General features: G+C 51.7%; 59 protein-coding genes and 1 tRNA gene (2 of these 60 cut by a window edge). 28 read left to right on the forward strand and 32 right to left on the reverse strand.

Annotation, left to right across the window (positions count from 1 at the left end; all coding sequences use genetic code 11):
* The 8 genes from FOE74_RS13380 to FOE74_RS13415 form a co-directional block, all read right to left on the reverse strand.
* Window positions 1-678, reverse strand: the 5' portion of a protein-coding gene (locus FOE74_RS13380; RefSeq protein WP_149099117.1) for an adenylate/guanylate cyclase domain-containing protein. The gene continues 270 nt to the left of window position 1, outside the view; only the first 678 of its 948 coding nucleotides appear in the window; it begins with the start codon at window positions 676-678; its stop codon lies off the left edge, out of view.
* A 47-nt stretch (window positions 679-725) separates the two neighbouring features.
* On the reverse strand, window positions 726-1004 hold the full coding sequence (locus tag FOE74_RS13385) for a GNAT family N-acetyltransferase (RefSeq protein ID WP_149099118.1): 279 nt from the start codon (window positions 1002-1004) through the stop codon (window positions 726-728).
* Window positions 1005-1035: 31 nt separating this feature from the next.
* Window positions 1036-1671: an alpha/beta hydrolase gene (locus FOE74_RS13390; protein ID WP_149099119.1), complete on the reverse strand. Its 636-nt coding sequence runs from the start codon at window positions 1669-1671 to the stop codon at window positions 1036-1038.
* Between the two features lie 18 nt (window positions 1672-1689).
* Window positions 1690-2238, reverse strand: a complete 549-nt coding sequence (locus FOE74_RS13395; protein ID WP_149099120.1) for an NADPH-dependent FMN reductase — start codon at window positions 2236-2238, stop codon at window positions 1690-1692.
* A 44-nt stretch (window positions 2239-2282) separates the two neighbouring features.
* On the reverse strand, window positions 2283-2657 hold the full coding sequence (locus FOE74_RS13400; RefSeq protein WP_149099121.1) for a cupin domain-containing protein: 375 nt from the start codon (window positions 2655-2657) through the stop codon (window positions 2283-2285).
* A 57-nt stretch (window positions 2658-2714) separates the two neighbouring features.
* Entirely contained in the window at window positions 2715-3650 is a 936-nt protein-coding gene (locus FOE74_RS13405; RefSeq protein ID WP_149099122.1) for a ring-cleaving dioxygenase, read from the reverse strand.
* Between the two features lie 9 nt (window positions 3651-3659).
* Window positions 3660-4370, reverse strand: a complete 711-nt coding sequence (locus FOE74_RS13410) for a pirin family protein (protein WP_149099123.1) — start codon at window positions 4368-4370, stop codon at window positions 3660-3662.
* Between the two features lie 117 nt (window positions 4371-4487).
* Window positions 4488-5024 (reverse strand): YceI family protein, encoded by a 537-nt coding sequence (locus FOE74_RS13415; RefSeq protein WP_149099124.1) that lies wholly within the window; start codon window positions 5022-5024, stop codon window positions 4488-4490.
* Window positions 5025-5417: 393 nt separating this feature from the next.
* Between FOE74_RS13415 and FOE74_RS13420 the strand changes: the two genes are divergently transcribed.
* The 7 genes from FOE74_RS13420 to FOE74_RS13450 all read left to right on the forward strand — a co-directional run bounded on the left by FOE74_RS13420 (window position 5418) and on the right by FOE74_RS13450 (window position 12596).
* Complete coding sequence (locus FOE74_RS13420; protein ID WP_149099125.1) at window positions 5418-6668, forward strand: efflux RND transporter periplasmic adaptor subunit; 1251 nt, start codon at window positions 5418-5420, stop codon at window positions 6666-6668.
* A gap of 420 nt (window positions 6669-7088) precedes the next feature.
* Window positions 7089-7778 (forward strand): ABC transporter ATP-binding protein, encoded by a 690-nt coding sequence (locus FOE74_RS13425; protein WP_149099126.1) that lies wholly within the window; start codon window positions 7089-7091, stop codon window positions 7776-7778.
* 720 nt (window positions 7779-8498) lie between these two features.
* Window positions 8499-9386 carry an STAS domain-containing protein gene (locus FOE74_RS13430; protein ID WP_149099127.1) on the forward strand — a complete coding sequence of 296 codons (888 nt, stop codon included), beginning with the start codon at window positions 8499-8501 and terminating at the stop codon, window positions 9384-9386.
* 12 nt (window positions 9387-9398) lie between these two features.
* Window positions 9399-9797 carry an STAS domain-containing protein gene (locus FOE74_RS13435; protein WP_149099128.1) on the forward strand — a complete coding sequence of 133 codons (399 nt, stop codon included), beginning with the start codon at window positions 9399-9401 and terminating at the stop codon, window positions 9795-9797.
* Window positions 9781-10194, forward strand: a complete 414-nt coding sequence (locus tag FOE74_RS13440) for an anti-sigma regulatory factor (RefSeq protein WP_149099129.1) — start codon at window positions 9781-9783, stop codon at window positions 10192-10194. Before FOE74_RS13435 ends, FOE74_RS13440 begins: the two co-directional genes overlap by 17 nt.
* Window positions 10184-11227 carry an ATP-binding SpoIIE family protein phosphatase gene (locus FOE74_RS13445; protein ID WP_149099130.1) on the forward strand — a complete coding sequence of 348 codons (1044 nt, stop codon included), beginning with the start codon at window positions 10184-10186 and terminating at the stop codon, window positions 11225-11227. The genes FOE74_RS13440 and FOE74_RS13445 overlap by 11 nt, the downstream gene beginning before the upstream one ends.
* Window positions 11228-11231: 4 nt before the next feature.
* Entirely contained in the window at window positions 11232-12596 is a 1365-nt protein-coding gene (locus FOE74_RS13450; protein ID WP_149099131.1) for a sensor histidine kinase, read from the forward strand.
* Between the two features lie 90 nt (window positions 12597-12686).
* Here the strand turns inward: FOE74_RS13450 and FOE74_RS13455 are convergent, their stop codons facing one another.
* Window positions 12687-13115, reverse strand: a complete 429-nt coding sequence (locus tag FOE74_RS13455) for a response regulator (protein ID WP_225840808.1) — start codon at window positions 13113-13115, stop codon at window positions 12687-12689.
* 125 nt (window positions 13116-13240) lie between these two features.
* A complete protein-coding gene (locus FOE74_RS13460; protein ID WP_149099132.1) occupies window positions 13241-14167 on the reverse strand; it encodes a sterol desaturase family protein in 927 nt (308 codons plus the stop codon).
* Between the two features lie 245 nt (window positions 14168-14412).
* Here FOE74_RS13460 and FOE74_RS13465 point away from each other — a divergent pair, with 245 nt between their 5' ends.
* From FOE74_RS13465 to FOE74_RS13475, 3 genes are all read left to right on the forward strand, one after another.
* Complete coding sequence (locus tag FOE74_RS13465) at window positions 14413-14817, forward strand: hypothetical protein (RefSeq protein WP_149099133.1); 405 nt, start codon at window positions 14413-14415, stop codon at window positions 14815-14817.
* 1257 nt (window positions 14818-16074) lie between these two features.
* Window positions 16075-16206: a hypothetical protein gene (locus FOE74_RS21575; protein WP_262713747.1), complete on the forward strand. Its 132-nt coding sequence runs from the start codon at window positions 16075-16077 to the stop codon at window positions 16204-16206.
* Window positions 16207-16557: 351 nt separating this feature from the next.
* Complete coding sequence (locus FOE74_RS13475; protein ID WP_149099134.1) at window positions 16558-17220, forward strand: hypothetical protein; 663 nt, start codon at window positions 16558-16560, stop codon at window positions 17218-17220.
* A 57-nt stretch (window positions 17221-17277) separates the two neighbouring features.
* Here FOE74_RS13475 and FOE74_RS13480 read toward each other — a convergent pair whose 3' ends face one another.
* From FOE74_RS13480 to FOE74_RS13495, 4 genes are all read right to left on the reverse strand, one after another.
* A complete protein-coding gene (locus FOE74_RS13480; protein ID WP_149099135.1) occupies window positions 17278-17802 on the reverse strand; it encodes a GyrI-like domain-containing protein in 525 nt (174 codons plus the stop codon).
* Between the two features lie 117 nt (window positions 17803-17919).
* On the reverse strand, window positions 17920-19686 hold the full coding sequence (locus FOE74_RS13485; protein ID WP_149099136.1) for an ABC transporter ATP-binding protein: 1767 nt from the start codon (window positions 19684-19686) through the stop codon (window positions 17920-17922).
* A gap of 733 nt (window positions 19687-20419) precedes the next feature.
* Window positions 20420-21214 carry a tRNA pseudouridine(38-40) synthase TruA gene (truA, locus tag FOE74_RS13490; RefSeq protein ID WP_149099137.1) on the reverse strand — a complete coding sequence of 265 codons (795 nt, stop codon included), beginning with the start codon at window positions 21212-21214 and terminating at the stop codon, window positions 20420-20422.
* A 190-nt stretch (window positions 21215-21404) separates the two neighbouring features.
* On the reverse strand, window positions 21405-21845 hold the full coding sequence (locus FOE74_RS13495; protein WP_149099138.1) for a hypothetical protein: 441 nt from the start codon (window positions 21843-21845) through the stop codon (window positions 21405-21407).
* 272 nt (window positions 21846-22117) lie between these two features.
* Here FOE74_RS13495 and FOE74_RS13500 point away from each other — a divergent pair, with 272 nt between their 5' ends.
* Window positions 22118-22597 carry a DUF4293 domain-containing protein gene (locus FOE74_RS13500; protein ID WP_149099139.1) on the forward strand — a complete coding sequence of 160 codons (480 nt, stop codon included), beginning with the start codon at window positions 22118-22120 and terminating at the stop codon, window positions 22595-22597.
* 152 nt (window positions 22598-22749) lie between these two features.
* On the opposite strand, the gene FOE74_RS13505 is transcribed toward FOE74_RS13500, so the two are convergent.
* The 6 genes from FOE74_RS13505 to FOE74_RS13530 all read right to left on the reverse strand — a co-directional run bounded on the left by FOE74_RS13505 (window position 22750) and on the right by FOE74_RS13530 (window position 30515).
* Window positions 22750-23436: a DUF4476 domain-containing protein gene (locus tag FOE74_RS13505; protein ID WP_149099140.1), complete on the reverse strand. Its 687-nt coding sequence runs from the start codon at window positions 23434-23436 to the stop codon at window positions 22750-22752.
* A gap of 233 nt (window positions 23437-23669) precedes the next feature.
* Window positions 23670-24839, reverse strand: coding sequence for an AIR synthase related protein (locus FOE74_RS13510; protein ID WP_149099141.1), 1170 nt, complete (start codon window positions 24837-24839; stop codon window positions 23670-23672).
* 334 nt (window positions 24840-25173) lie between these two features.
* The gene (locus tag FOE74_RS13515; RefSeq protein WP_225840809.1) at window positions 25174-27108 is read right to left on the reverse strand and encodes an OmpA family protein; all 1935 of its coding nucleotides are present in this window, start codon (window positions 27106-27108) and stop codon (window positions 25174-25176) included.
* Window positions 27109-27143: 35 nt separating this feature from the next.
* Window positions 27144-27626: a hypothetical protein gene (locus FOE74_RS13520; RefSeq protein ID WP_149099143.1), complete on the reverse strand. Its 483-nt coding sequence runs from the start codon at window positions 27624-27626 to the stop codon at window positions 27144-27146.
* A gap of 633 nt (window positions 27627-28259) precedes the next feature.
* A complete protein-coding gene (locus FOE74_RS13525; RefSeq protein ID WP_149099257.1) occupies window positions 28260-29033 on the reverse strand; it encodes a (Fe-S)-binding protein in 774 nt (257 codons plus the stop codon).
* Window positions 29034-29162: 129 nt separating this feature from the next.
* Window positions 29163-30515: a 4Fe-4S dicluster domain-containing protein gene (locus tag FOE74_RS13530; protein ID WP_225840811.1), complete on the reverse strand. Its 1353-nt coding sequence runs from the start codon at window positions 30513-30515 to the stop codon at window positions 29163-29165.
* Between the two features lie 182 nt (window positions 30516-30697).
* On the opposite strand from FOE74_RS13530, the gene FOE74_RS13535 reads away from it, so the two are divergent.
* The 5 genes from FOE74_RS13535 to FOE74_RS13555 all read left to right on the forward strand — a co-directional run bounded on the left by FOE74_RS13535 (window position 30698) and on the right by FOE74_RS13555 (window position 35611).
* Window positions 30698-30773 (forward strand) — tRNA-Phe (locus FOE74_RS13535).
* A 463-nt stretch (window positions 30774-31236) separates the two neighbouring features.
* Window positions 31237-32118, forward strand: coding sequence for a TIR domain-containing protein (locus tag FOE74_RS13540; RefSeq protein WP_149099144.1), 882 nt, complete (start codon window positions 31237-31239; stop codon window positions 32116-32118).
* Window positions 32119-32711: 593 nt separating this feature from the next.
* Window positions 32712-33347: a hypothetical protein gene (locus FOE74_RS13545; protein WP_149099145.1), complete on the forward strand. Its 636-nt coding sequence runs from the start codon at window positions 32712-32714 to the stop codon at window positions 33345-33347.
* Between the two features lie 57 nt (window positions 33348-33404).
* Window positions 33405-34634 (forward strand): tetratricopeptide repeat protein, encoded by a 1230-nt coding sequence (locus FOE74_RS13550; protein WP_149099146.1) that lies wholly within the window; start codon window positions 33405-33407, stop codon window positions 34632-34634.
* 65 nt (window positions 34635-34699) lie between these two features.
* On the forward strand, window positions 34700-35611 hold the full coding sequence (locus FOE74_RS13555) for a toxin-antitoxin system YwqK family antitoxin (RefSeq protein ID WP_149099147.1): 912 nt from the start codon (window positions 34700-34702) through the stop codon (window positions 35609-35611).
* A gap of 423 nt (window positions 35612-36034) precedes the next feature.
* Here the strand turns inward: FOE74_RS13555 and FOE74_RS13560 are convergent, their stop codons facing one another.
* Complete coding sequence (locus tag FOE74_RS13560; RefSeq protein ID WP_149099148.1) at window positions 36035-36442, reverse strand: cupin domain-containing protein; 408 nt, start codon at window positions 36440-36442, stop codon at window positions 36035-36037.
* A gap of 292 nt (window positions 36443-36734) precedes the next feature.
* On the opposite strand from FOE74_RS13560, the gene FOE74_RS13565 reads away from it, so the two are divergent.
* Window positions 36735-37688 carry an HNH endonuclease gene (locus FOE74_RS13565; RefSeq protein ID WP_149099149.1) on the forward strand — a complete coding sequence of 318 codons (954 nt, stop codon included), beginning with the start codon at window positions 36735-36737 and terminating at the stop codon, window positions 37686-37688.
* On the opposite strand, the gene FOE74_RS13570 is transcribed toward FOE74_RS13565, so the two are convergent.
* Both FOE74_RS13570 and FOE74_RS13575 read right to left on the reverse strand, forming a co-directional pair.
* Window positions 37678-38451 carry an HNH endonuclease gene (locus FOE74_RS13570; RefSeq protein WP_149099150.1) on the reverse strand — a complete coding sequence of 258 codons (774 nt, stop codon included), beginning with the start codon at window positions 38449-38451 and terminating at the stop codon, window positions 37678-37680. The genes FOE74_RS13565 and FOE74_RS13570 overlap by 11 nt on opposite strands.
* 79 nt (window positions 38452-38530) lie before the next feature.
* Complete coding sequence (locus FOE74_RS13575; RefSeq protein WP_149099151.1) at window positions 38531-39673, reverse strand: putative sensor domain DACNV-containing protein; 1143 nt, start codon at window positions 39671-39673, stop codon at window positions 38531-38533.
* A 385-nt stretch (window positions 39674-40058) separates the two neighbouring features.
* Here FOE74_RS13575 and FOE74_RS13580 point away from each other — a divergent pair, with 385 nt between their 5' ends.
* Both FOE74_RS13580 and FOE74_RS13585 read left to right on the forward strand, forming a co-directional pair.
* The gene (locus FOE74_RS13580) at window positions 40059-40931 is read left to right on the forward strand and encodes a DNA/RNA non-specific endonuclease (protein WP_225840812.1); all 873 of its coding nucleotides are present in this window, start codon (window positions 40059-40061) and stop codon (window positions 40929-40931) included.
* Window positions 40932-41069: 138 nt separating this feature from the next.
* Complete coding sequence (locus FOE74_RS13585; protein WP_149099152.1) at window positions 41070-41462, forward strand: nuclease A inhibitor family protein; 393 nt, start codon at window positions 41070-41072, stop codon at window positions 41460-41462.
* A gap of 1 nt (window position 41463) precedes the next feature.
* Here the strand turns inward: FOE74_RS13585 and FOE74_RS13590 are convergent, their stop codons facing one another.
* Together FOE74_RS13590 and FOE74_RS13595 are read right to left on the reverse strand one after the other, a co-directional pair.
* Window positions 41464-41739 (reverse strand): hypothetical protein, encoded by a 276-nt coding sequence (locus FOE74_RS13590; protein WP_149099153.1) that lies wholly within the window; start codon window positions 41737-41739, stop codon window positions 41464-41466.
* Between the two features lie 400 nt (window positions 41740-42139).
* On the reverse strand, window positions 42140-43228 hold the full coding sequence (locus FOE74_RS13595) for a DnaJ domain-containing protein (protein WP_149099154.1): 1089 nt from the start codon (window positions 43226-43228) through the stop codon (window positions 42140-42142).
* A 240-nt stretch (window positions 43229-43468) separates the two neighbouring features.
* On the opposite strand from FOE74_RS13595, the gene FOE74_RS13600 reads away from it, so the two are divergent.
* The 6 genes from FOE74_RS13600 (at window position 43469) to FOE74_RS13620 (ending at window position 46717) form a co-directional block, all read left to right on the forward strand.
* Window positions 43469-43840 (forward strand): phage holin family protein, encoded by a 372-nt coding sequence (locus FOE74_RS13600; RefSeq protein WP_149099155.1) that lies wholly within the window; start codon window positions 43469-43471, stop codon window positions 43838-43840.
* A gap of 15 nt (window positions 43841-43855) precedes the next feature.
* The gene (locus FOE74_RS13605) at window positions 43856-44497 is read left to right on the forward strand and encodes a hypothetical protein (RefSeq protein ID WP_149099156.1); all 642 of its coding nucleotides are present in this window, start codon (window positions 43856-43858) and stop codon (window positions 44495-44497) included.
* Window positions 44457-45236: a geranylgeranylglyceryl/heptaprenylglyceryl phosphate synthase gene (locus tag FOE74_RS13610; RefSeq protein WP_149099157.1), complete on the forward strand. Its 780-nt coding sequence runs from the start codon at window positions 44457-44459 to the stop codon at window positions 45234-45236. Before FOE74_RS13605 ends, FOE74_RS13610 begins: the two co-directional genes overlap by 41 nt.
* 38 nt (window positions 45237-45274) lie before the next feature.
* Window positions 45275-45442 (forward strand): hypothetical protein, encoded by a 168-nt coding sequence (locus FOE74_RS21235; RefSeq protein WP_188686689.1) that lies wholly within the window; start codon window positions 45275-45277, stop codon window positions 45440-45442.
* 207 nt (window positions 45443-45649) lie between these two features.
* Window positions 45650-46054, forward strand: a complete 405-nt coding sequence (rnk, locus tag FOE74_RS13615; RefSeq protein WP_149099158.1) for a nucleoside diphosphate kinase regulator — start codon at window positions 45650-45652, stop codon at window positions 46052-46054.
* 222 nt (window positions 46055-46276) lie between these two features.
* Window positions 46277-46717, forward strand: a complete 441-nt coding sequence (locus FOE74_RS13620) for a SpoIIAA family protein (protein WP_149099159.1) — start codon at window positions 46277-46279, stop codon at window positions 46715-46717.
* Between the two features lie 236 nt (window positions 46718-46953).
* On the opposite strand, the gene FOE74_RS13625 is transcribed toward FOE74_RS13620, so the two are convergent.
* The 7 genes from FOE74_RS13625 to panC all read right to left on the reverse strand — a co-directional run bounded on the left by FOE74_RS13625 (window position 46954) and on the right by panC (window position 53022).
* A complete protein-coding gene (locus FOE74_RS13625) occupies window positions 46954-47874 on the reverse strand; it encodes a helix-turn-helix domain-containing protein (RefSeq protein WP_149099160.1) in 921 nt (306 codons plus the stop codon).
* A gap of 168 nt (window positions 47875-48042) precedes the next feature.
* A complete protein-coding gene (locus tag FOE74_RS13630; protein WP_149099161.1) occupies window positions 48043-49182 on the reverse strand; it encodes an acyl-CoA dehydrogenase in 1140 nt (379 codons plus the stop codon).
* A 226-nt stretch (window positions 49183-49408) separates the two neighbouring features.
* Window positions 49409-50089: a zinc metallopeptidase gene (locus FOE74_RS13635; RefSeq protein WP_188686687.1), complete on the reverse strand. Its 681-nt coding sequence runs from the start codon at window positions 50087-50089 to the stop codon at window positions 49409-49411.
* A 41-nt stretch (window positions 50090-50130) separates the two neighbouring features.
* A complete protein-coding gene (gene rfaE2 / locus FOE74_RS13640) occupies window positions 50131-50619 on the reverse strand; it encodes a D-glycero-beta-D-manno-heptose 1-phosphate adenylyltransferase (protein ID WP_149099162.1) in 489 nt (162 codons plus the stop codon).
* A gap of 109 nt (window positions 50620-50728) precedes the next feature.
* Window positions 50729-51742, reverse strand: coding sequence for a lysylphosphatidylglycerol synthase transmembrane domain-containing protein (locus tag FOE74_RS13645; RefSeq protein WP_149099163.1), 1014 nt, complete (start codon window positions 51740-51742; stop codon window positions 50729-50731).
* Window positions 51743-51754: 12 nt separating this feature from the next.
* A complete protein-coding gene (gene panD, locus FOE74_RS13650) occupies window positions 51755-52102 on the reverse strand; it encodes an aspartate 1-decarboxylase (RefSeq protein ID WP_149099164.1) in 348 nt (115 codons plus the stop codon).
* Between the two features lie 80 nt (window positions 52103-52182).
* Window positions 52183-53022: a pantoate--beta-alanine ligase gene (gene panC / locus FOE74_RS13655; protein ID WP_149099165.1), complete on the reverse strand. Its 840-nt coding sequence runs from the start codon at window positions 53020-53022 to the stop codon at window positions 52183-52185.
* A 141-nt stretch (window positions 53023-53163) separates the two neighbouring features.
* On the opposite strand from panC, the gene FOE74_RS13660 reads away from it, so the two are divergent.
* The 3 genes in view from FOE74_RS13660 to glmS are tightly spaced (at most 43 nt apart) and all read left to right on the forward strand, a layout consistent with a single transcriptional unit that may run on beyond the window.
* A complete protein-coding gene (locus FOE74_RS13660) occupies window positions 53164-53976 on the forward strand; it encodes a glycogen/starch synthase (protein ID WP_149099166.1) in 813 nt (270 codons plus the stop codon).
* A complete protein-coding gene (locus FOE74_RS13665; protein ID WP_188686685.1) occupies window positions 53960-55378 on the forward strand; it encodes a DUF4270 family protein in 1419 nt (472 codons plus the stop codon). Before FOE74_RS13660 ends, FOE74_RS13665 begins: the two co-directional genes overlap by 17 nt.
* A gap of 43 nt (window positions 55379-55421) precedes the next feature.
* Window positions 55422-56158, forward strand: partial view of a glutamine--fructose-6-phosphate transaminase (isomerizing) gene (gene glmS / locus FOE74_RS13670; protein ID WP_149099168.1) — the beginning only. 1102 nt of this gene lie beyond the right edge of the window; 737 of the gene's 1839 nt are visible here — the first part of the coding sequence; its start codon is at window positions 55422-55424; its stop codon lies beyond the right edge, outside the window.

A 56158-nucleotide genomic window follows, 5' to 3' on the forward strand; every position in this document is an offset into this window, starting at 1 on the left:
CACGTGCACGCCAATGCCTACCTCAAAGGTGTGGCTGAAGTACTTGCGCATGTAGGTGTTGTTGAAGATCTTGATGTCTTCCAGGATCTTGATCCCCGCCAGCACCGCCGACTCCGCCGCCTGCCGGATTTTGGAATCCAGCCCGAAAACGGCGTACAACCCGTCTCCGGCGGTGTCAATGATCTTGCCGTTGTAGAGTTCTATGGCGTTACGGAAGAGCGTGAAGATCCGGCGCATGATGTGAATGACATCAAAGGGAAGATTGGCCTCAATGAAAGGAGTAAAGTTGCGGATATCTATAAAAAACAGGGCCAGTTTGCCGCGCCTGCCCATGACCTGGGTAGTATCTTCCTGCTCGCCGTCCAGGAACAGGTAATGATCGGTGTCATCTTTGATGAGCCGGTGCACCTGCACATCTTCGCCCTTCACGTAGGTCTGGCAGGCCAGCCGCACGTTGTCGGGGAATTTCTTGAGCGCCTTGATGGCCCGTTCATGGTTCTTGACCTCTGACAGGTGTTCCTGCCCCTCCAGCACCAGAATGCGGCAGGTAGAGCACTGCCCCTTGCCACCACACGCGTTGTAATGCGGAATACCAGCCTCCAATGAAGCATCCAGTATGGTTTGGTGCTCAGAGATAGGGATCACTTTCTCTCCTTTGAAGTCAATCTGGTACGGCATAGGCACAGAGGAAAAGGTTCACTGGTGTTGAGGTACTCTAAACTAGCTTAATTTTTTATTAAGTGCTGATATTCTGGGTGTTTCTTTAAAAAAGCAGACATATACGGGCACAAGGGCACCACCTGCATTCCCTCCTCTGCCAGGTACTGCAACACGTGGGTAGACATGGCGGCGGCCAGTCCCCGCCCTTCCAGCTCCTTGGGCACAATGGTGTGCAGCACGGTCATCACGTTCTCCTTGACCTTATACTGGATATACGCAGTCTTGCCTTCTACCTCCGTCTCAAACTGGTGGGTGGCAAGGTTGTTTCTGATGCTTGGTTCCATGGCAGTTTTCTGAAAAAAGCCTTAAAATGGTTTACTCCTCAGGGCTGCCCGCCAAGAGGGGGCGGGCCAAATCCAGTTCTTCGGGCGAGATGGTGTGGGGCCGGCCTTTGTAGATCTTCTTGGTGACCACCGCGCCTTGCGCCTCCATGATCTGGGCGGTTTCCTCTACCCGGCTCACAGGCACGTGCGGGTCTGGGTCACCGGTAGTGATAAGCACCGGGGTGCCTTCAAAGGTGCCCTTGTAGCGACTGGTAGTCACCTGTGGCCCAATCAGGCCGCCGGTAAAGAGGAAAAGACCACCGAACTGCTGGGCTTTGCGGGCGGCGTATTCGGCCGTGAGGCAGGCGCCTTGTGAAAAGCCCAGCAAGTAGATATTCTGGCTGCTGATGCCCTCCTGGGCAATGGCTTTCACCAGGTCATGCACCTGCGCCAGGGCAGAATCAAGGGCGGGCTGGTTCTGCTCTATGGGGGCCATGAAGCTGTAGGGGTACCAACTGTGGTTGGTGGCCTGCGGGGCGAACAAGGAGAAGTCCTCTACCGGCAGATGGTCTGCCAGTGACAGGATGCTCTGCGCGGTAGCGCCGCGGCCGTGGATCATGATGAGCGCCTTGCCCGTCTCAGACAAGGGTTTGCCCTGCGTAATAACGTGTTTCTGGTGCGTATACATATATTTTCTCTGTAAAGGTTACCCCTGCGCTGCGCGGATGGCCTGGCTCAGCCACAGGAAATCATTCAGGAATTCATCTAACCGGCCGGCGTAGGCGGTGTCTATCAACTGCCCCTCCTGGAACAGGGTCTGTACTTTGGGCGTGAGCAGGACATTGGGCAGCACAATCCCTTTCAGGGCAAGGGCGTACTGTTGCAGGCTCTTGGCTGCGTTGATGCCGCCCAGCATTCCTGAAGACACTCCCACTATCCCAAAAGGCTTATGGGAATACTCTTTGTAGAAGTAGTCCAGAGTGTTTTTCAAGGCCCCGGAGTAACTGCCGTTATATTCCGGAGACACCAGCAGCAACCCCTCACTTTGGGCAATAGCGGCGCTGGTTTCCTTCATTTTCTCTGAAGGGGTAGGCGTTTTGTCAAAGATGGCTTCCAGCAAAGGGAAATTCAACTCACGCACGTCCAGCAAATGGACCGTATGGCCTTTCTCTTCCAGCCTCTTCCCTACCTCCAAGGCCACCTGATGCGATTGCCGCTGCGGGCGGGCACTTCCTGATACAACTACTAGTTTCATGGTCTGTGTTTAGCTCAACTTTAAACAGGCGGCAAGGCCGAAGGTTATTTTCCGGTACCCTCTTTCAAGGTAATGAAAATAGAACTCCTTACCGCCGGCAACAGGTTTCTGGTGCGGTGCCCTTTGCCGGTGGTGTCTTCCAGCAACAAGATGTCACTGGCCTTGAACTGCCGTTTCTCCCCCAGCGAGGTCTCTATCTCAATCTCTCCGTCCAGCATCACCAGGTACTGCCGGGCGGGCGCCGTGTGGGCGTCATAGTCATAGCTGGCCACTACCTTCCGGAAGATGATGCTTTCCACCTCCTCAGGCTCTGAGAGGAAACCAATGTCTCCTTCAGCGCGCAGGGGTTTGGTGATTTCCTCAAAACGGCTGTCCCCGTTCTCATCGGCGTAGACGCGGGTAATAGTGAACGCTTCCATGTTTACGGTCTCTTTTGGTGAAAACGGCCCCGAAACTCTTGCCCGGGAGCAGGCATTTTAGTCTATTTTTGGTAAAACGGCCTCAATATCAGCGCGGCGCGGCTCATACTGCGGCGGCAGCAACAGGCTGGATCCCAGTTGATCCCAGGGCTCGTCAATCCCGAACCCGGGGTTGTCTGTGGCAATCTCAAACAGCACCCCACCCGGTTCCCGGAAGTAGAGCGAGTAGAAGTAGTTGCGGTCAATCTTGTTCGTGATGCTGTGGCCGGCCCGCGACACCTTCCTCTGGAACTCCATAAGGGTTTCCTCGTCTTTCACCCTAAAGGCGATGTGGTGGTTCGTACCAGCCCCACCGATCCCGCGGGCTTCGTTGGGCAGTTCCACCAGGTCAATGATGGCGGCGTGCTCCACCGCATCGGTGATGTAGCGGTAGCGGTTGCCGCTTTTCTCCAGCAGCGCGTAGCCCAGGATGTCAGTGAGGATGGCGGCGGTGGGGTTGATGTTTTGCAAGGTCAAGGTGACACTATGGAAGCCTTTGGGGGCCACGTTGGCGCTCACCTCCTCGGTTTGCCAGGCCACCCGGTTATCTGGGTTCTGGGGCACCACCAGTTCCAGTTTGAGGCCGTCAGGGTCCAGGAACGTGAGGTACTTCTCCCCGAACTTCTCTGAGGGCTTGTTGTAGAGGATGTTGTGCTTCTCAAAACGGTCTATCCAGAAATCAAAGCTGCCTTCAGGCACTGAGTAGCCAATGTTGGTGGCCATGCCCGTGCCGGCGCTGCCCCGGCGGGCGCCTTCGTAGGGAAAGAAGGTCAGGATGTTACCGGCACTGCCGCGCTCATCACCGTAGTACAGGTGGTAGGTACCGGGGTCGTCAAAATTGACGGTCTTTTTGAGCAGGCGCAGGCCCAATACCTTGGTATAGAAGTCCACGTTCTTCTTGGCCTGATCAGCAATAGCCGTGATGTGGTGCAGGCCTAAAATTCTGTTTTCCATGGTTTCTGGTTAATGGTTGATAGGCACCTCAATGAGGAGGAATCTGCTATCGGTTGAAAAAGTAAAGTCTAACTGATCTGTCTCCCAAATGCCCAGGCCTTCGCGGTGGTCTACCGGCTGGCCGTTCACTTCTAAAGAACCGCTGATGTTGAAGACGAATACGCCTTTGTTCATCGGGTTGAAACGGTACGTCACCGACTGGCCTTGCTCAAAATACCCCAGCGAGAGCTTTGCGTTCTGGTTGATCCAGCAATGGTTCTGGCCTTCCTCGTTGCTCACAATGGTCACCAGCTGGTTTACGCGTTTCTCCTCGGGGAAAAAGCGGCGCTGGTACCGGGGCGTGACGTTCTGCAGCTTGGGCTCAATCCAGATCTGCAGGAAATGGACGTTGTCCTGCCCCACGTTATGCTCTTCGTGGCGCAGGCCGCTGCCCGCGCTCATGACCTGCACCCAGTCTTTGTGCACGGTCTCTTTGTAGCCCAGAGAATCCAAGTGGCTCATGGAGCCGGCCAGCATGACTGAGATGATCTCCATGTTGGCGTGCGCATGGAGGCCGAAGCCGTTTTCAGGCTGCACCACATCATCATTGAACACCCGCAGCAACCCAAAGCCTGCCCGTACCGGGTTATAGTGGCCGGAGAAACTGAACACGAAGTTGCTTTTCAGCCAGCCTATATCTTTCAATCCTCTCTGTTCCAGGGGATATCGCTCAAATTGCATATGCTCTGTTTTAGAATAGTTGTACGGGCAGCGGGGAAAAAGAGCGTTCTGGCCTGGGGTAGCCCCTGGACTTCAACTAAGGAGCCACCTGGCACAAACGCCCTCTCCAGGATTGCCTTAGGACTGCTTCACCAACTGGATCTCCGCGTGCAGCCTGATGTCATCGCTGACCACCACGCTTCCCGCCTCAGTCACGGCATTCCAGGTAAGGCCAAACTCCTTGCGGCTGATCTTCCCGGACACAGTGAAACCGGCTTTGGTCTGACCGTACGGGTCTACCACAATGCCCCCGAACTCTACTTTAACCGTCACGGGCTTAGAAACGCCTTTGATGGAAAGGGTGCCGTGCAACTGGTACTCCTCCCCGCCCAGGTGCTCATAGTCGGTGCCTTCAAACCGGATCTCCCCGTAGTTTTCGGCATCAAAGAAATCAGCTGATTTCAAGTGCGTGTCGCGCTGCTCATTGTTGGTGCTGATAGAATGCACATCGGCGGTGAACACCACGCTGTTGGCTTTGGTGAACTGCTCATCCTGGGTTTCCGCCTCTACCTGGAACCGCTGAAAGTATCCGGTCACGGTGGTGATCATCAAGTGCTTTACTTTGAACTGAACTTCTGAGTGCATTGGGTCCAATACCCATTTTGTAGTTTCCATAACTTTGGTTTTATTGTTTTAGCTTATCGTGGTCGATCCTCGTTCTAAAGACTCGATACAAATGTATGTACATTTAATGTATATACATATAATGCCTCTAAAAAGTTCGCCTTTATTTTTTCTCCTGATTAAGGAAGTTGGGAAATGCCCTTGGTATTCCTCTGAGAGTCCTTCCCTGGTCTTTCATATCTTGGCTGCCTGGGGAGGGTTTTCAGCTCTATTTAAAGAAAACAAGGCCAAAAGGCGGTGTGGCAACAGGTGTCCGGGGTTGGGCATAAGGTGTCCGCTGGCGTACACTTCCCAAAACGCAAGGCGCACTACCTGTTGTATTTCAGCGCTTTACGTAAATGGCACAGCAATTGGGAGAGCAAACACAACTTAGCAGGCACACCCATGGACCGCATCATTGAAAAGAAACGCTGGACCTTTCCTAAAATAGCCGCCTATACCGCGGCCGTGGCGCTGGTGGGCTTGCTGACCTACTTCATTGGCTTCGCTGATAACCGCTCCAAGCTGAACGTGGAGCGCCAGAAGCTCACCATGGCCACCGTGAGCCAGGGTTCTTTCCAGGAGTTCATTCCGGTAGACGGCACGGTGCACCCTATCAAGACCATCATGATCCCGGCCGTGGAAGGCGGCACCGTGGACGAGAAATACTCAGAGGGCGGCACTCCCGTGACCCAAGGCACCCCCATCCTCAAACTCACCAACCACCGGCTGGTGCTGGACTTCATGAACCAGGAGACCCTCATGAACGACCTCATCAACAACCTGCAGAACTCCAAGCTAAGCCTGCAGCAGAACAAATTCAACCTGCGCCGCAAACTGGCTACCTTAGACGCCCAGGTAGACGCCGCCAAAGATGCCTATGAACGCAATATTGGCTTGTATGAGGCCAAAGCCGTCTCTCAGCAGGAATTCTTCAATTTCAGGCGGGAATACGAGCGCCTGAAGGCCGAGCGGGCCATTGAACTGGAGTCACAGAAGTTTGAGGAAAGCAACGCCAGGCAGCAGATTGCCCAGCTGGAAACCACCATTGCCCGCACCAGCCGCAACCTGCGCCTGATGGAAGACAACCTTAAGAACCTGTACATCAAAGCCCCTATTTCTGGGCAGCTTTCCTCTATTCAGGTGGAACTGGGCACACCCGTGCAGCCCGGGCAGATCATTGGCCAGATTGATGACCTGAGCGGCTTCAAAGTAAAAGCCGAGCTGGACCAGCACTATGTGAGCCGCGTGTTTGCGGGCCAGCGGGGCTCCTTCTCCTACAACGGCCAAACCTTCCCGCTGGAGATTGCTTTGGTGTACTCAGAGGTAACCAACGGCAAGTTCCCGGTGGACATGAAGTTCATAGGAAAGGTGCCGGAAGGCATCAAGCGCGGTCAGACCCTGCAGATCAGGCTTCAGTTATCAGACCCGGCCCCGGCGGTGCTATTGCCCCGCGGCGGATTCTACCAGAGCACGGGCGGCGCCTGGGCCTACGTGCTGGATGAATCCGGAAAAGTAGCCACTAAACGTCCCATTCGGCTGGGCCGCCAGAACCCGGAGTACTATGAGGTATTGGAAGGCCTCAAACCCGGCGAGCAAGTGGTGGTCTCTTCCTATGACACCTTCAATGACAAAGAAAAGCTGGAGCTGAAATAGTCCTGAGTCTTGAGTCCTGAGTCTTGAGTTAAAACGAATACGCATTTCGTCTTCCTTTGAAGGGGGGTAGGGGGATGACAAGTAGGATGAAGAACCAGCTGAAAAACTATAGAAAAATGAAAAGGTAATTCTCGGGAACGCCATGATCAGCAGGAGAAATCATTCCCCTACCCCCTTCCAAGGGGGACGAAAGGCGTGAGGATACTCGCTGCTGCTGGTCGTGATGCTGGGTGCATTGGAGTTGATGTGAGGCTTTTATCTCACGGAAGGTTCAAACTTCCAGACAGGATACGTCCAGCTTGAAAATTTGAATCATATAAAATTTATTCTATATAAGATTAATCCAGCCCTACTTACTTATGTGAGGTAATCAACAAGAGAAATAAAACGGGTAATAAACAGCCATAAACCACCATCTATATGTTAAAGACGGTCAACCTTCAGAAGAAGTACACCACAGACGAGGTAGAAACCACGGCCTTGGTGAATGTGAACCTGCACGTACGGCAGGGGGAGTTCGTGGCGATCATGGGTCCTTCAGGCTGTGGCAAGTCCACGCTGTTGAACATCATAGGTTTGCTGGACAACCCCAGCGGCGGCGAATTCTATTTCCAGGACCAGGAGATTTCCAAGTTCAGTGAGCGGCAGCGCGCCAACATGCGAAAGGAGCACCTGGGGTTCGTGTTCCAGAGCTTCAACCTCATTGACGAGCTTACGGTGTATGAGAACGTGGAACTGCCTCTTCTCTACCTGAAAGTAAGCAACGCGGAACGCAAGCAGCGCGTGGAGCAGGTGTTAGAGCAGATGCAGATCGCGCACCGCCGCAACCACTTCCCGCAGCAATTGTCCGGCGGGCAGCAGCAACGGGTGGCCATTGCCCGCGCCGTGGTAGCCAAGCCCAAACTGTTGCTCGCTGATGAGCCTACGGGGAATTTGGACTCGGCACACGGGCAGGAGGTCATGCAGCTGCTGAGCACCTTGAATGAGCAGGGCACCACCATTGTCATGGTCACCCACTCGCCCTCAGACGCTGACTACGCCCACCGGATCGTGAACCTGTTTGACGGCCAGATCATCTCTGAGAACGTGAAAGAGTTAGCTATTCTGTAGCATTGTAGGCCAAGTTCGTTTCTGGCGCTGGTAGCCCCTCGTCGGTTTTTGATCGCCGGGCCATTAGGCAGGCCCGGCGTTGAGCCAAAGCAGCATGGCGTAAAACGGTGGGTGCCCACTACCGCACCATAAACCTGTTTCTTCTGGAGATCGGCTTCACCGGCACAGTACCCAGGCTATTGACGGAAGGCATGAAACTACTGCTGCTACAGAAAACCCCTGGGCAAAACTGGGGTGAGTGATTAGGGCCGCATGTTTCCTGCCGATTTTCAGAAAAAGAACCCGAAATCCCACTCATCGCCTAAAGAGAAGGTACTAATTCATGTGGTGGCCGAGTGCATTTGTTAGTGATTGCTTTCCCCATGGCAACCGGCAAGGCGCCGCGGGGATTTCTCTGAGGAAATGGTGGCGCTCAAAACGCGCTGGAACCTCTTCTGCTTTCAATCTCCTTTTAATAAATAAGGCATGAAACACCTTTCTGCTTTATCCTAGCCAAGCATCTAGCAACTCCTTTGCCCGGTTAATTCCCCATTGTTCGCACGGTGGGGAATTTTGTTTTTATATCCACCAGCTCAGCACCTTACTGAAAACAAATCTACGTTCCGCCCGTTTAGATGCTTTATTTCTTACTTTTACCCATTACCTCCCGTCCAGCGCTTTAGGGCTGTTTTCAGGAAAGAGGTAAAAAAGTGACATAGGCCCCTAACCTGATAAACCCTTATGAACAAAGAAAGCGCCGCTGCCCTGAAAGGAAAGAAAAAGCAAATCCTGGAGGTCTGGATGGGCAACCAATTGAAAGATGCTGCCCTTAGAGATGACCTCATGAGCGTGTCTGAGCTGCAGCAGCAGTCAGAGGAATTACTTTCCTCTCTGTTGAAGGCCTTTTCCTCTGCCCGGGCAGAAGACACAGAATCAGACGGCTATGAGCCTATCCATGATATCCTGAACGAGATTTCCATCATGCGGGCCCGCCAGGGCTTCTCACCCCGTGAAACCAGTTCCTATGTTCTGAGCCTGAAAGAGGTGTTGAGCCAGGTATTGGAAGAGCGCTTCAGAGACGAACCGGCCGCGCTGTACAAAGAGATCATCTCCATGAACAAAATCATGGACAGCCTGAGCCTGCTCACCATGGAAACCTACATCAAAGGCCGCGAGGAAGTGATCCTGCGCCAGACCAACGAGATGAGCGAAATCTCTACCCCGGTGATCAGGGTTTGGGATGGTATTCTGGCTCTGCCCATCATTGGCACCCTAGACAGTGCCCGCACCCAGGTGGTGATGGAAGCCTTGCTGGAAGAGATTGTGGCCACGGGTAGCCGTATTGCTATTCTGGATATCTCTGGCGTGCCCACCGTTGACTCTCTCGTAGCCCAGCACCTGATCAAGACCGTGAGCGCCGCCCGCCTGATGGGGGCCGAGTGCATCATTAGCGGGATCAGGGCAGAGATTGCGCAGACCATTGTGCATTTAGGCATTGACCTGACCAACATCTACACCAAAGCTTCCCTGGCCAGCGCCCTCAAGATGTCTTTCTCCATGCTGAACATACAAGTGACCCGGGCCGCCCAGAACGGTCCCTCCGGCTCTAAACAGAACTTCGGGTTTTAACCCCATACTGCCATGGAAAGAATTCCTATTTTAAAAATGGGCCCCTTCCTGCTGGTAACCATTCAGGTGGATCTGTATGACCGGCTGGCCCTCACCCTGGAAAACGACCTCATCAACATGGTGAGCAAGACCGAAGCCAAAGGGGTGTTGATTGATATCTCTGCCGTAAGCATAGTGGACTCTTTCATGGGCCGTATTCTGGGCAACATAGCGTCTATGTCTAAGATCATGGATGCTACCACCGTGGTGGTGGGCATGCAGCCGGCCGTAGCCATTACCCTGGTAGAACTGGGCCTTACCCTCTCAGGCGTGCATACCGCCCTGGACGTGGAGCAGGGCATGGAGCTGCTGCGTACCAAGATTGGCCAACTAGACACTGATGAGGAAGGCCTCTATGATAGTTTTATCTAAAGAGAAGCTTCCCATACAAAAAGAACAGGATGTAGTTTTGTTCCGGAACCGGATAAAGGAGCTGGCCACCAAGATTGGGATGAGCCTGGTAAACCAGACCAAACTGATCACGGCCGCCAGTGAACTGGTCCGGAACATGTTGCGCTATGGCGGCGGCGGTATCATTCACCTGGAGATCATCAGCAGGAACAGCATACCCGGGGTTCGTCTCACCTTTATAGACCAGGGCCCCGGCATTCAAGACATTCCCTTGGCCATGAAAGACGGTTACTCTACCGGGAAAAGTTTAGGGCTTGGCCTGCCCGGCGCCAAACGGCTCGTGAACGAGTTCGATATCAAGAGCGAACCCGGCAAAGGCACGACGGTCACAATTATCCGGTGGAAAAATGGATTTTAATTTTGAGGCGCACCAACAGTTTTCTCTCCCAGACCGGAGCTTCCTGAACATATTCAAACGGGACATCACCAAGATTGCCGAAGCCGCCGGCTTTTCCGCAACAGAAACCGGCCGCGTGAATTTGGTGGTCATGGAGATGGCTACCAACCTGCTCAAACACGCCGGCACCCTAGGCGGGGAGCTTCTGGTAAAGCCTATCTTTGGGGAGAACGGAACCGCCGCTGGGCTGGAGCTGCTTTGCCTGGACAACGGTCCGGGCATGAGTGATCCGCAGCGCATGATGCAAGATGGGGTTTCCACCTACGGGAGCATGGGCCAGGGCTTAGGGGCCATTAAGCGGCTTTCTGACTTCTTTGACATCTATTCGCAACGCGGGGTGGGCACTGTCATCCTCTCCCGCATCTACCAGAAAAAGTATATCCCAAAATCAGCCGCCAGAAGTGATAAGAAATTTCAAGTGGGGGCCGTACTGGTGCCCAAAGCCGGCGAGAAGGTAAGTGGTGATGCCTGGGGTCTGCGGATGTCACACGAGGGCGCTTACCTGTTAACTTTAGACGGGTTAGGCCACGGGGAACACGCCCATGAAGCGTCCCTGACGGCCCTCAAGGCTTTCCACCAACAGCCCAAACTCACCCCTTCTCAGATGCTGCGGGGCATTCATGCTGAAATCAAGAAAACCCGGGGGGCCGTAGGCGCCATTGCCCACTGGAACGCAGAGGCGGGCAACCTGCTCTTTTGTGGCATAGGCAACATCTCGGGGCGTTTGATTGTACCAGACCGCTCCAAGAGTCTTCTTTCCTACAATGGCACCCTGGGCATGAGCGTACCTACCACCATCAATGACCAACACCTTTCCTGGGAACGGAACAATGTCATGATCTTGCACTCAGACGGGCTGAAAACCCGCTGGGATTTGCAGAAGTATCCGGAACTGACCAGACATGATCCAACGTTGATAGCGGCAGTACTCTACAAAGACAACACCCGCACCACAGATGACACCCTGGTGGTAGTGGTACGGGCTACCGAATAACCCCATGGACCAACCTATCACCACCATCAAGTTGCAGAATGAGCTGGATGTTGTTCTGGCTTATAAACGGGCCATGCAGCTGTCAGAGTTCTCGGGGTTGCCCATTGCCTCTCAGACCAAATTCGCCACGGCGGTCTCTGAGATCTGCCGCAACGTGTTGGAGCATGTGGGCGAAGGCATCATCCGGTTCAGCATGATTGAGAACAGGGGTGTTTTGCTGCTGGAAGCCTTTATCACTGACCGGGGCCGGGGTATTCCGAACGTGCAGGAAATCCTGGACCGCCGGTACACTCCCACCGGGGGCAAAGGGCAGGGCATCTATAGCTCCCGTAAGCTGGTAGACTTTTTCCACCTGGACAGTGATTTTGAGAAGGGCACCCGCGTGCGGCTCCAGAAGCGCATTCCCGTCAACCACCCACCCATCAACAAAGCCATTCTTCAGGGGTGGGCAGACTTCTTCAACCATGAGTCTGAGATATCACCCTATGCTGAGATAAAGCGCCAGAACATGCAGCTCATCGCGTTGATGGAGCAGCTACGGGTACGTACCATTGAGGCGGAGTATCAGCTGCAGGAAATCCAGCACCTGAACCAGGAACTGCAAACCTCTAATCAGGAGGTAAACGCCCTGCTGCAGGAACGGGAAACCAAGAACCTGCAGCTACAAAAGGTGAACCGCACCCTTGATGAATTTGCCCATACGGTCACGCATGACTTGAAGGCGCCTCTCCAGAACATCTTGGGGTTGACAGAGGTGGTCACAGATTTCCTGGAAGAGGGAAACCAGGAAGAAGCCCAGGCCGTCATGCCCATGATCCGGTTACAGACTAGGCGCATGGAACACCTCATTAACGACGTATTGGCTTATTCCCTGACGGGTAGGCAGCAGATTCAGAAGAAGCCGGTATCAGTGGGCAAGCTGGTATACAATATTGTTTCCGCGTTGTCTGTTCCTGAGGGGTTCCAGATCACTATCGCGAATGACCTGCCGGTGCTGGAGGCAGAGGAGATCTACCTGCAGCAAATCTTCAGCAACCTGCTGAGCAATGCCGTGAAATACAATGATAAACCAGCCGGCAAAATATGGGTCAGAGGTATTCTACAGCAAGACCACTGGGAATTTGTGGTGGAAGACAACGGGCCAGGCATTCCGGTGGAAGACCAGGAAAAGGTCTTTCAATTGTTTGAAACCACCAGTGACGTAAACCACCCAGACAGTACGGGTATTGGGTTGGCCATTGTCCGTAAGATCATGGAAGAGAAAGGTGGTCGCGTATGGGTGCGTTCAGATTCAGGGGGCACGGCCATGCATTTCACCTGGCCGCTGAATACCACCGCCACCCCACTTATCACCGCGCCCCTGGTCTGATTTCCCCCTTATAACAAGGATCTTCCCTTATAACAGAGAAGGCGCCGTTTGATACGGCGCCTTCTCTGTTATAAGGGTGTGGTGTACTTTTTACTTCTTTTGGTAGTACTCCGCCATAATCTCCTTGATGTCATTCTCGGTCAATGACTTGGAGAAATGCTTCTTGACAGAGTCGTATTCCTTCAGGCGTTCCAGGTCATAGAAGCTGGCGGAGGAGGTCAGCATCAAAATGATCATGCTGTTGTTCTGCGCCAGATTCTGGCTCTGGTATTCGTCCAGGAAGCTGAACCCATCCATCACCGGCATTTTGATGTCCAGGAAAATGAGATCTGGATACGCGATTCCCTGCCGGGCAGATTCCTGCAGATATTCCAGGGCTTCGGCCCCGTTTTTCTTGATCAGGATCTCTTTGGCTACCCCTAGTTTTGTCAACAAGCGCTTGTTCACGAAGTTGGTAGTATCATCATCGTCTACCAACATGATCATGTTTAACGGCTCAAACTGGGTCTTCATATCCATCTTTCTTATAGAACAAGGTAGAGAATGCTTCTATCAATCTTCCGTGCAAATATAGTAAAACAAAACTGATGCATTTTCACCTGAAAAAGATCACCAGAAAACACCGTATAAAAACTACCCGGCCCTTACCTGAGCTCCTGCCCAAAAGAAGGGGACGGCCCTGGGTCTTTTTCTGGCAAGGACCTTTCTGGGGCAGGTGGCCAGATGCCATGCAGCATCTGCTGATGCCATTTGCGGGGGAAGGCCTCGCTCTCTTCAAAGCCCAGTTCAATATCACGGCCATCCTGGGGCACGTACGCGGTTTTGAACAAGTAGTCCCACAGGCTGAGGCTAATGCCGAAATTGGCCCCGTACGGCTGCGGCAGGCGCTTAGCATGGTGCCAGATATGCATCTGCGGGTTGTTGAACACATACTTCAAGGGGCCCAGCGGCAGCCGTACATTGGCGTGGTTCAGGTGCCCAATGCTCAACGCTACAATATGCACCAAAAAGAAATCCTGCAGCCCAAACCCTATCATGGCCAGCGGTACGTATTCCAGCGTGCGGTACACCACGTTTTCCATCCAGTGGAACCGCATGTGCGCCGCAAACCCCATCTGGTGCACTGAGTGGTGTACCTTATGGAACTCCCATAGCCAGGGCACCCGGTGCAGCAGCCGGTGCACGTTCCAGTGAATGAAATCGCGTAGCACAAACAGGGTCAAGAGTTGCGCCCATACCGGCCAGGTCTTGATCTCAATGGCTACCAGATTCTGCACCCCCACCAACGCCAGCACATCTTGGAAGGCATGTACCGCCACGTTGGAAATGGCGTAAAACCCGATCAGCGAAAAAAGGAAGAAATTGAAGAAAAGGTAGAATCCATCAAGCCAGAAGTCTTGCCTAATCCTGGCCTGGTCTGTGCGCCAGGGCAACACCAGTTCCAGTAGGTAGACGGCCAGGGAAAGCCCCAAAAGCCAGTACACGTAGTTGCCCCAATGCGGGTGCAACAACTCAGCACCCAGGTACCACGCGTAATCACGGAAAGACTGCCACAGCAAATCAAAGTACATAGGTGTAAGGCGTTAATGCCTACTTTGTGATTGTAAAGAGCCTGGAAGAACAGCCCCGCTAAGATAGCAACTCAGCCGGTAATCTTAAGGTTCCCGCAGCCCCCGGTTGAGCAGAAAGGGCACATCAACGCAAGTTCCTGATCTTGCGTATGAGGGGGAAGGATAGGCACCGCCCTCGTACGGCTTTTTCCTTTGTACTGAGATCCGGAGACACCGTTCCCTCGTACTTCTAACCTATTGACACCATGGCAATCAACCTTCAGCAGACTAGCGCCAGACTAAACTTCTACATGCGCATTAAGGAGTTGGACGTGTACCAGCTCAGCGTTCTTACCAATACCCCGCCAGAAACGGTGGGCTGTATTTTACAAGGAGAAGAATACTGCATGGATGACCTGGTCACCCTGCTGAAGCAATTGCCCGATCTTAACTCCCGCTGGGTCATTTACGGCGAGGGGAACGTGTTCAAGTCTGAGGGAAAAGAAGGAGAGGCCCATCCGCCGGCTGGGCTAAAGAAAGATCGCACCGCATATCTGGCCGAGATGCAGGCCCTGCTGCATCAATTGGAGGAAATAGAAAAGCAGAAGCAACAGCAAAACCACCTGGACCAACTGCGCAGCCGAATCAGGGACTTAACCAAGCATATCTAAGCCCTGTTTCTGGCATAGTTTTGGCATTCTAAGCATAAAAGACAACCAAGCCTAAGGGTGGCAGCAGAAAGCCCGTGCCTACTGATTCCCTCCTGTTTTTTGGAAAACCCGGGAAATAAGGAAGACTCGGCCCTTACCATGAAAACAGCAGAATAGCCGGTCTGTTTTCTTCTTTGCCTTATGAGCGGCAGAAGGCCCTCACCAGACAAAGCCATTGCCCTTCGGCGGCAGTCACCTGCCTTGAGGGAATTGCGACCTAAGCTTATTCCAGAAAGCAAAGTTGCGGCCCATCAGTCCCCCTTACCTTGTTGATTTGCTTCCAGAATTCTGAAGCCCGGTTCCTGTAAAGCACATTTGCTTGGTGATCAAAAGAAATATGTCAGAAAATTACACGTTTGGGTAGGGGTAACACCCTTTATTTCAATCTTATTAAGAGGAGGTACTATACCATGGAACAACACCGAAAACTGGAATTACCAGAAGAGTTGCACTACTGCAACCGTAACCGATGGGGTTTTGTATCAACCCATAACCCCCCTCTGGTGCTGCAACAAACCCTGCCACCAGTAGCTCCCCTGGCTGAGATCTATAACTTCTGTGGTTATACTTTCTCAGATAACTAAAGCACCTATGTTTCACCTGTTAGTGCCCCAGGCGCAGGCTTGCCATTGGCGAACCCTGTGGCTGGGGTTTTGTCTTCAAACCGTGTCGCGGTCCTACCCTTCCCCGTTAGATTTTTCAAAAAGCACGTTTGGAAGCGCCTGTAAGGTCATCTGCATTTTCCAGATTCATTTCAGGGAATTTATGTTTTTGCCTCGTATCTGGGAATTCTCAAAGAGAAGAAGCTCACCTTTTATTCGCTCTCTTTACAGTAGACTATCCCTACTTCCCTACTGTTAGACTTCTGTATAAGGTTGCATTTTACTTCACCTCACCCAGCACAAAGGAAGGCAGCACGTATAGCTAGCAGGACACTACCTTTTAAAGGCAATACTCTGGACACCTTAAACTTTCACCAACTCCAAGGCTGTTAGCTCATTACCTTTTAGACATTAGCCTAAAATACAGCTATAATCCTATTTACTTCTGCTTATGATACCGTAACCGCAGCTGTAAAATCCTAGTATAACTACTCTACAAACCCTTAGAGGGAAGGTAAGAGTCATGATGGAAAAACTGAGGAAGATAAAATTGGAATTGCATGAAATAAAGTCGAAGGCTAGAAAGATCTTCAGACGGGGGTATGAGGACTTGACCATGATGATCTATTATCATGACCTTAAGGACCAGTTCCAGCTGTTGATCATCAACCCTAACAACCTTCTACTACTGGAGAAGGAGATCACCCGGGCCGAGGCGTTCAGGATCATGAACACCCGTAATTCTTAATCCGTACTCCTATAAGGAGCTTTTCTATAATAGATCAGGCGCAAGCCACGCGTAAACGAAAGGACCAGCCGTAGAAAGCTGGTCCTTCTTTTATATATCACTTCATAGCTTTTCGACTTGGCGGGTCATTTTAAACGCGGCCTCAAATTCTATAGTTTATTCTATGACAAACCATTAAACGTTCGTCATATTTATTTTGCCTTTGCTCAAAATAATTAAACTTAAGACCCGTTAATAGGTAAACTTGTATTTAATAATTTATATATTTAATATCTAAATATTTGATTCACTACCATCCCATACAACTTATAGCTTATACGGCCACTCATTTATAACTTTATACATTATTTTATGAAAAAATTCCTCCTCCTCATTGCATTATGCGGTACCTCTAGTTTGATTTTTGCTCAGGATCTAGGAAAGATGCTTGTTTCTGGCTCGCTTGGTTACAATCAACATAAAAATGAATCAGGCCAGAACGTAAACATTCCTGTAAAGACCTCCAACCTTGACGTAAGCCCTAAAATCGCCTTTTTCACGTCGCCGAATCTAGCTCTAGGTATTTCTGCGGGGTATAATAGAAATGTGTATAAGGCAGCTACAAGAGTTTATTCATCAACCGAAGACTTTGAGATTGTTGATTATAAGGGCATAAACAATCAGTATTCAGTAGGGCCATTTGTTCGTCTTTATAAACCCGTAGCAAACAAGTTCGCTTTCTTTGGGCAAGGAAGCACCCTATACGAGTATAGTAAATCTAAAAATGATCTTGCCTTGTCTGAGCCTACCATACACAAAGGAGGCAGAATAGATATAGCGCCAGGCCTGGTTTTCTTCCCAAGTAATATTATAGGAATAGAACTCACTATGGGCAGCTTCGGGTATTCTACTTTAAAATCTGGAAATGAAAATTCAGGGAATTATCAAAAAAACAGCAACTTCTATTCTGGCTTTAACTTAAGTAATTCCACCTTAGGCATCTCTTTCTACTTAGGACGTACAGCTTCAGAATAAGCACTTATTACTTTATTTCAGGGCAGTTTTTCAGAAACCGGCCTTGAAACAAAGCTTCTATTTCTTGCTCAAACCTACCTCCACCACAGCTGGTTTCCCTTCGGGGAAGCGTTCCACGTAGAACTCCTGCAGCGTGAGGTTCTGCTCTTTGGCGTAATCAAACAGGGCGCTGTAGATACGTCTGGGCGCAATGGTGATGTTCGCGTCCAGTTCTCCTTTGAGCACGGGCTGGCCCCCTGGCACTACCCGTACCGTGAACCCAGCCGGCAACGCCACGCTGGTGTCTTGGATGGCCACGCCAATGAAGGCTTTCACGGTCTTGCTGTCTCTGCTGGGGTTGTTGTAGAAAATTCCCGCAAAATCCCCCGTCAACTGTTTTTGCTCCACGGCTTCACCTGCTTGCTGGTAGATCTGGCCTAGCTCCTCGGCCTCGGTGGAACCTTCAAAGTATTTGCCGGCCACAAACAACGAGGTAGAGGTTGCCTTGGTTATTTTCACTTCGGCAAAGCCGCCCATGTAGGTGTAGAATACCAGCACCAGGCCAATCACAATGGCCATGTAAATCAAAAACTTCTTCTGCATCTTTTCTTCTTAGAATCCTCGGTGGGTTTACCAGGAGGGAATATCGCTTTTCAGTGAAAGCTACAAAGGTACGTTTTAGGGGCTATTTTACAGAAACGACCCTGCAATACCCTCTACCTACACAAAATTCTTGTACTGCATCTCGTGGAGTTGGGCGTAATAGCCCCCTGTCTGCAGCAGTTCCTCATGGCGGCCGCTTTCCTTGATCTCGCCGCGGTCCAGCACAATGATGTTATCGGCTTTCTGGATGGTGGAGAGGCGGTGGGCAATCACGATAGAGGTACGTCCCTGCATGAGCTGCGCGATGGCGAATTGGATCAATTCCTCGGTTTCTGAGTCTACGCTGGAGGTGGCCTCATCCAGGATGATGATCTTGGGGTTGTAGACCATGGCGCGCACAAACGAGATCAGCTGCCGTTGCCCCACTGATAGGGTGGCCCCGCGCTCCATCACGTTGTACTGCAGGCCACCAGGCAAGCGCTCAATGAACCGGTCGGCACCTACCAGACGGGCGGCTTCCCACATCTGGTCTTCGGTGATGTCTTTGTTGCCCAGGCTGATGTTGTCTGCAATGGTGCCCGAGAACAGGAATACATCCTGCAAGACCACGCCAATCTGCTGGCGCAGCACCTCCAGGTTGTATTCTTTCACATCATGCCCATCAACTTTGATCGTGCCTTTGTTGATCTCATAGAAGCGGCTCAGCAGGTTGATGATGGAGGTTTTTCCGGCTCCCGTGGCGCCTACCAGGGCCACTGTCTGCCCAGCCTCCACGTTGAAGGAGACGCCTTTCAGCACCCAATCCTCGTCATTGTAGGCAAACCAGACCTTCTCAAACTGCACCTCGCCCTTGATGGTGGCGGGGGCGTACGTGCCGGAGTCAGAAACCATCTCCTGGCTTTCCAGCAGGCGCATGATCCGCTCAGAACTCACCACGCCCAATTGCAGCGTATTGAAACGGTCGGCAATCTGGCGGATGGGCCTGAAGAACATGCCAATGTACATAATGAAGGCAATCAAGGAGCCCAGCGTCACGGTATCCTGGATCACGCCCTTGGCCCCGTACCACACCAACAGCCCTGTTCCGGCGGCGCCGATGACCTCGGCCACCGGGAAGTAGATGGAGTAGTACAAAACAGACCTGACATTGGCGCGGGTGTGCTCTTTGTTGATGGCCTTGAATTTCTTCATTTCCCGCTCCTCGTTGTTAAAGATCTGCACCACCATCATGCCCGTGATATGCTCCTGCACGAAGGCATTCAATTTGGCCACCGCGCTGCGCACCTCCTGGAACGAGTCCTTTACTTTTTCCTTGAAGATATAGGTACTGATAATGAGCAGCGGAAACATGGAAAGGCTGACCAGGGTAAGTTTCCAGTCAATCCAGAACATGTACCCCAGAATAAAGAGGAGTTGGAGCACATCCCCGATCATGGCAGCCAGGCCCTCTGAGAAGACATCAGACAGGGTCTCCACATCATTCACGTTGCGGGTCACCAGCGTACCAATGGGCGTACGGTCATAGAATTTCAGGCGGAGCTTCAGGATATGCTCATACAGCTTCACCCGGATGTCGCGCACCACGTACTGCCCCAGCCACCCCGCAAAGTACGTGTGGAAGTAGGAGACCACTGTATGCATCACCAACAGCCCGATGAGCCACATAAACATACGGTTCACACCCTGCCAGTTGTACTGCAGAATCTGCTTGTCTACCATCTCCTGGATAAGGAACGGCCTGACCGTAGCCAGCACCGCCGAGGCGACGGTTAAGAAAATCACCAGGTAGAACACCCGCTGGTACGGTTTCACGAACCGGAATATCTTACGCAACACTTCCCAGTCAAACGCGCTCCCGGTCTTGCTGCCTCCTATTTCACTCATGGATGGATGTGGCTAGTATGCTTTAAGGTGCCGCTTTGCTTCTGCTCCCATAGAACAAACAGAAGCTGGGGCCGCACAGACCCTCTCAAACGTTTAGGCCGGTTTTTCAGGAAAAGGCCCTGAAACTACCTACGCTTTTCAGCACAAAAGTACACAATAAACCACGGAATAATTGGAGCGTCCCTTCGGCTTCCGGTATCGGCGGAGACACTCGTAGGCCTGAAGACACTACGAGGTCTTCTGAGCAGGCGGTGTAGAGGCCGAGAAGCAGGATCTATCCTTTTCCTAGGAGGGAATCAGTTGTTGCAAAGAAAGGAAGATGTGGGAGGAAAGGAAAGGAATGCGAAGGAGCAAAAGATAGGAAGATGTGGGAGGATAGGAATACCAAGGAGCCAAAGATAGGAATGCCAAGGAGCAAAAGATAGCAATGCGTGGGAGACAAGGCGGTGCCGTTGTCTCTACAGGGTTCTCCTCACCGTTTATGCTACTTCCCCCTGTTCCAGTCTTTCCCGAGCGCGCCTCGCTTTTGGCCCTAGATAAAAGATTACTAAGAGGAACAGACAGCTCAGGCCGAAAGGGCAGTGCGAGAGGGGAAGACGGGGCCTCGCGGCCGTGAGCGCACGGAGGGCAGCTATAGAACAAGGCAGCATAAGGGCTCTTGCATCAACCGGTCACCATGCCAGCAACGGCAAAAGGCATGCACTAGGGTTTCGTAGTATTATAGAGAAGTCCGCTATTCCTTCATCGCGGCCTTAGCCGCCAATTCAAACAACGCTTTCTGCTGGGCAAAATAACCAGCGGGATATTCTACCCGGTACAGGAACAACCCTTCGGCGGGAGCCGCCCCACTGGCCAGGCGCCGGTCTTGCCGTTCTATGGCGTCTCTGAACTGCACTGCCGTGAGTTTTCCTTTGCCTACGTCCAGGAGCGTACCTACCACCAGCCGTACCATGCCCCGCAGAAACCGATTGGCTTTGATAGTGAAGATGAGCAAGTCGCCCTCTTCCCGCCAATGGGCGTGGGTAATGGTGCACCTATAGTGCTTGGTATCGCCTTTTACTTTGGAGAAGGTGGTGAAGTCTTCCAGGTGCAGCAAAGCCTGGGCAGCCTGGTTCATGCTGTCCACATCTGGGGTTCTGGACAGGTAGTGCGCGTGCCGTACCAGAAAGGGATTTTTCTGGCGCGTGATGCGGTATTCATACGTTCGACTGATGGCATCAAACCGGGTGTGCGCTTCAGGCCCCACCGGCATGACCTGGCCTACTACAATATCCGGGGGAAGGATACGGTTCAGCTTGTGTTGGATTTCTGCGGGCGGAAGCACTTGGGGCAAATCCACATGCACCCATTGCTGGGCGGCATGCACGCCCGTATCAGTGCGGCCGCTGCCTACCGTCTCCACCTGAGGAAGGCGGAACACCTTGCGCAGGCCATCATCCAGCACCTCTTGCACCGTGAGGGCGTTGGGCTGCAGTTGCCAACCGTGGAACCTGGTGCCATCATACGCCACTTCTAAAAAATACCGCATGGGGCAAAGATACAGAATTGAGGCGTGAGTCTCAGAAACTGCTCGCTCTAGGCCTGAAACCCAGGGCCGGTTTTTAGGCCCTTTTCCTGAAAACCGCCTGAAAATGGCATAGCGCTATCAAAGAGTAGCCGACAACAAGAACGAGCTTCTAGCAAGGGCTATCCTTCTTGGGAGGCGCCAAAAGCCGCCGTTAGGGTCTCACCAAGGTAGCACCTCTTTCTGACTGCCAGGCCGCTTGGCGGGCATCGCGCTGGCGTTCATACCGTTCCTGCAAGGCCTGTTTGTCGCGCTCGTACTCCTGCTTCAGGCGGGCCATTTCCTGCTCCAGGCTGCTGGTGCTGCTGTTGGCCTTGGCGAAATGGTCGTTCAGCCGGTGTTGCCGCCGGTTATAGTCTTCCTTGAGGTTGGCCTGGTCTCGCTCATATTTGGCTTTGGCCTTGTTCAACGCCAAGCGGTGCTTTTCATCTTTCTTGATGGCTTTGGCCAAGGCCTTGGCCCGTTTCTTTTCCGCTTTAGAAGGTTCGTTGTACCTGCCTGCAACTGCCTGAGAATTCTGGGCTGGTGCCGCTATGGCTATTCCCCCACCAATAGATAACATGGCCACTAAACCGAGAACCGCGAATTGTTTCATTTTTCTGCGCTTTTAAAGAATGGAGGCTTGCAACGTTCATGCCACCAGAGGCAATTTAGCCGCTTTGGGTAGAGTAAAAAATCCTTTCTTTGCACACTAGCCTGTGGAAAACTCCGCAAGCGCCCCAACACAACCATTAATCATCTAATAGACAAGCTTTTACCAAAGCACGCCAACTCCTCTGGCAGGTGAAGAAGGATTGCGGAGGAGGGGTATCTTTGATATGTAAGTTTTATGTAGTTTTGCACCTGATTCAGAAACCAAACAAGTATATGATACAGAGAGTCCAGAGCGTTTTCCTGTTTTTGATTGTGGTAGCCATGGTGGCCATGTTCTTTGTGCCCATCTGGGCGAAAACCAACCCCGCCAATGGCCAGGAATATGCCTTAACTGCTTTTAGCCTTGGCCCGGTTACTTCTGCCGGCGCGGAAGCCGATTCCACCAGCACTATTTTCATTGCCATTCTGGCCGGCGTGGCCGCCTTGATCGCCTTGTATGAGATTTTCCAGTACAAGAGCCGCCTTACCCAAATGAAACTGGGTTTGCTGAACTCCCTGGTGATGGCCGCCTTGATGGGCTGCGCCTTCTACTTCTCTTCTTACGTGGGCGAAGACCTGATCAAAACCAAGGAGCAGGGCGAGTACCTCTCTGGCTTTTACCTGCCGGCTGTGGGTCTGCTCATGAACGTACTGGCTAACCGCTTCATCAAGCGCGATGAGGATTTAGTACGCTCCATGGACCGCCTGCGGTAGGGTTAGTTTTAAGACACAAGACGCAGGACATAAGACGTAAGACTTCTTCTTGACTCCACTTTTAGTGTTCGTTAGAGAAGAAGCAACAAAGCATCCTGAAACAGAAGGGGCTCCGTTATGCAACGGAGCCCCTTCTGTTTTAAAAGTACCCACTATCTCTTGTAGAGGAAATCCTGGAGTTCCCGCTTGCTGCTGCTGAATTCCAGAGCATCTAAGACCCGGCTGAAGCGCTGGGGATCACAGACATAGCCATAAGCGAACTTCGCCAGCGCTACCCGGCGTTCTTCAAAGCTTAGGGCCTTCATGAGCAGGAAAAGGTCTTCGGTCATGAGGCCGCCCGCGAGTTTGATTTCGCCCTTGGCGATCTCCAGCCGCCGGTCATCAAACCCTTCTTCTTTCATGAACCGAAGCACCCGCTCTACGTCCTGCTCTTCCATGGTATAGCGGCAGACGTCGTTGCCCTGGGCCGGCGGCAAGGGACGCGACAAGGGCACCTGGTCTACTTTGCGCAGCACCAAAGGGAATGCTCTTCCGGCCACGGCCGGCGCCAACACATACACGCCCTCATATCCCCTCTCCAGGAGAACCTCGGCAGTAATGTTCTGCGCCCTGCGTCCCCGGCCCAGCACCCTAATGTTCAGCATGTGCCGGCCCGCTGGTAAGTCGGCTACGGCTACTCTGGAAGACGGGGCTACATTGATGAGGCGGCCCCCAATGTTCAGTTGGAAATATTCGCCGCGTTGGGTTTCCACCAACAGGGCGGCGTCTAAAGCGGGCTGCGCAGACAGCGCATGGCCCAGGAGCAGGAAGAAAATCCCCAGGAAGTAGAAACGTTTCATGGCCAAGTCTTTAAAATAGAACGATAAACACTCTAAATCCAATATTGTGCCAAATCTATATTCACGGACAGCCTATCCTCAAAAAGGGCTTCTTACTGTCTGTTCCGTCCCCGTGAACCTGAGCCAAAAGCATTTCCGTTCACAGCAAAAACAAAATCCCTCCTGGTTTCAGGGTTGCTTTTCAAAAAGCAGCCTTGAAACCAGGAGGGACAGGCCATGTACCGGACGTTCGTTTATCCTTCGTAATAATACTGGCCGTAGGGGCTCTGGATGGTCAATTCGTTTTTCTCGCTGGCCTCTACCCTGCCTATGATCTGGGCATCCAAGTTGAACGACTGGCTAATGCTGATCAGGTCTTGGGCAATCGCTTCAGGCACGTACAGTTCCAGGCGGTGGCCCATGTTGAAGACCTTGTACATTTCCTGCCAGCTGGTGTTGCTCTGCTCCTGGATGAGCCGGAACAGCGGCGGCACCGGCAACAGGTTGTCTTTGATGATGTGCACGTTCCTGGTGAAGTGCAGCACCTTGGTCTGCGCGCCGCCGCTGCAATGCACCATGCCGTGCAACTGGCTACGGTAGTCTTTCAAGATAGCCTGCACCAGCGGGGCATAGGTTCTGGTAGGCGACAGCACCAATTTGCCTACGGTAAGGCCGGTTTCTTCATTGATATCGGTGAGTTGGCAGTTGCCGGAGTACACCAGATCAGACGGTACCGCGGGGTCAAAGCTCTCTGGGTAGTTCTTGGCCAGGTAATTGGCAAACACATCATGGCGGGCCGAGGTGAGGCCGTTACTGCCCATGCCGCCATTGTACTCGCTTTCATAGGTGGTCTGGCCGTAAGAGGAGAACCCCACAATCACATCACCGGGTTGGATGGTATGGTTGGAAACCACGTCAGAGCGCCGCATGCGGGCCGTCACGGTGCTGTCCACGATAATGGTGCGCACCAGGTCGCCTACATCGGCGGTCTCGCCGCCGGTGCTGTAAATCCCGATGCCGTTGTCGCGCAGCATCTGCAGCACTTCCTCTGTGCCGTTAATGATGGCGGCAACCACCTCGCCGGGCACCAGGTTTTTATTACGCCCAATGGTGGAGGAAAGCAGGATATTGTCGGTGGCGCCCACGCACAGCAGGTCATCGGTGTTCATGACAATGGCGTCCTGGGCAATGCCTTTCCAGACGGAAAGGTCACCGGTCTCGCGCCAGTAGAGGTACGCCAGGGCAGATTTGGTACCCGCGCCGTCGGCGTGCATGATGTTGCAGAACTCGGGGTCACCCACCAGCAGATCTGGGATGATTTTGCAGAACGCCTGCGGAAATAAGCCTTTGTCTATGTTCTTGATGGCGTTGTGCACATCTTCTTTAGAGGCGGAGACGCCGCGCTGCAGATACCGGTTTTCCATGGTGGGCAATGAATAAAAGTAGCAGACCGTTTATGGCCTTATTCCTCAAAAACAGCCCTGAAACCCAGTTCTGCCTTTTGCTGAGGCAAAAATAAGAAAGCCTCCCGGTTATGGGAGGCTTTTCTTCTGGTATTTAAAGTTAAGGCACAAACGACGCAGGGCCTCACCATGCCATCGCTGGCCCGAGCTTGCAGCTCATGCCTTCCCGTTGCTAAGGAATAACATGTACTTTAACGGGCAAAAGAGGATCAGGCATACGTGCGGACACAAGTTGCAAGCTCGGGCTAAGGGGCAGTTCCAATTTCGTGCTTGCGATCAATCTTCACGCTAACGCTTACCGTTGTGGCTGTTCGTCAATGCGGGTCACAGTGAACTCGGTACGGCGGTTTCGCTGGTGCTGCTCCTCTGTTTTCGCATTCCGCACCACGGGCCTTGACTCCCCGTAGCCGCGCGCCGTGATGCGCTTAGGATCAATCCCTTTGGAGATGATGTAGTCTACGGCGCTCTGGGCCCTCCGCTGTGAAAGGTCCTGGTTGTAGATGTCTACCCCCCGGCTGTCTGTGTGTGAGCTCAGCTCAATGGTGATGGCGGGGTTGTCTAACAAGGTCTGCACCAGTTTATCTAACTCCACAGCGGCGTCTGGGCGTATATCAGCTTTGTCATAGTCATAGAAGATGTTCTCTACCACAATGGCTCTGTTGCGAACAATCTTGGCCAGCGTAAGCGTGGCCGTTAGCCGGATGTTAGTGACTGGTTGGGTCAGCTGGCTTTGGGGCGGCGTTTTGCCTTGGGTTACCACGGGCTGGCGGGCGGTGAAGTACCCGGTTCTCTCCGCTACCACAGAATACACGCTGGCAGAATCCAGCCGGAAGGTGAAGTTTCCCTGGGCATCGGCGGTGGCCTCTTCTATTTTCACGCCCTGCGCGTTCTGCAGGGCTACCCGCAGGTTGCCCACGGGGGTAAGGGCGTTTGTTTTCTCGTTCCGTTCCACCACGCGACCGTCTACAAAGAAATTCACCAGTTTGGGCTGGCGCTTCACGTAGGAATACAGGTCATCGCCGCCTTGGCCGCCGGTGCGGTTAGAGGCGAAGAATCCTTGATTGTCACCGGTGATCAGGATTGAGAAGTCATCTCCCACTGAATTGATAGGCGCGCCCATGTTGATGACAGAATCACCGCTGATCCGGAAAAGATCCAGCCCGCCCAACCCGGGGTGGCCGTCTGAGGCGATGTACAGGGTACTGTCTGGCCCCACATAAGGGAAGGACTCGTTGCCGGGCGTGTTGATGGTGGGCCCCAGGTTCTCTGGGCGGGAGAAACGGCCGGCGGCATCCAGGGTCGTTTTCCAGATATCGCGCCCGCCCTGGCCGCCGCGGCGGTTGGAGGAGAAGTACAGGGTGCGGCCATCTGGCGAGAACGCGGGCGAGGCATCCCAGGCCACAGGGTCGTTGAAGCTGGCGGGACGGGGTTCAGACCATTCGCCGGTTTTGTATTGTGAGATATACAGGTCTACGTTCTCGCTTCCGCTCTTTTTGCCGGTGTTGCCCCGGGCGAAGACCATGGTGCGACCTTCATTGGTGAACGCCGGTGAGGCATCATGCACCTCAGGGGCGTTCAATACCGCGGCGAAGGGCCTTACGGTAGGGGCCGCGGCCATGCCCGTATCTGCCACGGGCACCACGTACAAATTCAGGAAGCCTTCGCCGTTGCCTTTGTAAGTAGCGTTTTCGCGGGTAGAGGAGAAGATGAGTTCATTGTTGAGCAGAATAGGCGAGAACTCAGAAGCAGCGGTGTTGGCGGCGAGCACTGGGGTCACGATCCGGTAGGTGGGCTGGTCGCGGATAGTGGCCACCTGCTTGAGGTTATCTAGTTCCAGCTGGGCCAGCCGCATGAACGTTTTGTTGGAAGCCACGGCCAGGTAACTCTGCAACTGGGTAGCGGCTTCTTCATACTTGCCATTGGCTTTCAGGGCCATGCCGTACCGGAACATGGTTTCCTCGGTTTTACGGGCGTCCAGGGCGGCTTTGTAGTACTGCTCGGCCAGCGCCAGCCGATTAGACAACCGGTAGGACTCTGCCAGCTTGAAGTTAACCTCGGCACCGGTACGCCCTTTCTTGAGGGCGGTCTGGTAGTGGTTAATGGCCAACTGGTATTCTTCCTGGCCAAAGTTCTTGTCGCCTTTCTGCACGGAGCTCCGGAAAGGCCCGCAAGCCGCCACCGCCAAAGACAAGGCCATTCCCAGTACAAAGGTTCTGTTCTGTCGCATCATGTGCATTCCTACGCGTTATTGGCTTAAAGACCGGGTTAAAAGTAACGAGCCAGCCAGGTATCTTTGGCGGGTTTGGGCCACTGCTCCTGCAACGCCCCCACCGTTTGCACCAGGGTGTCAAAGTAGAGGGTGTCCGGAGCCAACGTTCCGGCCGTCACCAGGCCTTTTACTTCTGTCAAAGGAAGTATCTGTACCTGGTCTTGCTGTTTGAAGGCCAACTTGGTACGGTCAAATAATTGAACGTTAAAATCCTGCTCTAATTGCCTTAAAAAGGCCACTGATTTATCTATGGAACAGCCACTGGCCGAGGCCACTTCCTCATTGGTGGCCAGGAACAGGAAGTGGTGTTCCTTTATGGTGAAAGAGGCCTGTAAATCACGCCCATGACTGCTCCACTCCGTTACGAAATCCTGTAGCTGCTGGTTCATGCACACCTCTTCCTCTGGGGTAAGTTTGCGGTCTAACTGATATATCCACAGCCGGCTATAAGGCGGTAATTGCTCAAAAGGAACGTACATTTTTTGTAATATGCTAATTTATAATTGACCCTCGTCTCACGTATTAAGACACAAGACTATGCTTTCGTGTTTTCAAGCCGGTTTTCAGGAAACAAGCCTGAAGACGATTTACTTCTTACAACTTTCGGTGGCAACGCGCTTGTTGGTGATGACACCAACAAAGACCGAAGTCAAACCCCTCGTTTGGTAGCCGGTTTCTGAAAAACAGCCTATAATCACCCTGCTGGTTCTTACCGGACCACCCATGCCGCCAATTTCTACCTGAGGGCTTTCATGATGGAAGATGTAAAAGCTGAATTTTTCTCCTGTGGAGCACGCAAGTTAAAAACTTGCGGCAATGAAGGCTCCAAGTTAGAAACTTGAAGCAGGAAGGTTTTTTGTTTTTGGGCCGCTTTTCTTGAAACGAACCCTAAACGCGCTTCCTCCTACTTCACCTTTTCGTCAAACACCCTTTATATACCTTATATACCGCAAGTTTCTAACTTGTGGTTGAAATGAAGCAAGTTTGCAACTTGTGATGCTATTTCCCTAATACTAGCCACGCAAGTTAAAAACTTGCTTCATAAAAGGCTCCAAGTTGCAAACTTGAAGCAGGAAAGGCATTAGGTTTAAACCACTTGCTACCTGATACCCTTACCCGTTGATGCCTTCGGCCTGGGCGATGAGTTCGGCAATGTCAAACACCTGAACAGAGTCTTCCTTGTTCTGGCTTTTTACGCCGTCGGCCATCATGGTCATGCAGAAGGGACAGGCGCTGGCAATGATGGTGGCTCCGGTACCAATGGCTTCCTGGGCACGTTCCACGTTGATGTCTTTGCTGCCAGGCTCCGGTTCTTTCCACATCTGGGCGCCGCCGGCCCCGCAGCACAGGCCGTTGGCGCGGCTGCGTTTCATCTCCACCAGGTCGGCGTCTAAGGCGGCTAGCACGTCGCGGGGCGCTTCATAGATGTTGTTGGCGCGGCCCAGGTAGCAGGAGTCATGGAAGGTAATGCGCTTGCCTTTGAACTCGCCGCCGCCGGCAATCTTCACTTTGCCTTCGTTGATCAGGTTCTGCAGGAACGTAGAGTGATGGATCACCTCATAGTTGCCGCCCAAAGCCGGATACTCATTCTTGATGGTGTTGAAGCAGTGCGGGCAGGCAGTCACAATGGTTTTGATGCCGTAGCCGTCTAAGGTGGCAATGTTGGTCATGGCCTGCATCTGGAACAGGAACTCGTTGCCGGCCCGTTTGGCGGGGTCGCCGGTGCAGGTCTCTTCCATGCCCAACACGGCATACTTGGTACCCACGTGCTCTAAGATGCGCACGAAGGCGCGGGTAACGCTTTTATATCGGTCGTCAAAGGCGCCGGCGCAGCCCACCCAGAACAACACTTCGGGGGCTTCACCCCGCGCGGCCAAATCAGCCATGACGGGTACTTGTATCTGTTTTTTCTCTGACATAGAGGTAATGTGCTAATTAGATGATGTGCTCATGTGCTAATGTATTCGGCATGCTGCACAAAAGCTAATGCTTGTTAGGGGAATTCGGTTTAGAGGCTAGTTTTTGGAAGTGATAAACAAATCATCGGCCCAGTTGAAACGATCGCTGGGCGAGAAGGCCCACGGTGCCCCGTTGTTCTCAATGTTGTTGAACATGGTGTTGAGCGCGGCCGGCGCGGCCGATTCTTCCAGCACCAGGAACCGGCGCAGGTCAATGATGGTAGAGAGCTGGTTGATGTTCACCGGGCAGGACTCCACGCAGGCATTGCAGGTGGTGCAGGCCCACAGCTCCTCTGGCGTTATGTAGCCGCGCAGCAGCGTGCGTTCCTCGGTCACTTTCACGCGCTCAGATTCCTCTTTGTAGTGCGCCGGCGCGAAGATGATGGGCGCGTGCCCTACTTCCTCCATCCGGTCACGGGTGTCCATCACAATCTTGCGCGGCGAGAGCAGTTTGCCGGTGAGGTTGGCCGGGCACACGCTGGTACAACGGCCGCACTCGGTGCAGGTGTAGGCGTCCATGAGCTGCTTCCAGGTAAGGTCTTCCACGTCTTTGGCCCCGAACTTCTGCGGATCCACCCCCTCAGGTGCCGGGGGCACCACGTAGCTGGGGTCTAACATGGCCTTGATCTCATGCGTGATGCTCTCTACGTTGCTGAACTGGCCCTTCGGCTCCAGCTTACTGTAGTACACATTGGGGAAAGACATGATGATGTGGAAGTGTTTGGAGCTGGGTAGGTAGTTCATGAAGGCCAGAATACCGATGATGTGCACCCACCAGCCAATGCCAGCGATCACCTGCAGGGTTGGCACATCACTCCCGAACAGGTTCACCAGAGGACCGCTCACCGGGAATGCGCCCGGCAAATCATGCCCGCCCAACAGGGCCAGCTTCTGATCCGCGATGTTGAAGGCGAACAAGGCCAGCATAAGCACGATCTCCGTGATCAGGATCACATTGGCGTCCAGCCTGGGCCACATCCGCATCTCAGGCCCGCGGGTAAGGCGGGGCACCTTGGTTACGGTACGCCGCGCCAGGAAAATCACGCAGGCAATGATCACCAACAGCCCTAAGATCTCATTGATGGCCATGAGTACGCTGTACACCGGGCCCAGCACCCCTAAAATGCGGTGGGTCCCGAAGAGCCCGTCAATCAGGATCTCTATCAATTCCACGTTGATGACCAGAAACCCGACGTACACAAACAGGTGCAGAACGGCAGGCAAGGGCCGCTTGAACATTTTTTGTTGCCCAAAAGCAACGAGCAAAAGGGTATTTATGCGGGTAGAAACATCCCCTGAAATCTTCTTGTCGCGCCCCAGGTTGATGTTGTGGGCAATCTTCCGCATCTGCCACACAAACAGGCCGATACCTAACGCCGCCACAATAAAAAAGATGATATTACTGATCACAGAAAGGAAGTTTAGACATGGAAACTGCTAGTACTACGAACGAATTTAACAAAGTATTCTGAAAAGGTCAGAAAAGATTTTTTTGCCAGAAGTTTTGCAAATCCGGGCTAGCTCCTTACATTTGCATACTTTTTAACCACAACGGCAGCGAAACATCTCCGGAACGGTTCTTAAAAGGTGCTGGTGATGTAGCTCAGTCGGTAGAGCAAAGGACTGAAAATCCTTGTGTCGTTGGTTCGATTCCAATCATCACCACCAGCATAGAAAATCCCGCTTCAGCAATGGAGCGGGATTTTTGTTTTTTCACTCATTTCTGGCAGTTTACAACCTCTAAGAGAAAACTCAGATGAGACACTAGCAAGACACGCATATACCTGCTTATTGGCTACACTCACTAGATTTTGTTGCGTTGCTTGTCTCTCCTACTGTCTCTCTGAAAGGAGACATAAACACATTAAAGCTCTACGGGGTGTTTTACACTTAGCTTAGCTTGACCTCGTTGCTTTATACAGCACATGAGAAAACATCTGCTAAGTTTTTACTTAGAGTTTGCATCTTTATGAGGAAGGGACACTTAGGTCTATCACTGTACTTCATACTGTTAATACTGTTATGGTTTAAACAGATGCACCTATAAAACGCCGCAGTCAGAAAGATATAATGGTAAGTAAATCATTATATTCAGGGTTGAAAATATTCAAGCACCTCATCTACACTACCAATGGCATTAAACCCAGACCTCATTGCTTTTTATATCAAACGTATTAGAAGCGCAGAAGAAAGAACTTTTGGTAGTGAGGCCGCACATCTGTTTCAACATATCCACTCAGAAGTGAAAGACAATCCCATTTTCCAGAAGTATGAGATTGAGACAAGTGCATGGAAGGGATGGCCGAATGATGTCGAAGAAGATGCCTGGGTTTCAGATTGGTACTTACCCTCTGAACATGAAAAGGCTAAATCGCTTTCATACTACTTGTACAAGAAGAGTGCAGAAATGAAGGAGAACGCGTCTCAAATTGTGTTTGCGTTGATGCAGGACAGAACTATGAGTAGTTCTATAAGTAAGTTCAATACAGTCTTCTTAGACTATTTCTCTCAAGCTTTGGACGATATCATCAGAGCCAACCCAGAGTTAGTAAAAGATGAACCTGCAATAGCTAATGGCAACACTGTTTTTATAATACATGGGCATGATGGCTTGATGAAGACTCAAGTGCAATTGCTTCTTACCCGTGCTGGAGTCAGAAACATCGTACTGCATGAACAGCCAGATAGAGGCAGAACCATCATTGACAAACTTGTAGAGGAAGGTAGAAGCTCAAACTATGCTATTGCTTTATTCTCTCCAGATGACTCCATGGATGGAGGTCATAAAAGAGCTAGACAGAATGTAGTATTGGAAGTAGGTTATTTCATGGGTAAGCTTGGTAAAGAGCGTGTCAGAATGCTAGTCAATGACAATCTAGAAATCCCAAGTGATCTCAGCGGGATATTATATGAGAAGTATGATGCTTCTGGAGCGTGGAAAATGAAGATTCTTAAAGAGCTTCAGGCAGTAGGCATCTTTGTTGATTTTAACTCAGTATTGAACCTGTTTTAAGACGAGCTTGGTACTATATACGTCTTTAGTGACTGGAAGTAACTACCCGCCTACCCAACCTCCCTCTCTTCTGTATCATCTGCTGTCTCACAATAGACAACACATTTTAGGATAGAAGTGCAAGAACGACAACCAGCTTCTGGAAAGAGTTATGGGTAAATTTACCGTTTTTTTACCCATGACGATAAAGACGTGAGTAAGTTATGGGATTCTTTACCCATAACAACCTACCCTATAGTTGCTATTGAATGCCATTAAGATCTACGTGACTACACTAGCTAATAGCACTGTAGTAGTACTATGCTTTTATATTCATACTTAAAACTCTATATTTAATCAACCTTAGACATAGATGCTATAAATGATTATAAAGAGGCAACTACTCACCCTCTTGTTTGTGATACTGTCAATTTGCAGTTATGCCCAAACCACACAAACAACCTCCAAGAAAGCACCAACCAAGAAAACAGCTACTAGGTCTTCACCTAAGGTGTACATCTGTGAAGGAGGCAGTGCTTACGCCTATCATAGCTTCTCATCCTGTAGTGGATTGAACAGATGCACCCATATTATCTCAGCAGTCACCCGCTCAGATGCAGAGAACAACTACAGCAGAAGACCATGTAAGAAATGTTACTAGTCTGGACCTTCTACCCATTCTATCTATAAACATGGCTAGGTACCTTTCTCTATTCTTCCCTCTTCTACTTGTACTTACAGGCTGTAGTCTTAAACCCAACAAAGCAAGCTCCGACAACTCTCCTTTGGAGGCTTTCAAGGGGAAGAAACCTTTGATAGTTCTGGATGGCAAACCCATACCTCAAGACTCGTCTTTAGAGCAATATGCGACCAAAGAAGAGATTGAATCTATAGAGCTTATCGAAAACAACTCTGAGAGCAGAGATTATCTCAGTATAACCTATAGGGAGGCTGCCAAAGATGGAGTAATCAAGGTAACTACCAATACCCATAAGGCTAAACTGAGACAACAGCTCTTTGACTCTCTGCTTGAAAGGTTGAAAGCATATGAGCAGGCCCCATCAACGTTTCTGTTTGTGAAGGATGGTCTTTTAATGGCTGAGGAAGAAGTTACAAAGCTGAAGGCCTTAAACCCATCAGAACTGGTGGATGTGGTAGTGTTAAAAGAGGAAGCAGCAAAGGCAATCTATGGGAGTGCAGCCAGGGAGACCACAGTGCTTATAAACACGCGCAACATAAGTAATAAATAATCTAAATCTATTAGCGGCTGAGCTATATCAACCTTATTCAACCATTATTATACAACATTGAATACAAGAACCATTCTAGCGTTAGCCCCTAAATCGTACTGGATCTTCTTATGCATTGGCCTCCTGTTGAGGATACCAGAAGGACCTATTGCCATCAAATGGTCCAACATCGCCTTAAACCTGCTCTTCCTATATTTAGGAGTCAAAATAGCGCTAATTACTCATGAGCTAGGGCATCTATTATTCGCCAAGATGGTTGGGGGCATCCCAAGGAGAATGGTACTAGGCAGAGGGCATGAGGTCTATCGTACTGAGATCATGGGTGTCAAGGTAATAATTAACTCCAACGTCAACTCAGGACTGGCCTTCGCAACGTTCGAAAACCTTAAGCAAATCAAGTTTAAACTTATCCTATTCACCAGTGGTGGGTTTATCGTCAATTTCCTGACTGCAGCCCTGCTCTTCTATTTCAATGGGTTTGAGATTGACCCTGATACTGGGTTACATGCCTCTTCTGCGATTGGTTTGGTCTGCCTCCTTACAGGTCTGACCAGTTTGATTCCAACCAGGAGCAGTTACCAAGGCATGAGGCTCTTCTCTGATGGCCTATCGATCTTGAAGATTCCCTCTTACAAGCAGGAAAGCCTAATGGAGCTAAGTCTTACTGGCAAATTCATGGACGCATATGATCTGTTTGAGGCGAAGGAATATGCTCAGGCCATTGAGATATATCAGTACTGTTTGGACAGAAACCCAAAATTGGTTTTGCCCATCATGAATACAGGATTAGCTCACCTGAAAATGGGTGATCACCAACAATCCACATATTACCTAGAGTCCCTTATCCCCATGATGGAAGAGACTGAGAATATTGGTTATAAACCCATTGTTTACAATGGACTCGCGTGGAATTACCTGCTGATAGAAAACCTTGCTGAAGCAGACAGATTCTCTGAGTTAGCTTATAGTATTCTACCAAACAGCGAGCATATAAGGGGCACGCGTGGCTCTGCGTTAATCGCCTCAGGCAGATACGATGAGGGAATAAAGCTTCTTGTAAACGAAGTTGACTTTAAGTACCCTAATAGTAATACCCTGGCAGCTGCTACCTTCCTAGCCCAGGCCTATTATGGGTTGAGGAATGAGCCAGAAATGAGCAAGTATCTATCCTTTGTCGAAAGCAACATTGAGAAGTTGGAAACAGACGAAAAGCTGTTGTTTGAGAGAATAAATCAAAGGATCACTTATAAAGAATTAGTTATGGATACTGCAGAGGAATATTCCTAATTCGCTTTGCTGGTCCTAATAGCAGCAAAAGCAAAGAAGGATAATAGTGAACCTCAAAACAACATATGAAACCATTCCTACTCTTAGTCATACTTTTAATATTCACCTTCACTTTACAGGCGCAAAAGTCAAACACAAAGCAAATTATACCCCTTACTACAGATACCGTATACTTTGATCAGGATTGGGAGCGAACACATTTAAGAGAAGACATTAAATATGCCCGCATCATAAAAAGAACAGTTGAAGGAGTACCTTACGGTACTGTCAGGAACTTCTATTACCCATCATGGAAAAAGCAGTGGGAAGGTAAACTATTGAGCGAAGACCCTGACGTTCCTTTTGGCCTATGCACGTCTTGGTATCCAAATGGGAAGGTTAAATCCATAGCCACTTACAAAGATGGGGAGGCACAGGAAGACATCCGCATGTGGCATGAGAATGGAACTAAGATTACATGCACATACAAATTCATCGACGCCTTACCACTCACTAGAGCGAAGCTTCACTCGTTCTTTAATCCAGGAAGCTCCAGAAAAGTAATTAGCATTGACCTCCCTGCCAATGCACACGGTATTGTATTCAAAATAGACTTGCGAGATGAGGGAGAACCAGCAGTAGACTGGGCTACTGCATCAACCTTGGCATCTTTGTCAATGCTTGGAGGAGCAAATGATTTTCTATTTTCTGGTGCTAAAGCACTGTCTAGGGCTTCCTCTAATCAAACAAGATCTACTACATGTCACTATTTCATAACCACTAGCTTAGAAGATGCTAACCATTTTGAAAGAACCAAAGGAGAGATTCCTGATAAGAACTCTAGCATATGGAAAGCAAAGAATGTCCCACAGGATACACGCCAATTATCTATTCCTAAAGATGCCAAGACTCTTTACTTCTGTATCAATAATGACAACTTACAAACATCTGCTGAAGCAACACTGAGCGTAAGCGTTCTTCAAAAACAATGTAAGTAGAAGTAAGCTGTAAACTTGCAAGAAACATCGACTAGAGTAAGCAACCGCCAGCAGTTACTAACATATTTAGGCTTATCCACACCAGTTACCAACACTTTTAGACAAAACACCCGTCTCGCTAACGTCTGTAGCATCGTAAAGAACCAAGGATTAAGACTTAGATTTACCCAATAAGGGGTACTTAATATCGCTCTTTTAAACAAATTCCGCAGTCACTCCATAGTATGTATACAAAGAGAAACCGGCATCCCGCTTTACCTCCTGAAGCGGGATGCCGGTTTTAAGGCACTTTTAACAAAAAGGCCGCCAAAGCGCCTGTGTAGAAAACAAGCAATTTTAACCCTGTTATTCAACCTTCAGGTGAGCATTGCCTCTTGGTTGGCCTTGGTAACCAGTTAAGAACTTGGCAGAAATCACCGTGAGTTATTCCGCCTTGGGCAGCAGCCGGTGGTGATGGAAGGTATCCATGCCCAGGCGGCTAAGGGTTTCTTTCTCAAAGTCGAACTCAATCAGAACGGCGGGTTCCTCCCCTACCACCCAGCCGTCGTGCCCGGGCTCTATGGCCACTACCTGCGGCGCGATAAGGTCTTCGGTGATGCCATCAGCGTATACGATATGCAGGCGCCCCTTCGCCAGGAAACCCAGGTGCGCGTGCATGCACAAGTCTGTTCCTACAATGGGTTTCATGTGGGTAGACCACTTAAAGCCAGGGGGATAAATCATCCGTTTTACCCGGGCATCGCCAGCCTTTACAAAATCAAGCTGCACTCCGCCTACTAGCCGGTGTTCGGCTCCTGTCATGGGGGCCAATAGTGTTTCGGGTGAATCCATGGTCTTGTCTTTTAAGGGTGAAGCCTAAATGCCTTGTTTGAACACTTCAAATTAAATGCCTGATAGCTAACACTATCTCCCATTAAGTTACTTTTATTTCCTGAATTATGTTATTGGCCACCTTAAAATATTTCAATCAGGGAGCAGTTAAGACAAGGGTGTGCTCCTTTTTCCTTTCCAAAAGCGAAACACTCTCCGGGAGCCTTCATCTGTTTTAGACTTGCTTTTGGTACATTAGCCCCAAAACACAGATTTTGCCTTCTTTTACCTTGTCAACCTCCGCCTTTAATTGATGCCTGCGCCCCAAGAAAGCCTTACGTTCTATCTACAGAAGTTCACCCGCTTACGGCAAGGCGTGACCAAGTTTGGACCAGCACCGCATAAAGCAATTCTGCTGCTGAGCATCATAGAACAGTTTGAGAAAGGGGAGGTACACCAAAACCAGATCTTCATCTCGCCTGAGCTAGTAGGTGTGTTCAAAGAGAACTTCGCGCTGCTAGTTACTACCGGTCATAACCCAGATTTCTTCCTGCCCTTCTACTATCTCGCCAGCGAAGGCTTTTGGTTTGTGAAGACGTTACCGGGCAAAGAGTTGAATGCCCACATCAAAAGCTTCCATGTGTTGAATGGTTTAGTGGACTACGCTTACCTAGCCGAGGACCTTTACGCTCTTCTGCTGTTGCCGGAAACCCGCCATCATCTGAAGACCGCTTTGCTAAAGCGCTACTTTCCTGCCAGCCGTCTGCACCAACAAGTGAAGAGCGACGGGGGCTATCTCCATAACCTGGAGAAATACATCCTGAACGAAAGCCCTGCCATCTACACCCCGCTTCAGCAAACGGTACCCGACGAAGAGCAGGTGTTTGTGAGAGGCGGCTTGTTTAAGAAATTGGTACCGCAAGTCTATAATTTCACCTGCTGCATCACCGGCATGCGCCTTATTTCCAACCACGGTTTCTCAATGGTTGACGCTTGCCATATCGTGCCCTTTAGCCGCACCAGTGACGACCGCGTCACCAACGGTTTGGCCCTTTGCCCCAACCTGCACCGGGCCTTTGACCGCGGCTTGATCACTATAGACCCGCAATTAAAGGTAGTGGTCTCCCCTTCCATTGCCGAAGACGAAGCGAATGCCTACGCCTTGAAGAAACTGGCCGGGAAACGGCTGAACTTACCGTTTGGCGCCATCCATTACCCTGCACCAGAGAATCTGGCTTGGCACCGGGAGAAGGTGTTCAAGGGATAAACCTCTGCGAATTATGGTATTCCAGGAAGCTCCTTTCAGGTAAGAATCTAGAAGGCAAGATCATTCTCCTATTATCATATTTCAGAAAATAATCTGTGGCAGAAGCAGAAGTCCCTTCTTCTTTCAGAGAGGAAGATATTTTGATAAGGTAATCAGGAGTAATAGTCAGTAAGCCCGCCTCAAAAGCTTTGTCATGCAAGGCATTGATGATCAACCCATTTCTAGGGTTTAATCTATTCTTCTCATCAACAGCCCAAGGGTTTATGTGCCCAGCTACCAGAAGAGCAGGAATTTGGAGGCCAGTGATACAGCAGGTGGAGTTGTATGCTGCTAGAACCGTTCGCCTGAAAAAAGCTTGGTTCACCCGCATTTTAACCATTTGTTCTCTCACTCTTCCCTCTTTAGGAAGTTCTGTTTCCTTAATGTGATAAATCTCCTCAATCGTAGATTGGGAGAGCTTTGCCCTTATTTTTTCACTCTCAAAAGGAAGCTCTTCCCAGTTCTGGTTGAATTCATTCCAAACCTGCTTGTCCAGTTTACTTGTGTTCTTAGCACCCTTAATACCTCGCTCTTGTAAACTTGTATCTAAGCTTGCAAAATTCACAAGCTTATAGGCTACAGAGTTAGCAGTTCTCCCTATTACCCTCGCTAATTGCTGTACTTCTGGGTTATTACTGTGGAGCTTACCAAAGGGCAACGTACAATACAGATTTATTGCTAAAATCAATTCCTCTCTGCTCCATAGAGTTTGGCCTTCCTTCATACGCAAAAGTAAAATCAGCAAAAATCGCCAAGCATATCAACCTTTATTCCTTATTTCTCCCAAACAGATTCCAAAACACCTACAACAGCAACGTATCCACCCTATGCGCGTGCACCATCATCTCACACGGAGACCAGCTGAAGATGGTGAAGCGGCCGTCTTGGGAGGCCACCAGGGCGGTGGCGTCGCGTTGGTCATGCACGAACTGGGCGGCGGAGAGGTGACGGGTACCGCCGTTGTAGACCGGATGGATGATGATGGCTTCATTGCCCTCTACAGGTTCTGTGACCACGATCTGCTCTACTTGCTCATTCCCGTCAGAGCGCAAGATCTTGGCCCCGAAGGCCAGTACTTCATGCTGGTCGTTGATGACGGTGGCCCCGTCTACCGCCGTAAGGCCTGCCACTCCGTCAATCTCGCGGCGCAAGGCTCCCTGCCAGAGGCTGTGGCTTCGGTCTTCCTTGTCTTGCCGCATCAGTTCAGCCAAGGATGAGAAAGCGGGTGAGATGGCGTACTGCATGGGCTGCACGATAGACTCCTGCCATTTGTCTGAACCGGCCGGCACTACCAGCAGGGTGCCGCCGTTGCCGTGCGCCCGCATAGAAACCGCTAGCTGCACCAAGACATTCACAGAGGCATTCCAAGAGGAAGGCGTGGTAAAGCCCAGCAGGGAAGTCAGCACCTCGGGGCAGTCTGGCAGGCTGTCGCTGCGCTCGTCTATGATCTTGACCACATCTCCTTTCAGCACGGCCACGTTGGCAAATTTCCCGAACCCGCTGGACCGCCGGTGCTTGACCACCAACAGACCCGGCTCCGACACATCCAGCACAAAGCACAGACTCAGGATCTCGCGGGTGGTGCCCCACAGGTACAACTCCCCGTTTTCGTGCCACACACCCAGATGGATACCCGCCCGCTCCACTCCCGGTGCCAACTTGGTGAGGGTATGAGAAGAAAGCGGAAGCCGCTGGGCGAACAGAAGCGGCCTACCGGCTTGGTCTGGCGGCAGAAAGGCCAGGGAGATCTTAGGCGATTGCCCTTCCTCTTTTCTGAGACTGGCCCAGAAAGCGACATCAATGAGTGCTTCCACCACCTCTACCGAGGGGGCAGGGGCTACGTTTCCTTCTCCGCGCAGCCGGGCTTCGGTCTGCTGCTGGGCAAAATGGCGTTCTATGGTGGGCGCCACGGCGGTGGCCGCAGCATAGGTTGTTTTTCGGTTCATGTACCAGTATTCATGGTTCAGCAGGAAGGGAAGGTCTTTTGCATACCAAGCCTTTCCCTTAGGCACTCCCTCACCGGCCTTTGCCGGCCAAGGGAAGGTCTGCCGCTTATTGAGAATCTAACTTACGTTTAGTTTTAGTCACTACCGCCTGAGGCGGTAATTTGTTTAAGCAGCCAGGTACTGGAGGACCTTGCCCCTTCCTGCACCGCATCCCCTTGGGGGATTTATGGGCCGATTTTGGGGAAACGGCAGAAAAACCGTCCGCCTGCACTTGGCTCCCCAAAGGTCGATCATAATTATTTAACACATAATATTCCTATCCAAATCATGACTATACGCTTTTAACCTGCTACCTTGCTTCAAATAATCAAACAAACCCTGCTTTATGAAAAAATTTTACCGCCCCCTGCTGTTCGCGTTGGCCTTAGGCTTGGGCACCTCCTGTTCCATGGAAGAGGTGGCACCCACTCCCGGGCTTAGCCAAACCACTTCCAGTGATGCCACTGCCACCCAAGACAGCCACCTGGCCATGGGTAACCCCAGTGGCGCCGGCACCAGTTACAGCAACTACCTGGTCAGCAAACCGCAGTTCGTGATGTCGTATAACAGCTACCGGGGCACCCCAAACTGGGTAAGCTGGCACCTGAGCAGTGCTTGGGTGGGCAGTACGCCGCGCCAGGATGACTTCAGGGCCGACACCTCGTTGCCCAGCGCCTTCTACAAAGTACAGACCTCAGACTATACCGGCAGCGGCTTTGACCGGGGCCACAACACCCCCTCGGCAGACCGTACCCTCACGGTGGCAGACAACTCGGCTACCTTCCTGATGTCTAACATGATCCCACAGGCAAGCACCAACAACCAGCAAACCTGGGCGGGCTTGGAGAACTACTGCCGCACCCTCATCAACGCGGGCAATGAGCTCTACATCATCATGGGCAGCTACGGCGTGGGCGGCACCGGCCTCAACGGCTACAAAGAAACCATTGCCGGCGGCAAAGTGACCGTGCCTAACCGCATCTGGAAAGTGATTGTGGTACTCCCCAATGGCTCCGGCGACGTAAGCCGCGTGACCACCAGCACCCGCGTGATTGCCATCAACACGCCCAACTCCACCAGCATCAGCAGCACCTGGGGCACGTACCGCACCACCGTTGATGCCATTGAGGCGGCTACCGGCTACAACATTCTCTCTAACGTGCCTGCCACTATCCAGAGCACCATTGAGGCCCGCGTAGACAACGGCCCTACCCAATAACAAGACGTTCAACCTCTGCAGCGGGAGCCACGCTGCAGTCAACCCAAGAGAGAACAGGAAGTCTGGCCAGCAGGCTTCCTGTTTCTTCTTCAAGACATGATGCACAGTATTTCCCCGGCAGATTAAATCAATAGAAAAATGTCCTCTCTCCTTCAGCAATTAGAGCAGGCCGCCCAAGGCCTATGGTTTCTCAGTGAAAGCGAATCTGCGCTGGAGCCTTTTACGCTACCAGCGGGTACAGCCCTTGAAACGGAGGCTGATTTCCTGAAAGCCATGGGAAGCACCGGCCAGCCGGTAGAACAGGTCACGCTGCCTTATTTCTTCCGCAACATGGTGCGCCAAGACCCAGGTCAGGATCCGGCGCAGCAAGCCATCGCGCAGCGGTTTGTGGCGCTGCAACAGTGGCTGGAGGCAAATTTACAGGAGGTACGGGTGTATAGAGTAGGCCAAATACAGGTACAGGCGTATGTGGTGGGTAAAACGGAGGAAGGCTCGTGGCTAGGGCTTAAGACCACCCTGATAGAAACCTGAGCTATTCTTTTTCATGTATCAGTTCCTGCACCAGTTTCTCCAGTGAGGTGGTTTTGAGGTAAGGTTCCAGCTGTTCCTGAGAGGTGAAGGTGCGCACCATGCCCACGCTGCCGCAATGCTCCAGGAGCCAGACTTCCGCGTAAAAAGTACCCATAAAATACAGGCTGATGTGGCACCACCCTTTTAAGCGGGCATGCAGGTATCTGCCGGTGGTCTGCACGCAGTTCATCTGTTCTGTCAAGGACAACTGGCTGAATTCTGTCACTTTTATTTCCATCTCTACTAAAGCCTTTCTTGTTCTCTCTTACGCTGCTAAAGCCTGCTTTAGTGCTTAAGATACCGTTTTTTTATTTCCTGGCACCACAGAACCGTTTCCTTTCTCTTTCTGCAAAACCAGGCCTTTTCTGGCAAGCCGTTCTTTTTCTGCCGGTACTCCTCTCCGTTTCCGGGCTGGTTTTCCTGAACCGGCGCCTGGGCACTGACTTCAGGAATTCATGCTAATCAGCTTCCCGTAAAGGGAGGAAACTTCTACAACGAGGGTGGTTCCCAGAGGGTTGGCCGCTGGGTCCATTATCTAATCTTCTTCTTTGACGGGTGCAATTTCCGGCGTGTTTTCCGAGAAACACCCCAAAAATCCTAGGGTGTCCGCGGAAGCGGCAGAAGGGACTACCATGTTATTACGGCTGGCACTGGAAAGCGGCCTCTTCCCGCGCCCGGGCGAAACCCAGTTTGGCTGCTTTGTTTAGGAGAACACAGCCCTGTGCCTTGTCGCCCTGGGCTTGCTTTATTTTGGCTTGCAGGTAAAAGGCCTTGGCATTGGCAGAATCTTGCCGCAGGGCCTGCTGCGTGTCTTGCCAGGCCTGTCCCAGTTCCTGCTGCCGGTAAAGCGCGAAAGCCCGGTACAGCAGGGCCTGGGTGGCTTCCGCCGAGGTTGCGGGGGTTTTCTGCAGGAACCGGCTCAGGTCTGCCTGGGCCTGGGGCCAGTTGTCTTCGGCCTGCAGGTGCACCAGCCCGCGGTCCAGCAGGAAGGTGGCCTGCGTGGTATCCAGGGAGATGGCTTTGTTCAGGTCCTGCAAGGCCTCTGGGTAGCGCTTGGCCTGCAGGTAGCTCTTGCCGCGGGCGGCATACCAGGTGGCCGGTGGTTTCCCGTTTTCCTGCAGGGCCACGGTGTAATCGGCAATGGCGCCGGTGGGGTTCTTCAGGTAGGTTAACCGCAGCGCCGCCCGCCGCACCCGGGCCTCTTCCAGCCCTGGCTTGTGCTCTAGGGCTTCGGAATAGGCGTCATGGGCCTGCTGCCAATGCTTTTGCGCTTCGGCTTGCCGCCCCTGCTCCATGGCCCGGCCCGAGGCGATCCTGCTCCACCCCAGGTAGGCCCCTACCACCAGCAGCACCGCCGCCAGTACCACGGTCAGCACGATCAGCAGGTCGCGGCCAGAGAAATGGGTGGGTTTCTGGGGCCGCTGCCGGTAGTGCCGCTCCTGGAAACCGGCCGGTTGCCGCGTGTGGTGGTAGCGGGGCGTGGCATAGGCCTGGGCCTGGCGCCGCACCTGCTCGTATTGCCGCTGCAGGTCAAAGGCCGCCCGCCGCTTGGGATCAGAGAGCACCTGGTAGGCGTCGTTCACCTGCTTGAAGCGCTCCTCGGCGTGAATGTTGTTGGGGTTCTTGTCGGGGTGCAGTTTCAGGGCCAACCGCTTGTAGGCCGCCTTTATCTCGGCGGCCGAAGCATTGGAGGAGACTCCTAAAATATGGTAGTAATTCTTGCTCAACGGTTCAAAGGCAGGCGGGCTATCCGCAAAAATACGAGTTCCTGTGGGGGAGTGGGTGTTCTGGCGGTCCGTTTTATACTTATTTTCTGAAAATCAGCCGCTAAACCGGTTTTACGCAGCCCTCATTTAAGTTATCCCTCAGAGGCCCATTTGCGTATGGAATTTTGAGGAAGTTTATTTTTGGAATATTTTTCCGTAGATGTACCGTATATCACCTACGCACCCTCAAACACAAGACACATGGCTACCGAAGACAAAAGTAAAACTGACAGCATCATAGGTAATTTAATGGGGTACATTGATACCCGCATAGAGTTGGTCAAGCTTGACCTGCAAACCAAACTGAAAAGCATTTTTGTGAGCACGGTGCACGGGGTACTCCTGGGCTTGGTGGCGCTGATGGTGTTGCTGTTCCTGAATGTGTTCATTGCCCTGCTGCTGAACGACCTTTTAGACAGCCGGTACTGGGGCTTCGGGATTGTCACGCTTTTTTACCTTATCTTGCTGGTCATTTTGCTGGTAGGCCTGGATAAAAAGGTATTTCAGGGCATGGCTGACAAAGCCTTCCGGAACACCATCTACAAAACAGACGAATCTAACCAAACGATCTAACCTATACCTGTTGCCATGAGCGAACTAACCAATCCGCTTTTTGATGACCCCCGCGAGTTCCTGGAGCGTCAGAAAGAAGAATATAAAAACGCCCTCCTCAGTGATGTCACTGAGCTCAAAGACCAGTCTCAGCAAATTGGCAAGAACCTGGCCATTGCCGGCGGTATTCTGGCGGGTATCTACTTCCTGAGCAGAGCCTTCAGCAATAAAAAAGAGGCGAAGCCTAAAAAGAAGAAAAGCAACCGGCTGGAGAACCCGGCCCGCTTCAAGAGCGCCGAGGACCGTGCCTGGATCTCCTCTATCCCAGACGTGGAAGACGACGAGCCGCTCTACAGCGCCATTGAGCGCAGCTACCCGGCCGTGTACCACCCCAGCACCGGCACCCAAAGCGCCACCTTCGGCTACCGGGCCAAGCGCAAAGACAAAGGTTCTTCCCTGAAGGAGTTCTTCCAGTCGGATCTATTCAAGATCTTGGAACAACAGCTGGCAGCGCTGGCAATGGTGTACCTGACCAAGCTGATTGAACAGCACCTGAAGGCCCCGGCCGCCACCCAACCCATTCTGGTGGAAGAAACCACCACCCTGGAATACGAGTTACAGCCTGACGATATCACGGATGCCCAATCGCCCCAATCACCACCTGTTCCCTACGCATAACGCTCAGGACACTGCCAACCGGCCCAAGCGGCTGGCAGTGCTCTTAGACCCAGACCACCTCACCGTTGCGCGCTGCCAGGAGATCCTGGCCCTGAGCCACCGGCATGAGGTGGATTTCTTTTTCATGGGCGGCAGCCTGATCTCTAACCCAGAGCAAGGCTCTTTCATTGGGTACATCAAGCAGCACAGCTCCATACCGGTGATCCTGTTCCCCAGCAGCGGCCTCTACATAGACCCGCAGGCTGATGGTATGCTGCTGCTCTCCCTGATCTCGGGCCGAAACCCGGACCTGCTCATTGGCCAGCACGTGGCGGCGGCGCCCCTGCTTAAGAACAGTGGCCTCCCGCTCTACCCCACCGGGTACATGCTCATTGACTCTGGGCGGCAGACCACCGCCTCTTACATGAGCGGCACCACCCCCATTCCGCATGACAAGCCTTCCATTGCCGCCTGCACCGCCCTGGCGGGCCAGATGCTGGGCCTGCACTACATGTTCTTAGACGGCGGCAGCGGCGCCATGTACCCCGTGAGCCCTGCCATGATCCAGGCGGTGCGCCAGGCGGTATCTGTGCCCATTCTGGTGGGCGGCGGCGTGAACACCCCAGAGAAGGCAGAGGCCGCCTGGAAAGCCGGCGCCGATATCTTGGTGGTAGGCAACCACATAGAGAAGAGCCCGCAGTTTATTTCTGAGGTAAGCAAGGTAAAGCAGCGGTTTAACGTGGCCCTGCCGCAAGAGTAACCGCTTGGCCTTGCTATTGACGCAATTAGGGGTTATCTTTGATAATCACCAGAGAAAATGCCGTGCCGTCTTTCAGTTACATACGAACTTTGCTCATCAACCCTTTCACGGGTTTGGCAGCAGCTTCGCATCATGCCGCCCAGCATGATGACCTGAACGGGTATTGCCTTTTCTTTTATACCACTCCCAAAGCTTTCATTAGCTAAGCCGGGCACCCCCGGCCCCCTCCACCGTTGCTTTTAGGCACGCGCCCCCGGATTTCCTTCACAGGAGGCCGCCGGCCATCCGCCTAAGGCTGTACTGTTCCGCCCCTGCCTTTTTTTGTACATGAGCACTCTCTGGGTTTTCTATGGGGGTGCTTTGCGCGTGCCGCAGCGGGTCTTCTTTAAGAGAGAAACCTAACCCTTAATCCAATGGATAATATACTTTTAACCGAGAAAGACTACGAACGTCTGCACCTGCTGGTGCAGGCCCAGCGTACCTCTGGCGCCCCCGCCACAATTGAGAGCCTGTGCAAAGAACTGCGGGAGGCCAAAATCATCCCGTCTGAAGAGGTACCGGTAGACATAGTGACCATGAACTCGCTGGTACGGCTGCGCGAGAAGAAAAGCAACACCGTGATGGAGCTTACCCTCTCCTACCCCAAGAACGCAGACGTGAGCACCCGGAAAATCTCTGTCCTCTCGCCGGTAGGCACCGCCATCTTAGGGCGTAAAGTGGGCGAGGAGGTGGAATGCCCGGCGCCCAGAGGACTGCTTACCTATCAGATAGAGGAAGTGATCTACCAACCAGAAGCCGCCGGCGACCTGTTTCTGTAACCCCTCAAAAAGCTTTGTTTTCAGCCCTTTGCAGCCCCTTCACCCAAAGAGGCTGGTTTGCTATGCCTTTTTGGCCCGCTTCTTGAGGATTGATCTTCGCCCGGGGCCGTTTGGCGCCCAGTTTCCTGAAAGGGGTTGGAAACGCGGGCCAGAGGGGAAAAGGCTTCCCCGCCGTCTGCTTCCGGCAGCCGGAGAGTACTTTGTTATCTTAATTGCTGTGTTATGAGATCAGAACTTGTGAATGCTTTCGGGAATGTGTACCTCACCATCTCATTGGACCATGACAACCAGTGGATTCAGGCTACCTGGCAGGGCTATTCTACCCCTGAGGCGGTAAGAACCGGCATGGAGGCCTATACGGAAACCTTAGAAGAAGCAGACTACAATGCTATGCTCATAGACACCCGCTCCATGGTGGGCTCCTGGAGCCACTCCCTGGAATGGACCCTTGAAGAATGGGCCCCTGAGGCGGCCAAGGCGGGCCTGCAGTACTATGCCATGGTGGTGAACCCTGAGACCTTTGCTGAAGCTACCGCTGATGCGTTCTACGCCAATGTGGAATCGTTTGAGGCTGAGGTCTTCGCCGACCTGGCTACTGCCCGCGCCTGGCTGCGCCGCTGCCGGCTTCAGCAGAAAGAGCTGGGCAAGTACCAGACCACGTAGGCACCACCATTTGGGTGTTAGTTCTTACCAGCCGGGTTTTGAGTCTGCCTTGCCAGAAACAGGCGTAAAATGGGCCAGGCCTCACCCTGAACCCTGGGCTTCTCCCATTTCCAGCACCCTAGTCCCAGAAAAGGAAATTTGGGGCTTTCTGTTTAGACCTCGTTTTTAGAAAAATAGCCTTCAAACAAAAAGGCCCGCTGTTGGCGGGCCTTTTTGTTTTTACGAGTGTTCTACGCTTACACGTTCATAGAAGACTCACGGCGGCGCATTTTACCGGCCGGAATCCCGAACATCATCTTGAAACGACGGCAGAAATACGCGGTGTCTTTGTAGCCCACGTCTTTCCCGATCTCTCTGATGCTTTTCTTGGTAGTGCGCAGCAAGAACACGGCACGCTCCATGCGCTGGTATTCAATGTAATCCTGCGGGTTGATACCAGTCAGCATTTTGAAGTACTGGCCTACATAGTCTTCAGACACGTTGGCTACGTTGCTGAGTACTTTGTTAGACAAGTCGCCGCCCAGGTTCTCTTTGATGTAGTTGAACAGGTCAATGAGGCGCGGGTCTTTGAAGTAGGTGCTGTTGGTAGCCAGCTGCTCCACAAACATCTTGTTCTTCAAGATGTAGCGGATCAATTCTACCACCATCTGCTCCGTGTACAGGCTGATGATACGCTCCTTGCCTGGCAGCTCCTGCATGCTCTCCTCCACAATCTTGATCACCAGCGTGGCCAGCTTGTTGCTGGTAATCACAAACGCCGGCACTTCCAGAGAGGTGAAGAAGTTCACAGAGTCAAATACCTTGGCTTCAAAACTCACGAAGCTGTGGCTATCATCTGCCTCCCCAATCAGGTCAAGGTCATTGTTGCTTTTAAAGAACTTGTCTTTGGTCGTAATATAGTCATCATTGGAGATTACCCGGCTCTCAGTGTCACCATAGTAGAGCTTGGTGCTGCGTCCTCCCGGAATAAAGAGCAATTGCCCCTCTTCCGCTACTTGTTTATCGTCTCCGAAAGCGACAATGCCGTTGTGCACTAAGATCAAGTTGTTCCCAACATCATAATAGTTACGCACCGTGAGCGGCTGCTGCAACATCAGGTTCTTGGCCTTGATGTAGCGCACTTTCAGCGACTCAATAATTTTATTGTAATCTTCCATGTAAGGGCACTAATTAAAGGGTTTTAACTTTTGTTGATTTTTCAAGTTGTCTGTCGGTTTAAAATTAGTACTAATCTTTTAAGTTATCAAACAAAAAAGTTATATATTTATAAACAGCCAAACACTATATACTTAAATATCAACTTTCAGCGTTGTATAACCCTCTTCCTATTTCAATATCTCCCTTGAGATTACTATTTTCTGAATTTCAGATGTTCCCTCATAAATTTGCGTGATTTTGGCATCGCGCATGAGACGCTCCACATGATATTCTTTCACAAACCCGTACCCGCCGTGTATCTGAACCGCCTCAACGGTGGTATCCATCGCCACTTTTGAAGAGAAAAGCTTGGCCATGGCCCCAGATTTTGAGTAGTCACGGTGCGCGTCTTTGTCGGCAGCGGCTTGCAAGCATAACAAGCGGGCGGCGTCAATGTTGGTGGCCATGTCCGCTAATTTGAACTGGATGGCCTGGTGCTGGGAAATAGGCACGCCAAATGCCTTGCGTTCCTTAGAATACTTCAACGATAGTTCATAGGCACCAGAAGCGATGCCCAGCGCTTGGGAAGCGATGCCAATGCGGCCTCCGTTCAAGGTAGACATGGCAAACTTGAACCCGAAGCCGTCTTCGCCAATGCGGTTTTCTTTAGGCACCTTCACGTCAGTGAACATCAGGGAGTGCGTGTCTGACCCTCTGATCCCCAGTTTGTTCTCTTTGGGGCCTATCTCAAACCCAGGCATGCCTTTCTCCACGATCAAGGCATTGATGCCCTTGTGGCGAAGCTCTGGGTTGGTTTGGGCAATCACCAGGTACACAGAGGCGGTGCTTCCGTTCGTGATCCAGTTCTTGGTTCCGTTGAGCAGGTAATGGTCGCCTTTGTCTTCGGCGGTGGTGCGCTGCATGGTGGCATCTGACCCAGCCTCTGGCTCAGAAAGGCAAAAAGCCCCAATGATCTCCCCGGAAGTCAGGCGAGGCAGGTACTTCTGCTTCTGCTCCTCATTGCCGTATTTCTCCAGGCCCCAGCACACCAGCGAGTTGTTCACTGACATCACCACAGAGGCAGAAGCGTCTACTTTGGAGATTTCCTCCATGGCCAGCACGTAAGAAACGGTGTCCATGCCGCCCCCGCCATACCTGGGGTCTACCATCATGCCCAGGAAACCCAGTTCCCCCATCTTCTTAACCTGCTCGGCAGGGAATTTCTGGTGTTCGTCTCTTTCAATGACCCCGGGCAACAGCTCATTCTGCGCAAAATCCCGGGCAGCCTCCTGCACGGCTAAGTGTTCTTCAGTTAGTTTAAAGTCCATGTGGTGTAATACTTATGAGAAGAAAGGAAGTTTTAATATTGGTAAAACAAAAATAGGCAAATTTTAGTATGCAAGCAGCACACTTATAGACCACCTCACCAAAGCTAACATTTGTTTGGTAGATTTTTAAGGGGTTTCCTAAAAAACAACGCCATAACGGGACCCTGACATAAAAAAAAGAGGGCGACTAACATCGCCCTCTTTTTTTATGTTCCCATCATCTGCTTTAGTCTCTGCGGCCCAACAGGAGCGAGGCGTAATACAGTAAAGTTGCCAATGAACCCAAGGCAGCCACCACATAGGTCATAGCGGCCCATTTAAGGGCGTCTTTAGCCATCACGTGTTCCTGCGCCGTCACAATTCCTCTGGTATCCATCCAGGCCAGGGCCCGCTTGCTGGCGTCAAACTCCACCGGCAAGGTGACAAAACTGAAGATCGTGGTCAAGGCGAACAGCGCCACCCCAATAGCCAGGGGAATAGGCGTGCTCTGGATCAGCAATACGCCAATCAACAGAATCCACTGCATGTAGCGGCTGGCTACGCTCAGCGCAGGCACCATAGCCGACCGGAATTTGAGGAACGTATAGGCCTTGGCGTGCTGCACGGCGTGCCCGCACTCATGCGCGGCCACCGCGGCGGCGGCGGCACTGCGGCTCTCATACACCGACTCACTCAGGTTCACGGTCTTGTCTGCGGGGTTGTAGTGGTCAGTGAGGCGGCCCGGGGTGGAAATCACCCGCACATCTGTGATGCCGTTATCAGCTAGCATCATTTCCGCCACCTCGCGTCCGCTAAGCCCAGACCGCAGGCCCAGTTTAGAGTACTTCTCAAACTTGCTTTTCAATGTCCAACTGACCAACGCCGAGGCCAGCATCATCACAATCATTATAATCCAAATCCCACCCATTTTCTTTGTCTTTTAAAAGTTATCGATTTATCGTTTCCTGGTCATGGCTTCTCTCCCAGGATTTTAGCCACTACCTGTGAAGTAGAGTACCCCTTCACCAACGGAATTGTTTTCGCGGCACCGCCTCTGGCTAAGACCACCTCATGCCCCACAATGTTCTCCAGAGCATAGTCGTCGCCTTTCACCAAGACATCTGGCCCTAGCGCGGTAATCAATTCCAGAGGGGTTTCCTGGTCAAAGAGCACTACTGCATCTACAAACCAAAAGGATGCCATAACCCTTATACGTGACATTTCGTCTTGCAATGGCCTGGTTGGTCCTTTTAATCTACTGACAGATTGGTCAGTATTTAGTCCTACTACCAGCTTGTCGCCTAAAAGCCGGGCGCGCTCCAGATAATCCACGTGCCCCACGTGCACAATGTCAAAGCAGCCATTGGTAAACACAATTTTCTGGCCTTGGCCGCGCCATTCTTCCACCTTAGCCAATAACTGGGGAAGCGCAACGATTTTCTCTTGTGATGGAAGCATAACCTAAAGGAAAGGGAGTGGAACGAAAAGAACCTAGATGCAAGGAGTTAACGCCAGATCCTGGCGTTCTATTTTGGAACTTATTTATAGAAAACAGCCCTGAAAGAGCTTAGGCGGTCTGCTTGGCCGGTTCGCGTTTCACCTTGGTGAAACTAGCCACCAGACTGATGGCGCCCATCAATACCACCAGAAAAGCCCCGGTGGTGTGGGTGATAAGCGCGTAGGCCATGCCTTTGTCTAAGGGCACGGCGTACAGGAGAAGCGCGGTTCTCACCAGTATATGGTACACGCCTATGCCGCCCTGCACCGGCGCTGACATCCCCAGGCCGCCCACCACCAAAATGGCCATGCCCGCCTGCCAGGTGAGGTCCTCGGTCCCAGGCAAGGCGAAAAAGGCCAGGTAGCTGGTCAGGTAGTAGGTGACCCAGATAAAGAGCGTGTGGAAAACGAAGGCCCCTTTCTGCTCCATTCGGGCGATACTGAAAATGCCTTGCCAGATTCCTAGCACAAAGTCACTCACCCGCTTGAAGAACGGGTTGCGCTGCAACTTGGAGATATTCTTGTACAGGTACCAGATGACAAAGCCAGACCCTATGATGCCTACCGCCCCAAGCAGGTAGAGCGTCTGCAGGTTCTGCTCCATGCCCTTGAAGCTCTCAGAGAAAATCTCCAGGAAAAAACTGTTCAGGCGGTCAAACTCCAGCAGCAAGGTAAAGCACATGCACAGGAGCAGCATGACCAGGTCAATGACCCGCTCGGTGATCACCGTGCCCAGCGAGACGTTCACCGGCACCTCTGAGGTGCGCCGCAGCAAGGTGCACCTGATCACTTCGCCGGCCCGGGGCAGTACTATGTTGGCCAGGTACCCCACCATGAGGGCATGGTACGTTTGCAAGTGCCCAGGTTTATAGCCCAATGGCACAAACTGCATGCGCCACCTGATGGCCCGGCTTATGTAGCCTGCCACGGAGAGCAACAGGGTAACGACAATCCAGGAATAGTTCGCCTGGGCCAGCTCGGCCTTTACCGCCGTGAAGTTGATGCTGCGCAAGGCATAGCCCATCAGGAAAACCGAAACCGCCAGAAGCAGCAGGTACTTGAGTACGTTGACGGTTTTCTTCATGCCGGGCAAAGGCTACACTAAGCGGTTATGCTGGTCGGGGAAAATGACGGTGGGTTCGTGGGAACGGGCGTCAGCGAAATTGATGAGGGCATAGGAGATGATGATGATGATGTCCCCTACCTGCACCCGGCGGGCGGCAGGGCCATTGAGGCAGATCATACCGGTCCCTCGCTCACCTTTTATAATATAGGTCTCAAACCGCTCGCCGTTGTTCACGTTCACGATCTGGACTTTCTCATGGGGAACCATGTTGGCGGCATCCAATAGATCCTCGTCTATGGTAATGCTTCCCACGTAATGCAACTCGGCCTGGGTTACCTTGGCCCGATGTATTTTGGATTTAAGAACTTCAATCTGCATCAAAACAATCTAAAAACACACAAAGTTATAGATTATTTATGAGACAATTAACGCCCTGCCTTTTTGCTTTTGCAGAAGCCTTACAATAGCAGATTGTCTATGAGCCTTACCTCGCCTAGAAAGGCCGCCAGGCACAATGCCACGGGAGCCCCCTGGCCCACCTCCTGCAAGGGCTGCAGGGTTTGCGCATGCACCACCTCCAGGTATTCCAGCTTGATTTGCGGAAAACGCTGTAAAAACGCCTCGGCCTCCTGTTTAGCGGCGGGCACGGGCAGGGTCTCCAGTTTCTCCCGCAGCAGTTGCAGGGCCTGGTAGAGCCGGGGCGCTACGGCACGTTGTTCAGGTGCCAAGCGGCGGTTGCGCGAAGACATGGCCAACCCGTCCTCTTCCCTGATGATGGGGTAACAGACCAATTCCAGGTCAAAGCTCAAATCCAATACCAGTTGTTGGATCACGGCGAACTGCTGCAGGTCTTTCTGCCCAAAGAACGCCTGGTGCGGCTTGACCAGGTGGAAAAGCTTGCTCACCACGGTAGCCACCCCGTTGAAGTGCCCTGGCCGATGCGCCCCTTCCATCACCTGTTCCAGCTCCCCAAAGTCAAAGTGGAGCCGGGGCGTCTGCCGGTACATCTCCTCGGCGGCCGGGGAGAACAGGATGTCACAGCCTTCCTGGGCCAGCATTTGGGCGTCCTTTTCCAGGATGCGCGGATAAAGCCGGTAATCCTCGGGGTTGTTGAATTGCGCCGGGTTCACAAACACGCTGCAGACGGTGATGTCATTCTGGTGGCGGGCGGCCCGCACCAGCGTTAAATGCCCTTCATGCAGGGCCCCCATGGTAGGTACAAATCCTATACGTTTGCCCTGCCGCCGAAGCAGTTCTGTCTGCTGCCGAATGTCAGATATAGAAGAAAGATGCAACATGGGGGGCTCTGATTTAAGGGTGTACTGGGAAAAGACGCCAAAGGTAGGATTTTATTCAAATAAATTGAGAATCAGCTGATAATTGCTTAATTTTGCATTTCGCAATTCCTATTGCCTGTTTTATTTTAATCACTCCAACCTATGTCCAAATTGAGAATCTTATACGCGGCTACTGAGATTGATCCATTTCTGCAAACCACAAAAGTAGCGGAATTCCTGAGGATGTTGCCACAAGCGATGCAAGAGCGAGGGATGGAAGTAAGGATTTTCGTACCCCGGTTTGGTTTGATCAACGAACGCAAGAACCGTCTGCACGAGGTAGTGCGGCTTTCTGGCATAAACATTGCCGTTGGCGAAGAAGAGAAACCCCTGATTATCAAGGTAGCCTCTATCCCTAATGCCAAGCTTCAGGTATATTTCATTGACAACGAAGACTATTTTCACCGCAAGTCCGTTTTGGTGGACAAAGACAACAAATTTTACCCAGACAATGATGAGCGGGCCATCTTTTTCTGCAAAGGCGTCTTGGAAACGGTGAAGAAACTGGGTTGGGCCCCGGATATTGTGCATTGCAATGACTGGATGACCAGCCTTATTCCGCTGTACCTGAAGAGCACTTACAAGAATGACCCTATCTTTAAGACCTCAAAATCTGTTTTCTCTGTGTACAACAGTGAGTTTACCCACAAGTTTGAGGGCGACCTGCTAGAGAAAGCCAAGATGCTGGACATTGAAGACGAGATGCTGGCCAACCTGCGGGCCGGTGATTTTGGAGCCTTCATCAAAATGGGGATGCAATACGCTGACATGGTGATCAAATCAAATGAGGATTTCAGTGACAACCTCAATGCTATGTTTCAGGAATACAACAACACCAAGCAGATCAACACCATTAGCTCAGACGAAAACACCCTGGATTCTTACTTTAACTTGTATAATGAACTTGCGAATTAGTAAAGCTGCTGCTGTACTGTTTTTTTCCTCCTTCTTTTTTTCTGCTTGTGAAGACCCAACGGCCATTGGCCTGGAGTTGCAGGAGCCCGGTACCCAAATTGGCACTTCTTATACAGACACCGCTACCATAAAAGCCTCCACGGTTTTGCTCAAGGACTCCATCATCACCTTGGGAGCTAGCCGTGTGCAGGCCGGTAGAATCACAGACGCTACCTTTGGCACGGTGACCGCCCGCACTTTCGCGGAGTTCGCGCCTTTGGCGTTTCCGGCCCATCCAGACTCCATAGATGCCTCCAAAGGAGCAGATTCTTTGATCATCAATCTGGATTATAACTATGCTTTTGGGGAAAAAGGCAAAAACATAAAACTGAACGTGCACCGCCTCACAGAGGCGTTCCGGGATGATGCCACCTATTACACCTCCAGAAAGCTTTCCTATAATGAGACGCCGGTAGGCACCGTGACGTTCCTGCCGCAGCCAGACGCCACCTATAAGAACCCCACAGATACCAGCAAGACCTTACCGGTCCTGATCAAAATCAAGATCACGGGTACTTTCGCGAACCAGGTGCTGCAATCGCTGTCGCAAACCTCCACCACCCAGGCGTTTATCAGCGCCATCAACGGGCTGGTGATTGAGCCGGCTGCCGGAACAGAAGACCAGGGGACCATCATCGGCTTGTTGCCCACCTCTGCCAACACCAACCTGTCGCTCCATTACAAGTCAAAGAAGAACATTGCCAAGACCACAACCTTTCTTTTCACGGAGCGGTATTACAACCAGATTGAGGCGAACAGAAACGGATCTGCTCTGGCTGCGCTGCAAACCAACGGCGCTACGTTGTCTTCAGGGGCAGCCGGCAACCGTACGTTCCTGCAGGCTGGTACAGGCATCGTCACCAAGATTGAGTTACCTCATATCTCCTTCTTCCGGGAGAAAGACCCTATTGAAGCCGCCAGAACCGGTAAGAAACAGGATCAGAACTTAGCCATCAACAAAGCTGAATTGATCATCCCCATTGCAAACGGAGCTGATTCCTTGTCGTTACCTCCGGTGATTACCCTGGTAGAGGCTACCCGCTCCAACAGGGTTTCCACGTCGCCACAAGGTGTTCCCAATGCGTTGGTGGCAGAAGGCAGCAACGTGGCCGCCACCCTCCAGTACAGAGGCAAAAGCGGCGGGTACGTCTATGTAGTGAACATCACCAGTTATCTTCAGAACCTATTGTATAACAGAAGAGAAAACAACGGCCTTATCTTATTGCCTTCCAATGTGACCAGTAACGTTGGAACGCCTACCAACCTGGCACAAACGGTAAACCGCGCCATCTTGGAGGCCAACCAAAGTCCCAACGCTGAGCGCCGCATCAAACTCAGACTCTTCTATTCAACCGCTCAATAATAATCCATTTATATCCCCAAATTTAAACCAACTATTAAATAGTATGTGTGGAATTGTAGCCTATGTAGGGCAGAGAGAAGCCTGCCCAATCATTCTGAAAGGGTTGAAGCGTTTGGAATACCGCGGCTATGATAGTGCTGGAGTGGCATTGTTGAACGGCGGTGATCTTAAAGTATTTAAAAAGAAAGGGAAAGTAGCTGACCTGGAAGCCCACATTGGCACTCAGGATACAACCAGCACGATTGGTATTGGCCATACGCGGTGGGCTACCCACGGGGAACCCAATGATGTCAATGCGCACCCACACTACTCTACTTCCAAGAAGATTGCCATCATCCATAATGGCATCATTGAGAACTATGCCTCGTTGAAGACCCACTTGCTCAACAAAGGGTATGAGTTCCACAGTGACACAGACTCTGAGGTGTTTGTGAACCTGATTGAGGATGTACAAAAGGAAAGCAAGGTTTCCTTAGCGGAGGCGGTACGCCTGGCCCTGCATGAGGTGGTAGGTGCTTACGCTATTGTGGTGATTTCCCATGATTCCCCTACGCAATTAGTGGCCGCCCGTAAAGGCAGCCCTTTGGTGATTGGCGTAGGCAAAGGCGAGTACTTCCTGGCCTCAGATGCCACTCCTATCATTGAGTACACCAATGAAGTGGTCTACCTTAATGATTTTGAGATAGCCGTGATCAAAGACGGGGTACTGGACATCCGCAGTAAAGAAGACGTGGTGCAGACGCCTTATATCCAGAAACTGGAGTTGGAGTTGGAAGCCAT

It is taken from the genome of Rufibacter glacialis, assembly GCF_008271745.1.
GTDB classification, from domain to species: Bacteria; Bacteroidota; Bacteroidia; order Cytophagales; family Hymenobacteraceae; genus Nibribacter; species Nibribacter glacialis.

Excerpts from the sequence above, each read along its gene's own strand:
- FOE74_RS13385 (WP_149099118.1), bottom strand. The coding sequence starts at position 1,004 with ATGGAACCAAGCATCAGAAACAACCTTGCCACCCACCAGTTTGAGACG.
- FOE74_RS13390 (WP_149099119.1), bottom strand. The coding sequence starts at position 1,671 with ATGTATACGCACCAGAAACACGTTATTACGCAGGGCAAACCCTTGTCT.
- FOE74_RS13395 (WP_149099120.1), bottom strand. The coding sequence starts at position 2,238 with ATGAAACTAGTAGTTGTATCAGGAAGTGCCCGCCCGCAGCGGCAATCG.
- FOE74_RS13400 (WP_149099121.1), bottom strand. The coding sequence starts at position 2,657 with ATGGAAGCGTTCACTATTACCCGCGTCTACGCCGATGAGAACGGGGAC.
- FOE74_RS13405 (WP_149099122.1), bottom strand. The coding sequence starts at position 3,650 with ATGGAAAACAGAATTTTAGGCCTGCACCACATCACGGCTATTGCTGAT.
- FOE74_RS13410 (WP_149099123.1), bottom strand. The coding sequence starts at position 4,370 with ATGCAATTTGAGCGATATCCCCTGGAACAGAGAGGATTGAAAGATATA.
- FOE74_RS13415 (WP_149099124.1), bottom strand. The coding sequence starts at position 5,024 with ATGGAAACTACAAAATGGGTATTGGACCCAATGCACTCAGAAGTTCAG.
- FOE74_RS13420 (WP_149099125.1), top strand. The coding sequence starts at position 5,418 with ATGGACCGCATCATTGAAAAGAAACGCTGGACCTTTCCTAAAATAGCC.
- FOE74_RS13425 (WP_149099126.1), top strand. The coding sequence starts at position 7,089 with ATGTTAAAGACGGTCAACCTTCAGAAGAAGTACACCACAGACGAGGTA.
- FOE74_RS13430 (WP_149099127.1), top strand. The coding sequence starts at position 8,499 with ATGAACAAAGAAAGCGCCGCTGCCCTGAAAGGAAAGAAAAAGCAAATC.
- FOE74_RS13435 (WP_149099128.1), top strand. The coding sequence starts at position 9,399 with ATGGAAAGAATTCCTATTTTAAAAATGGGCCCCTTCCTGCTGGTAACC.
- FOE74_RS13440 (WP_149099129.1), top strand. The coding sequence starts at position 9,781 with ATGATAGTTTTATCTAAAGAGAAGCTTCCCATACAAAAAGAACAGGAT.
- FOE74_RS13445 (WP_149099130.1), top strand. The coding sequence starts at position 10,184 with ATGGATTTTAATTTTGAGGCGCACCAACAGTTTTCTCTCCCAGACCGG.
- FOE74_RS13450 (WP_149099131.1), top strand. The coding sequence starts at position 11,232 with ATGGACCAACCTATCACCACCATCAAGTTGCAGAATGAGCTGGATGTT.
- FOE74_RS13455 (WP_225840808.1), bottom strand. The coding sequence starts at position 13,115 with ATGGATATGAAGACCCAGTTTGAGCCGTTAAACATGATCATGTTGGTA.
- FOE74_RS13460 (WP_149099132.1), bottom strand. The coding sequence starts at position 14,167 with ATGTACTTTGATTTGCTGTGGCAGTCTTTCCGTGATTACGCGTGGTAC.
- FOE74_RS13465 (WP_149099133.1), top strand. The coding sequence starts at position 14,413 with ATGGCAATCAACCTTCAGCAGACTAGCGCCAGACTAAACTTCTACATG.
- FOE74_RS21575 (WP_262713747.1), top strand. The coding sequence starts at position 16,075 with ATGATGATCTATTATCATGACCTTAAGGACCAGTTCCAGCTGTTGATC.
- FOE74_RS13475 (WP_149099134.1), top strand. The coding sequence starts at position 16,558 with ATGAAAAAATTCCTCCTCCTCATTGCATTATGCGGTACCTCTAGTTTG.
- FOE74_RS13480 (WP_149099135.1), bottom strand. The coding sequence starts at position 17,802 with ATGCAGAAGAAGTTTTTGATTTACATGGCCATTGTGATTGGCCTGGTG.
- FOE74_RS13485 (WP_149099136.1), bottom strand. The coding sequence starts at position 19,686 with ATGAGTGAAATAGGAGGCAGCAAGACCGGGAGCGCGTTTGACTGGGAA.
- truA (WP_149099137.1), bottom strand. The coding sequence starts at position 21,214 with ATGCGGTATTTTTTAGAAGTGGCGTATGATGGCACCAGGTTCCACGGT.
- FOE74_RS13495 (WP_149099138.1), bottom strand. The coding sequence starts at position 21,845 with ATGAAACAATTCGCGGTTCTCGGTTTAGTGGCCATGTTATCTATTGGT.
- FOE74_RS13500 (WP_149099139.1), top strand. The coding sequence starts at position 22,118 with ATGATACAGAGAGTCCAGAGCGTTTTCCTGTTTTTGATTGTGGTAGCC.
- FOE74_RS13505 (WP_149099140.1), bottom strand. The coding sequence starts at position 23,436 with ATGAAACGTTTCTACTTCCTGGGGATTTTCTTCCTGCTCCTGGGCCAT.
- FOE74_RS13510 (WP_149099141.1), bottom strand. The coding sequence starts at position 24,839 with ATGGAAAACCGGTATCTGCAGCGCGGCGTCTCCGCCTCTAAAGAAGAT.
- FOE74_RS13515 (WP_225840809.1), bottom strand. The coding sequence starts at position 27,108 with ATGATGCGACAGAACAGAACCTTTGTACTGGGAATGGCCTTGTCTTTG.
- FOE74_RS13520 (WP_149099143.1), bottom strand. The coding sequence starts at position 27,626 with ATGTACGTTCCTTTTGAGCAATTACCGCCTTATAGCCGGCTGTGGATA.
- FOE74_RS13525 (WP_149099257.1), bottom strand. The coding sequence starts at position 29,033 with ATGGCTGATTTGGCCGCGCGGGGTGAAGCCCCCGAAGTGTTGTTCTGG.
- FOE74_RS13540 (WP_149099144.1), top strand. The coding sequence starts at position 31,237 with ATGGCATTAAACCCAGACCTCATTGCTTTTTATATCAAACGTATTAGA.
- FOE74_RS13545 (WP_149099145.1), top strand. The coding sequence starts at position 32,712 with ATGCAGAGAACAACTACAGCAGAAGACCATGTAAGAAATGTTACTAGT.
- FOE74_RS13555 (WP_149099147.1), top strand. The coding sequence starts at position 34,700 with ATGAAACCATTCCTACTCTTAGTCATACTTTTAATATTCACCTTCACT.
- FOE74_RS13560 (WP_149099148.1), bottom strand. The coding sequence starts at position 36,442 with ATGGATTCACCCGAAACACTATTGGCCCCCATGACAGGAGCCGAACAC.
- FOE74_RS13565 (WP_149099149.1), top strand. The coding sequence starts at position 36,735 with ATGCCTGCGCCCCAAGAAAGCCTTACGTTCTATCTACAGAAGTTCACC.
- FOE74_RS13570 (WP_149099150.1), bottom strand. The coding sequence starts at position 38,451 with ATGAAGGAAGGCCAAACTCTATGGAGCAGAGAGGAATTGATTTTAGCA.
- FOE74_RS13575 (WP_149099151.1), bottom strand. The coding sequence starts at position 39,673 with ATGAACCGAAAAACAACCTATGCTGCGGCCACCGCCGTGGCGCCCACC.
- FOE74_RS13580 (WP_225840812.1), top strand. The coding sequence starts at position 40,059 with ATGAAAAAATTTTACCGCCCCCTGCTGTTCGCGTTGGCCTTAGGCTTG.
- FOE74_RS13585 (WP_149099152.1), top strand. The coding sequence starts at position 41,070 with ATGTCCTCTCTCCTTCAGCAATTAGAGCAGGCCGCCCAAGGCCTATGG.
- FOE74_RS13590 (WP_149099153.1), bottom strand. The coding sequence starts at position 41,739 with ATGGAAATAAAAGTGACAGAATTCAGCCAGTTGTCCTTGACAGAACAG.
- FOE74_RS13600 (WP_149099155.1), top strand. The coding sequence starts at position 43,469 with ATGGCTACCGAAGACAAAAGTAAAACTGACAGCATCATAGGTAATTTA.
- FOE74_RS13605 (WP_149099156.1), top strand. The coding sequence starts at position 43,856 with ATGAGCGAACTAACCAATCCGCTTTTTGATGACCCCCGCGAGTTCCTG.
- FOE74_RS13610 (WP_149099157.1), top strand. The coding sequence starts at position 44,457 with ATGCCCAATCGCCCCAATCACCACCTGTTCCCTACGCATAACGCTCAG.
- rnk (WP_149099158.1), top strand. The coding sequence starts at position 45,650 with ATGGATAATATACTTTTAACCGAGAAAGACTACGAACGTCTGCACCTG.
- FOE74_RS13620 (WP_149099159.1), top strand. The coding sequence starts at position 46,277 with ATGAGATCAGAACTTGTGAATGCTTTCGGGAATGTGTACCTCACCATC.
- FOE74_RS13625 (WP_149099160.1), bottom strand. The coding sequence starts at position 47,874 with ATGGAAGATTACAATAAAATTATTGAGTCGCTGAAAGTGCGCTACATC.
- FOE74_RS13630 (WP_149099161.1), bottom strand. The coding sequence starts at position 49,182 with ATGGACTTTAAACTAACTGAAGAACACTTAGCCGTGCAGGAGGCTGCC.
- FOE74_RS13635 (WP_188686687.1), bottom strand. The coding sequence starts at position 50,089 with ATGGGTGGGATTTGGATTATAATGATTGTGATGATGCTGGCCTCGGCG.
- rfaE2 (WP_149099162.1), bottom strand. The coding sequence starts at position 50,619 with ATGCTTCCATCACAAGAGAAAATCGTTGCGCTTCCCCAGTTATTGGCT.
- FOE74_RS13645 (WP_149099163.1), bottom strand. The coding sequence starts at position 51,742 with ATGAAGAAAACCGTCAACGTACTCAAGTACCTGCTGCTTCTGGCGGTT.
- panD (WP_149099164.1), bottom strand. The coding sequence starts at position 52,102 with ATGCAGATTGAAGTTCTTAAATCCAAAATACATCGGGCCAAGGTAACC.
- panC (WP_149099165.1), bottom strand. The coding sequence starts at position 53,022 with ATGTTGCATCTTTCTTCTATATCTGACATTCGGCAGCAGACAGAACTG.
- FOE74_RS13660 (WP_149099166.1), top strand. The coding sequence starts at position 53,164 with ATGTCCAAATTGAGAATCTTATACGCGGCTACTGAGATTGATCCATTT.
- FOE74_RS13665 (WP_188686685.1), top strand. The coding sequence starts at position 53,960 with ATGAACTTGCGAATTAGTAAAGCTGCTGCTGTACTGTTTTTTTCCTCC.